The 57,671-nt window shown below is 65.0% G+C and carries 51 protein-coding genes, 1 tRNA gene and 1 pseudogene (2 of these 53 cut by a window edge); 27 read left to right on the top strand and 26 right to left on the bottom strand.

What is annotated here, in order from left to right:
* A protein-coding gene (asnB, locus tag TZ00_RS12835; protein WP_044442238.1) for an asparagine synthase (glutamine-hydrolyzing) crosses the window boundary here: on the bottom strand, positions 1-1,810 show its 5' portion. The gene continues 374 nt to the left of window position 1, outside the view; the window shows 1,810 of its 2,184 coding nt (coding positions 1-1,810); the start codon lies at positions 1,808-1,810; its stop codon lies off the left edge, out of view.
* Positions 1,810-2,832 carry a diiron oxygenase gene (locus tag TZ00_RS12830; protein ID WP_084606088.1) on the bottom strand — a complete coding sequence of 341 codons (1,023 nt, stop codon included), beginning with the start codon at positions 2,830-2,832 and terminating at the stop codon, positions 1,810-1,812. Before TZ00_RS12830 ends, asnB begins: the two co-directional genes overlap by 1 nt.
* Before the next feature lie 600 nt (positions 2,833-3,432).
* Between TZ00_RS12830 and TZ00_RS20625 the strand changes: the two are divergent.
* Positions 3,433-3,927: pseudogene (locus TZ00_RS20625) on the top strand (AfsA-related hotdog domain-containing protein); the annotation flags it as partial.
* Here TZ00_RS20625 and TZ00_RS20070 read toward each other — a convergent pair.
* Both TZ00_RS20070 and TZ00_RS12820 read right to left on the bottom strand, forming a co-directional pair.
* Complete coding sequence (locus TZ00_RS20070; protein WP_044442236.1) at positions 3,814-4,149, bottom strand: hypothetical protein; 336 nt, start codon at positions 4,147-4,149, stop codon at positions 3,814-3,816. The pseudogene TZ00_RS20625 and the gene TZ00_RS20070 overlap by 114 nt on opposite strands.
* A 19-nt stretch (positions 4,150-4,168) precedes the next feature.
* On the bottom strand, positions 4,169-4,801 hold the full coding sequence (locus tag TZ00_RS12820; protein WP_044442235.1) for a ScbR family autoregulator-binding transcription factor: 633 nt from the start codon (positions 4,799-4,801) through the stop codon (positions 4,169-4,171).
* 47 nt (positions 4,802-4,848) lie between these two features.
* On the opposite strand from TZ00_RS12820, the gene TZ00_RS18965 reads away from it, so the two are divergent.
* The 3 genes from TZ00_RS18965 to TZ00_RS18960 all read left to right on the top strand — a co-directional run bounded on the left by TZ00_RS18965 (position 4,849) and on the right by TZ00_RS18960 (position 9,399).
* Complete coding sequence (locus tag TZ00_RS18965; RefSeq protein ID WP_274519276.1) at positions 4,849-5,784, top strand: NAD-dependent epimerase/dehydratase family protein; 936 nt, start codon at positions 4,849-4,851, stop codon at positions 5,782-5,784.
* A gap of 727 nt (positions 5,785-6,511) precedes the next feature.
* Positions 6,512-6,820 (top strand): nucleotidyltransferase family protein, encoded by a 309-nt coding sequence (locus TZ00_RS12810; RefSeq protein ID WP_044442233.1) that lies wholly within the window; start codon positions 6,512-6,514, stop codon positions 6,818-6,820.
* Positions 6,821-6,942: 122 nt separating this feature from the next.
* Positions 6,943-9,399, top strand: coding sequence for a lamin tail domain-containing protein (locus TZ00_RS18960; protein WP_052521547.1), 2,457 nt, complete (start codon positions 6,943-6,945; stop codon positions 9,397-9,399).
* Positions 9,400-9,414: 15 nt separating this feature from the next.
* Here TZ00_RS18960 and TZ00_RS12800 read toward each other — a convergent pair whose 3' ends face one another.
* The gene (locus TZ00_RS12800) at positions 9,415-10,848 is read right to left on the bottom strand and encodes an HNH endonuclease signature motif containing protein (RefSeq protein WP_044442231.1); all 1,434 of its coding nucleotides are present in this window, start codon (positions 10,846-10,848) and stop codon (positions 9,415-9,417) included.
* A gap of 291 nt (positions 10,849-11,139) precedes the next feature.
* On the opposite strand from TZ00_RS12800, the gene TZ00_RS12795 reads away from it, so the two are divergent.
* From TZ00_RS12795 to TZ00_RS12780, 4 genes are all read left to right on the top strand, one after another.
* A complete protein-coding gene (locus tag TZ00_RS12795) occupies positions 11,140-12,426 on the top strand; it encodes an ATP-binding protein (protein WP_044442230.1) in 1,287 nt (428 codons plus the stop codon).
* A gap of 173 nt (positions 12,427-12,599) precedes the next feature.
* Positions 12,600-16,154 (top strand): efflux RND transporter permease subunit, encoded by a 3,555-nt coding sequence (locus tag TZ00_RS20420; protein WP_044442228.1) that lies wholly within the window; start codon positions 12,600-12,602, stop codon positions 16,152-16,154.
* A complete protein-coding gene (locus TZ00_RS12785; protein WP_044442227.1) occupies positions 16,151-17,383 on the top strand; it encodes a sensor histidine kinase in 1,233 nt (410 codons plus the stop codon). The genes TZ00_RS20420 and TZ00_RS12785 overlap by 4 nt, the downstream gene beginning before the upstream one ends.
* Positions 17,380-18,066 (top strand): response regulator, encoded by a 687-nt coding sequence (locus tag TZ00_RS12780; protein WP_338010793.1) that lies wholly within the window; start codon positions 17,380-17,382, stop codon positions 18,064-18,066. The genes TZ00_RS12785 and TZ00_RS12780 overlap by 4 nt, the downstream gene beginning before the upstream one ends.
* Before the next feature lie 9 nt (positions 18,067-18,075).
* On the opposite strand, the gene TZ00_RS12775 is transcribed toward TZ00_RS12780, so the two are convergent.
* Positions 18,076-20,088, bottom strand: a complete 2,013-nt coding sequence (locus TZ00_RS12775) for a DUF262 domain-containing protein (RefSeq protein WP_044442224.1) — start codon at positions 20,086-20,088, stop codon at positions 18,076-18,078.
* Positions 20,089-20,291: 203 nt separating this feature from the next.
* Here TZ00_RS12775 and TZ00_RS12770 point away from each other — a divergent pair, with 203 nt between their 5' ends.
* Together TZ00_RS12770 and TZ00_RS12765 are read left to right on the top strand one after the other, a co-directional pair.
* Positions 20,292-21,065 (top strand): hypothetical protein, encoded by a 774-nt coding sequence (locus TZ00_RS12770; RefSeq protein ID WP_044442223.1) that lies wholly within the window; start codon positions 20,292-20,294, stop codon positions 21,063-21,065.
* A 135-nt stretch (positions 21,066-21,200) separates the two neighbouring features.
* Entirely contained in the window at positions 21,201-21,635 is a 435-nt protein-coding gene (locus TZ00_RS12765; RefSeq protein WP_044442221.1) for a VOC family protein, read from the top strand.
* Positions 21,636-21,641: 6 nt separating this feature from the next.
* Here the strand turns inward: TZ00_RS12765 and TZ00_RS12760 are convergent, their stop codons facing one another.
* The 4 genes from TZ00_RS12760 to TZ00_RS12745 form a co-directional block, all read right to left on the bottom strand.
* Positions 21,642-22,415: a pyrimidine reductase family protein gene (locus TZ00_RS12760; protein WP_152631190.1), complete on the bottom strand. Its 774-nt coding sequence runs from the start codon at positions 22,413-22,415 to the stop codon at positions 21,642-21,644.
* On the bottom strand, positions 22,412-23,335 hold the full coding sequence (gene folP, locus TZ00_RS12755; RefSeq protein WP_044442220.1) for a dihydropteroate synthase: 924 nt from the start codon (positions 23,333-23,335) through the stop codon (positions 22,412-22,414). The genes TZ00_RS12760 and folP overlap by 4 nt, the downstream gene beginning before the upstream one ends.
* A gap of 74 nt (positions 23,336-23,409) precedes the next feature.
* Entirely contained in the window at positions 23,410-24,360 is a 951-nt protein-coding gene (locus TZ00_RS12750; RefSeq protein ID WP_044442218.1) for an LLM class flavin-dependent oxidoreductase, read from the bottom strand.
* Positions 24,361-24,369: 9 nt separating this feature from the next.
* Positions 24,370-24,960 carry a TetR/AcrR family transcriptional regulator gene (locus TZ00_RS12745; RefSeq protein WP_044442365.1) on the bottom strand — a complete coding sequence of 197 codons (591 nt, stop codon included), beginning with the start codon at positions 24,958-24,960 and terminating at the stop codon, positions 24,370-24,372.
* A 111-nt stretch (positions 24,961-25,071) separates the two neighbouring features.
* Between TZ00_RS12745 and TZ00_RS12740 the strand changes: the two genes are divergently transcribed.
* On the top strand, positions 25,072-25,683 hold the full coding sequence (locus TZ00_RS12740) for an NAD(P)H-dependent oxidoreductase (protein ID WP_044442217.1): 612 nt from the start codon (positions 25,072-25,074) through the stop codon (positions 25,681-25,683).
* Positions 25,684-25,719: 36 nt separating this feature from the next.
* Here the strand turns inward: TZ00_RS12740 and TZ00_RS12735 are convergent, their stop codons facing one another.
* Positions 25,720-26,142 (bottom strand): DapH/DapD/GlmU-related protein, encoded by a 423-nt coding sequence (locus tag TZ00_RS12735; protein ID WP_044442215.1) that lies wholly within the window; start codon positions 26,140-26,142, stop codon positions 25,720-25,722.
* Between the two features lie 138 nt (positions 26,143-26,280).
* Positions 26,281-26,919 (bottom strand): MBL fold metallo-hydrolase, encoded by a 639-nt coding sequence (locus TZ00_RS12730; protein ID WP_044442213.1) that lies wholly within the window; start codon positions 26,917-26,919, stop codon positions 26,281-26,283.
* A 67-nt stretch (positions 26,920-26,986) separates the two neighbouring features.
* On the opposite strand from TZ00_RS12730, the gene TZ00_RS12725 reads away from it, so the two are divergent.
* From TZ00_RS12725 to TZ00_RS12700, 6 genes are all read left to right on the top strand, one after another.
* The gene (locus TZ00_RS12725; protein ID WP_044442211.1) at positions 26,987-27,901 is read left to right on the top strand and encodes a diacylglycerol kinase family protein; all 915 of its coding nucleotides are present in this window, start codon (positions 26,987-26,989) and stop codon (positions 27,899-27,901) included.
* 51 nt (positions 27,902-27,952) lie between these two features.
* Positions 27,953-28,028: transfer RNA gene (locus TZ00_RS12720), tRNA-Glu, on the top strand.
* A gap of 111 nt (positions 28,029-28,139) precedes the next feature.
* Positions 28,140-29,162, top strand: a complete 1,023-nt coding sequence (locus tag TZ00_RS12715; protein WP_044442210.1) for an LLM class flavin-dependent oxidoreductase — start codon at positions 28,140-28,142, stop codon at positions 29,160-29,162.
* A gap of 118 nt (positions 29,163-29,280) precedes the next feature.
* The gene (locus TZ00_RS12710) at positions 29,281-29,553 is read left to right on the top strand and encodes a GlsB/YeaQ/YmgE family stress response membrane protein (protein ID WP_044442208.1); all 273 of its coding nucleotides are present in this window, start codon (positions 29,281-29,283) and stop codon (positions 29,551-29,553) included.
* 171 nt (positions 29,554-29,724) lie between these two features.
* Positions 29,725-30,615: a DUF4097 family beta strand repeat-containing protein gene (locus TZ00_RS12705; protein WP_044442364.1), complete on the top strand. Its 891-nt coding sequence runs from the start codon at positions 29,725-29,727 to the stop codon at positions 30,613-30,615.
* Positions 30,612-31,331 carry a PadR family transcriptional regulator gene (locus TZ00_RS12700; protein WP_044442206.1) on the top strand — a complete coding sequence of 240 codons (720 nt, stop codon included), beginning with the start codon at positions 30,612-30,614 and terminating at the stop codon, positions 31,329-31,331. Before TZ00_RS12705 ends, TZ00_RS12700 begins: the two co-directional genes overlap by 4 nt.
* Before the next feature lie 43 nt (positions 31,332-31,374).
* On the opposite strand, the gene TZ00_RS12695 is transcribed toward TZ00_RS12700, so the two are convergent.
* Positions 31,375-32,118, bottom strand: a complete 744-nt coding sequence (locus TZ00_RS12695; RefSeq protein WP_084606085.1) for a TIGR00645 family protein — start codon at positions 32,116-32,118, stop codon at positions 31,375-31,377.
* Positions 32,119-32,335: 217 nt separating this feature from the next.
* On the opposite strand from TZ00_RS12695, the gene TZ00_RS12690 reads away from it, so the two are divergent.
* The 7 genes from TZ00_RS12690 (at position 32,336) to TZ00_RS12660 (ending at position 39,985) form a co-directional block, all read left to right on the top strand.
* Complete coding sequence (locus TZ00_RS12690) at positions 32,336-33,445, top strand: TerC/Alx family metal homeostasis membrane protein (protein ID WP_044442205.1); 1,110 nt, start codon at positions 32,336-32,338, stop codon at positions 33,443-33,445.
* 169 nt (positions 33,446-33,614) lie between these two features.
* Positions 33,615-35,123 (top strand): 3-isopropylmalate dehydratase large subunit, encoded by a 1,509-nt coding sequence (gene leuC, locus TZ00_RS12685; RefSeq protein ID WP_044442204.1) that lies wholly within the window; start codon positions 33,615-33,617, stop codon positions 35,121-35,123.
* Positions 35,123-35,719, top strand: coding sequence for a 3-isopropylmalate dehydratase small subunit (gene leuD, locus TZ00_RS12680; RefSeq protein ID WP_044442203.1), 597 nt, complete (start codon positions 35,123-35,125; stop codon positions 35,717-35,719). Before leuC ends, leuD begins: the two co-directional genes overlap by 1 nt.
* 23 nt (positions 35,720-35,742) lie before the next feature.
* Positions 35,743-37,113: a UDP-N-acetylglucosamine 1-carboxyvinyltransferase gene (gene murA, locus TZ00_RS12675; protein WP_044442202.1), complete on the top strand. Its 1,371-nt coding sequence runs from the start codon at positions 35,743-35,745 to the stop codon at positions 37,111-37,113.
* Positions 37,114-37,115: 2 nt separating this feature from the next.
* Positions 37,116-37,856: a lysophospholipid acyltransferase family protein gene (locus tag TZ00_RS12670; protein ID WP_044442200.1), complete on the top strand. Its 741-nt coding sequence runs from the start codon at positions 37,116-37,118 to the stop codon at positions 37,854-37,856.
* A 19-nt stretch (positions 37,857-37,875) separates the two neighbouring features.
* Positions 37,876-38,991, top strand: a complete 1,116-nt coding sequence (locus TZ00_RS12665; protein WP_044442362.1) for an NAD(P)H-dependent glycerol-3-phosphate dehydrogenase — start codon at positions 37,876-37,878, stop codon at positions 38,989-38,991.
* Positions 38,894-39,985, top strand: a complete 1,092-nt coding sequence (locus TZ00_RS12660) for a D-alanine--D-alanine ligase family protein (RefSeq protein WP_044442199.1) — start codon at positions 38,894-38,896, stop codon at positions 39,983-39,985. The genes TZ00_RS12665 and TZ00_RS12660 overlap by 98 nt, the downstream gene beginning before the upstream one ends.
* 58 nt (positions 39,986-40,043) lie before the next feature.
* Here TZ00_RS12660 and TZ00_RS12655 read toward each other — a convergent pair whose 3' ends face one another.
* The 12 genes from TZ00_RS12655 to TZ00_RS12600 all read right to left on the bottom strand — a co-directional run bounded on the left by TZ00_RS12655 (position 40,044) and on the right by TZ00_RS12600 (position 54,339).
* Positions 40,044-40,958 (bottom strand): FHA domain-containing protein, encoded by a 915-nt coding sequence (locus tag TZ00_RS12655; protein ID WP_044442198.1) that lies wholly within the window; start codon positions 40,956-40,958, stop codon positions 40,044-40,046.
* On the bottom strand, positions 40,955-42,235 hold the full coding sequence (locus TZ00_RS12650) for a VWA domain-containing protein (RefSeq protein ID WP_044442197.1): 1,281 nt from the start codon (positions 42,233-42,235) through the stop codon (positions 40,955-40,957). Before TZ00_RS12650 ends, TZ00_RS12655 begins: the two co-directional genes overlap by 4 nt.
* Before the next feature lie 25 nt (positions 42,236-42,260).
* Positions 42,261-43,472 carry a PP2C family protein-serine/threonine phosphatase gene (locus TZ00_RS12645; protein WP_238579683.1) on the bottom strand — a complete coding sequence of 404 codons (1,212 nt, stop codon included), beginning with the start codon at positions 43,470-43,472 and terminating at the stop codon, positions 42,261-42,263.
* On the bottom strand, positions 43,469-45,790 hold the full coding sequence (locus tag TZ00_RS12640; protein WP_044442196.1) for a serine/threonine-protein kinase: 2,322 nt from the start codon (positions 45,788-45,790) through the stop codon (positions 43,469-43,471). The genes TZ00_RS12645 and TZ00_RS12640 overlap by 4 nt, the downstream gene beginning before the upstream one ends.
* A 5-nt stretch (positions 45,791-45,795) precedes the next feature.
* On the bottom strand, positions 45,796-46,926 hold the full coding sequence (locus TZ00_RS12635) for a hypothetical protein (RefSeq protein WP_044442195.1): 1,131 nt from the start codon (positions 46,924-46,926) through the stop codon (positions 45,796-45,798).
* 58 nt (positions 46,927-46,984) lie between these two features.
* Entirely contained in the window at positions 46,985-47,986 is a 1,002-nt protein-coding gene (locus tag TZ00_RS12630) for a glutamate ABC transporter substrate-binding protein (protein ID WP_044442194.1), read from the bottom strand.
* Positions 47,983-49,314 (bottom strand): hypothetical protein, encoded by a 1,332-nt coding sequence (locus TZ00_RS12625; RefSeq protein ID WP_044442193.1) that lies wholly within the window; start codon positions 49,312-49,314, stop codon positions 47,983-47,985. Before TZ00_RS12625 ends, TZ00_RS12630 begins: the two co-directional genes overlap by 4 nt.
* Positions 49,311-50,951, bottom strand: coding sequence for an AAA family ATPase (locus tag TZ00_RS12620; protein ID WP_044442192.1), 1,641 nt, complete (start codon positions 50,949-50,951; stop codon positions 49,311-49,313). The genes TZ00_RS12625 and TZ00_RS12620 overlap by 4 nt, the downstream gene beginning before the upstream one ends.
* 11 nt (positions 50,952-50,962) lie before the next feature.
* Positions 50,963-51,481, bottom strand: a complete 519-nt coding sequence (locus tag TZ00_RS12615; RefSeq protein WP_044442190.1) for a hypothetical protein — start codon at positions 51,479-51,481, stop codon at positions 50,963-50,965.
* A 25-nt stretch (positions 51,482-51,506) separates the two neighbouring features.
* Positions 51,507-52,718, bottom strand: a complete 1,212-nt coding sequence (locus TZ00_RS12610) for a toxic anion resistance protein (protein ID WP_044442360.1) — start codon at positions 52,716-52,718, stop codon at positions 51,507-51,509.
* An 87-nt stretch (positions 52,719-52,805) separates the two neighbouring features.
* A complete protein-coding gene (gene corA / locus TZ00_RS12605; protein WP_044442189.1) occupies positions 52,806-53,783 on the bottom strand; it encodes a magnesium/cobalt transporter CorA in 978 nt (325 codons plus the stop codon).
* 22 nt (positions 53,784-53,805) lie between these two features.
* Positions 53,806-54,339, bottom strand: a complete 534-nt coding sequence (locus TZ00_RS12600; protein WP_044442188.1) for a DUF3515 family protein — start codon at positions 54,337-54,339, stop codon at positions 53,806-53,808.
* 23 nt (positions 54,340-54,362) lie between these two features.
* Between TZ00_RS12600 and TZ00_RS12595 the strand changes: the two genes are divergently transcribed.
* Entirely contained in the window at positions 54,363-55,463 is a 1,101-nt protein-coding gene (locus tag TZ00_RS12595) for a thiamine-phosphate kinase (RefSeq protein WP_420796234.1), read from the top strand.
* A 261-nt stretch (positions 55,464-55,724) separates the two neighbouring features.
* Positions 55,725-56,528 carry an alpha/beta fold hydrolase gene (locus TZ00_RS12590; RefSeq protein ID WP_044442187.1) on the top strand — a complete coding sequence of 268 codons (804 nt, stop codon included), beginning with the start codon at positions 55,725-55,727 and terminating at the stop codon, positions 56,526-56,528.
* 106 nt (positions 56,529-56,634) lie between these two features.
* Here TZ00_RS12590 and rsmD read toward each other — a convergent pair whose 3' ends face one another.
* Positions 56,635-57,204, bottom strand: coding sequence for a 16S rRNA (guanine(966)-N(2))-methyltransferase RsmD (gene rsmD / locus TZ00_RS12585; RefSeq protein ID WP_044442186.1), 570 nt, complete (start codon positions 57,202-57,204; stop codon positions 56,635-56,637).
* 44 nt (positions 57,205-57,248) lie between these two features.
* Between rsmD and TZ00_RS12580 the strand changes: the two genes are divergently transcribed.
* Positions 57,249-57,671: the beginning of an ATP-dependent DNA helicase RecG gene (locus TZ00_RS12580; protein ID WP_044442185.1), read on the top strand. It continues 1,788 nt past the right edge of the window; only the first 423 of its 2,211 coding nucleotides appear in the window; its start codon is at positions 57,249-57,251; the stop codon falls past the right edge of the window.

Raw genomic sequence — 57,671 nt, 5'->3', positions numbered from 1 at the left:
GGGTTCTCGGCTGAGAGTCGAGCATGTTTTCCAGTAGTCCGAGGTTCATGACTGCGAGCAGGTACTCCATCGAGCTGTCACTGGGATCGTTCTTCAGCCGCTCTACCGCAGCGAAGACGTTGGCCTTGTCTAGCCATTGGGTTGCGCCCTTGGAGCTGAGTGCATCGTCCAGCAATTCACCGGAGCCTTGGAGGATCATCTGGATAAAGGTGCGCTGGTTATTGTATGACGGGTCGTCATAGAAGAACGAGACTTTGGGCCGTTCGAGGATGTTCGTCGGCAGCAAACCTTTCAGCGCGCGTCGGAGGATCGCCTTGTCCCAGAACAGGGACGCGTGCATCTTGCGCGGTACGGCATTTGTGATCTCGACGACGCGGTGGTCGAGGAAGGGAACGCGTGCTTCGATGCTGTTGGCCGCCGCGGTCCGGTCCTCGTGCCAGTTGTTGTACTGTTCGATGTCGTGCAGTTTCCAATCGAGGTAGTGCCGGTACGGGTCTGCGCTCACTCCGGGTAGTACATCTCGGCGTAACAGCTGCCCGTGAGACGGGTCGAACCACGGTGCGAGTTCCGGCATTGCGAGGAGTCCGGTGTTGGTTTCCAGCGTCTCGATGGTGCGCAGGTAGGTTTCGTAACCGCGTCCGGCGCTGAGTTTTTGCGAGTAGCCTCCGTTGAATTCGTCTGACGCCTGGCCGAGCATCATCGCTTTCAGGCCGGGCCGAGTTTGCCGCGCGAACCGGTGGAGTTCGAATTTGTAGAAGTGCTCCGGGCTCGCCTGCGGTGTTTCCAATGCCCAGAGAATGGTGCGCCACTCCTCTGAGCTAGGAATCCGGTTGCGGTCGAAGATCACTTGGTGATTGTCGAGTCCGCATTCCAGGGCGGTCCGGTGAGAGTATTCCGCGTCGCCGTTCACGTAGGTGCTCCCAGTGAGCGCTGTAAAGGTAGGGATTCCGCTGCCTCGCGCGAATGCCGCTACGGCGGCGGAGTCGATGCCGCCACTGAGGAATAGACCGACCTCGATGTCGGCGGTCAGGCAGTCGCGGACTGAAGCGGCCAAGGCATCCCGGTAGATCCTGACGATTTCTTCCTCGGAGGCATCAGTGAGGTCAGGTCCTGAGCTGGCGTTCCAATACCGCGTTGTCGTCAGCTCCCTAGTGGCGATGTTCAACTCGGTGAAGTGTGCTGCCGGTACGACATGGATGTCCTTGAACCAACTCGTCGGCGGTTCCGTAGTGAATGCCAAGTCCAGGTTGAGGCCGGGGTTCGTAAGCGCGCCCTGCCAGTCCACTTCCCTAGGCGTCCTTCGGTCGGCGAAGAGGGCTTTGGTTTCGGATGCGAACACGATCCTCTCACCATCAAAGTGGTAGCTCAGCGGTTTGATGCCGAATCTGTCGCGGCCGAGGATCAGTCGGCCTTTACGATTGTCAAAAAGCGCGAAGGCGAACATTCCGTTCAGCTTGTCGAGGTACGCTATCCCTTCTTCGAGATAGCCGTGCAGCAACACCTCGCAGTCCGACTCGGTAGAAAAGCGGTTCCGCTTCTCTAGGTCTTGGCGTAACTCGCGGTGGTTATAGATCTCTCCGTTGACCATCAGCATGACGTTCCCGTCGGCTCCGAAGAACGGCTGGTCGCCGTTGTCGAGCGAGAGTAGCGCTAGCCGCTGAAACCCGAAGACTGCGGCGCCGACGATGCCGAAGTCCGTGTGGTCGGGCCCTCGGTGTGCTATGACATCGGTCATCGCCCGGACGCTGTGCTGGGAATCAGAACTTGCCTGCGACGTTCCGAACTGGACTCTTCCTGCGATTCCGCACATTACGAACGGGTCCTTTCCTTGAAAACGGTTTCTGTCTGGTCCTCGATGACGTCACGGAGGTCTTGCGTCTGTAAGTCTGCGAAGTAATCGAGGCTGCGTCCGGCCCCGCGGAGCGCGGCCTCTCGGACGGCGGTTTCGCTGAACAGTTCGTCGCCCGCATCCTCCGCGTCAGTGCGGCTCACACCGATCGCAATCAGATCCAGAACGGTCGAGGTTCTTTCCGGCATGGTGAAGCCGACCACGAGCTTCGGATAGACATCCACGGCCACTCGGCGCTCGGCGGGTGATAGCTGTCCCCACAGAATCCGCAAGAACTGCCGGAAGTACGAGTGGTGCCGTCCCTCATCCGTAGCGTGATCGCGGACGCTGTCAGCTATGCCGTCGTCGACTTCCCCTGATCGGGCGACTTCGACCAGGTTCCCGGTGATGAGCGTTTCGCTCACCGCGACGAACAACAATTCGATCAGGTTCTCGTAGCCGGGGTGGTGCGCCATGACGCCGTCCAGGACCACCATGAACTCGGGGGTCGCAGCAATGTTGGGGATGATGCCGCTCGCGGAACGAACCTGACGGGCGAGGTCCTCCGAGAAGAGAGCATGGTATGCCTCGTCGACGTAGATGTAGTAGGCATCGAATCGCATCTGGTCCGGGACGTCGATTCGGATCGTCCCGTGTGCGATTCCCAATGCGGTTTTGTTCACGACCAGGTGTTCAAGTCGAGTCGTGAAGTCGAGGTACCGGTACAGCTGTTGCGCTTTCAGGTAACCGCGGTCGGTCTCGTCGATCCCGTCGGACACTGCGTGGTTGAGAGCCGGGACGAGAGCTTCGGGGAAGCTGGCCAAGGTGCTGAATCCGTCGCTGAGTAGGCGTCGCGGCGATGTGCGCACTGCAGCGCGCTCATCCCATTGCCGGAAGGGGCTCTTGTATCCGTCTGCCTCGGCGCAGTCCGAATCGTCCACTTTTGCGAGCGGGCAGAAGGACAAAGCAGGGCAGCCGACGAATAGTCCGTTCGTTCCGCACATTTGAGTCCTCCTTGGCCGCACGTGAAGGTCGGCTGCGGTTTTACACGCAGCCGACCCGAGAGTTGAGCTAGATACGCGCCGTCGCGATGCCACGGGCGTCGAGCTCCTTCTTGTCTTCGATCTTCGTCAAAATAATCACCTCCACTCCCTCGTGTTTTCAGAAGTAAACAGTACGTACGGTTTTTTACAAATCGGTCTCGAACGCGTGCTGTAGCTCTATCGAACATCGCCTTCTCGGGCCCACTTCGCGCGGCACGAATGGGCATACGCGGCCGATTAGATAGTCGGTCATCGCCCCTCATCGAGGGCCTTCCGGCTTTTTTGCCTAAGATTCAAATACGGTCAGTCGGTTTTTTAGCGCTGACGACAGGCAACGCGTGAGAACTCGGGTTGTGGAGTGACATTTGGCACGACGAAAGGACTTCGATGGTCGGGATGCCGTCATTGCAATTCCGGTATCCGGTACCCGAGGAATACGTGCACAAACGTGCCCGGGACGAAGTGTTTCCGACTGATCTGGTGTCCGTTGGTGGCGACGAGATGTGGGCTGGAGTGAGCTGGCCCTCGTCGCACTGCTTCTACCGGAGCGCGGAGTGAGGAATAGATTCGTATCTGGTCCTAGAGACTCTCCGGCAGCTCACCATTCTCGCGTGCCACCTGCACTATGGGGTTGATACAAGCGCACACTTCGTGATGTCGGGGCTGGGCGTGAAGTTCGCACAGGCGGCGGCTACTGGGCTTCCGCATCCGGCGAACGTTGTCGTCCGCCTCCGAGGCGATCGCGTGCGCCGCACACCCGCAGGCGCGCTGCGGGGCGTCCGAATAAAAGCCGAGTTCTACGTCGGGTCGATGCTTTTCGCGACCGGCCACGGGGATGCCCTGATCGTAAATGAGAGGGCTTACTCGAAACTGCGCAACGGACAGACTGAAAAGCGACATGGCGGGGCGCCCCGGTACCCGGGGGCCACAGTGGACCCGCGCTCAGTCGGTCACTCCTCCGAGTCGGACGTGGTGCTCAGCGCCACTCACACAGCCGATATTTTTACTCTGTCGCTCGACCTGAACAATGTGATCCTCTTCGACCACCCTCTCGACCACATCGCCGGCATGATCCCGGCAGAGGCAACACGACAGGTCGTGCGACTGCTGCGTGCAGAACCGGATGCGGAGTTGACTTCTGCAGAATTCCACTACGCAGCCGCGCTGGAGTTTGACGGAGAAGTCACTATCCATGTCGAGCTGGATGGCGACCGGGCAGCGGTCCGCTTCATCCAGGCCGACAAACTGGCCGTATCCGGCGAGGTTACGTTCGCACATTCAGCTCGAGCGGGGAACGTTACGGAATCAGACGATCAAGCAACTCGCGTGCGCTTTCAATCCGATCGTCCGGAATTACCGCTGGAAGAACGAATGTCCACATCTCACGAATTCGCGGCAACAGATCTTCCCGTCCTGTGAACGTGTCGGAAACCAGTTGAATCCCGGTGTACGCCGGAATCAGGAACCGGGCGAACACCACGGGATCGATGTCCTTACGAAAGTCACCCTCGCGGACCGCAGCCTGGGCGATCTCCGCGAAGGTCTTCAGCCATTCCTCGTACGGAGCGACAAGCGGAGGGTCGAAGTTCGTTATTTCAGTCGTCAAACGAATACCCGCTTTGACCACAGGGTCAGTCATCAACCGCTTAGCGAGATCGATGCAGAGAAGGACCATCGTTTCGAACGCCGGCTTTTCCAACGCTTGGATCCGGAGTCCGGCTTCCATCGCGAGAGAATGCTCCTTATCGATGACCGCTCGAGCTATTTCCTCTTTGGACTGAAAATGAAAATACATGGCGCCGCGAGTCGTCCCGGCCTCTTCCACGATCGCCGTCGTGGTCGCCATCCCGTATCCCAAGCGGTAAAAGGCGAGAGCCGCGCCTTCGACCAGCCGGTCTCGAGTGACCTGAGCCCGTTCTTGTTTCACCACGCATTGCCCCCATTTGCTTGTAGTCACATATTAGCGGCAGGCAGTGTGTGTTGATTGAGACGAGCAAGGTCGCAATCCTCGGTGCAAATGGGTTTATCGGCCGCGCCGTGGCGGAATCGGCGACCTCCAGTCGCGGGGAAACGACGGTGCACTCAATGGTCCGTCGGACTTCGTCGCCCCCTCGTCCTCCGGGTGAACTGTATGCCGGCGATGTCCGAGACATCGGTTCGATCCGGGCGGCGATCCGAGGAATGGATGCCGTGATCCACGCCGCCAGCTACATCGGATATGACGCCGCTCTGTGCCGAGAGACGAACGTCGCAGGCACATTGAATGTTGTCGAAGCCTGTGCAGTCGAGGGGGTCGACCGGATCGTATATGTGAGCACAGCATCGGTGTACGGAACCGGCCCGCACCGAGGGCCTGCCGAATCCGAACTCGAGATACGCCCCGAGTCTGCATTGAGCCGTAGTCGCGCGGACGCGGAGAACCTCGTCCTGGACTCAGGGGGCACGGTGCTCCGACCCGACATGGTTCTCGGCGCCGGCGACAGATGGTTCGTACCCGGGTTGATGAGATTCACCGATGCTGTCGACGGACTTGTCGATGGCGGCACGACTCGGATGAGCGTCGTGCACGTTCGCGATCTAGGTGCGGCCGCATTCCAGTTGGCCGTCCTTGACACGCCTTCTCCGGGTGCCTATAACATCGCGTACGAGCAACCCGCGGAGGTCCGCGAAATCATGGACCTCCTCAGAGTGCCAGCGGCGCCGAGCCTCCCTTCCGTTGCCTCCGCGGACGCACGTAAGCTTGCGACGAATGCAGGGTTCACCACCCGTCAGTTCTCCCTCCTCGCCTCCGATCATTGGTTCGACGCAGGAAAGCTTCGCAGCGCAATCGGACCCGGTTTAGGCGAGCTAGTCGTCGACGGCACCGACCGCGCTTGGTATCAGTCGCTCAAGCCGAGATCGGACCTCCGATGACCGCCGGGCCGGATTGTGTCTAAGCGATGACTCAGCGCGCTTGAAATGTTTAGCCATTGAAGATCGCGTCTGTTTCGTAGTACCTTCGCCCGCCTTTGAACTTCTGCTCGATGCAGTGTGCTTTCGCCAGTACCGTAGCGTCTGACGATGTCACTAATCTGATCGGCGTCCAATCTCGCCGGCTTCGCCAACTCCCGCAAATTCTCGGGGTGAGATCAAGATCTGAATAGTTTGATATGAGGTCTCCAATGCCAGCAGTAGAGCCCCCGGTGCTCCGGCATTCGTTGTTCAACGACGCCTGCGTTGTGGCTTGTCGCGAAAGGACGGGTGTAAGACAAGAAATGCCGCGATTGCAAGAATGATTGAGGCCGTCACGAGAGCGGCACAGATCTCGATGCTGCTACGAATTCCAGCAGCGTCCTGAGCGCTTTCGACGGTGCTATTCGCAAGAGTGATGATGCCTGCGTAGATGAGGCCACCAGCGAAGAGTGCGACCGCGACCCTATGCAGAATACGTACCACCGCGCGCTCTCGGGGACAGCATTTGGTGTTCGCTGTCATCGCTCTAACTCAACACAGTTGCGCACGCGAAGCAAGACGAGTATTGAGACCGCACATCCACTGTCTCGAAAGACCAAACACATTCGCGCGACGGCTGACGCGCGGTACTTGATCTTCTGGTCCAGCGGCGTGCGTCGGGATATGTTTGGGCGAATAGGAGGGTGCGATGGGCGAAGTTGCGAAACCGCGTCCGTCTGAAGTGCTTGAAAAGAACGCCGATGCCGTGATTCAGATCGGGAAGAAGTATCACATCCTGCAGGTGAAGGTGTTCGGATCCGCCGTGCGCGGTACGGACACCTCTCGATCGGATATCGATCTCCTCGTTTCCTTCAGTGATGATGCGAGCCTGTTGGATCAAGCAGGATTTCAACGCGAGGTGTCGGAACTCCTTGGCTACCGGGTCGACGTCGTGAGCGACCGAGCGGCGTCGACACCGACACTCGATCGCATCATGTTCGAAGCGGTGCCCCTGTGACGACCGACCGCCTCGGTTCCGAGCCGTAGTCTCCGGCGACGTGGCTCCCTCAAGTCGGGTCATTCAGGCCTCCGTTCCCCACGTGACACCTGGCGTTCATGCGGCGCCGCCAGTGTTGCTGAGTGCTGAAACTCCTGTCGCGTCCTCTCGCTCTTTCCGTCGGATCCGCTGTGCTGCTCACCGGCCTCTTCGCCGTACCTGCTGCAGCCTCTGCCGATGTCACGCCGCAAGAGACGGGCGCGCTCGGCGCCGTCGCAAGCACACTCCGTATCAACGAGATCGAAACGAACGGCGACCCCGACTGGGTCGAACTCATCAACACGGCGACGGAGCCGCTCGACGCATCCGGATTCGTGCTGACCGGCCGCGGCAACGACGTGACGCTGACTCTGCCGAGCAACACGGTGATCGCGGCCGGTGCGGTCTACGTAGCGGAGAGCTCGACGTTCAAGCTGAAGAAGAGCGACAAGGTCAGCCTGTTCGCGTCTGACGGTACGACACTGCTCGACTCCTACGAGTGGGGTGACTTTCACCTCGACACCTACGGACGTGTTCCGAACGGCACGGGCGATTTCGTGCAGCAGGCCACTCCGTCGAAGGGTGAACTCAACCCCACACCGACCGACCCGGGCGAAGGCGGCGGCGATGATGCCGGATGGCAGTCCGTGAAGCTCAACGAGGTCACCTCGGCCAACGATGACCCCACCCACGACGCCTACGAGCTCGTGAACACAGGCGACACAGATGTCGACGTCTCCGCGTGGATGCAGTCCGACAGCACCAGCCTCCCCGCCGCGATCAGCGCCCCCAACGGCACCGTCGTTCCCGCGCACGGCTACCTCGTGCTGCTCTCGAACCAGGGATTGAGCTCGAGTGGCGACTCGGTGAAGGTCTACCGCGCCGACGGTTCAACCATCGTCGACTCCGTCGGCTGGGGCGACAGTGACGCGCAGCCCGGCTCGTGGTCGCGCTGCGCCGACGCGACGGGCGCGTGGGCGCACACCGCGGCATCCAGTTGGGGCGTATCGAACGCCACGGCGTGCGCCGGCACAATCATCGCGCCGAGCACTCCGGGCGGCGGCGAGGTGTCGTGCCAGACCGAGGCGGCGTCGGGCAGCGGCCCGGCCATCGCGGGCGGCATCGCCTGGCCCGGCAGCCAGACCCCGGTCGTCTCTGACAACCAGTGCCAGTTCGTCACGAGCCTCTCGGGCCAAGATGTCTCGGGCCTCGACATCGACCCGAGCGCGCCCAACGTCATGTGGGCTGTCAAGAACAAGAGTCACGTCTACCGCCTGGTCAAGAGCGGCAGCCTCTGGGTTCCCGACACCGAGAACGGCTGGTCGGCTGGCAAAGACATCGTCTTCCCCAGCGGCAGCGGACAGCCCGACAGCGAAGGCCTCACGGTAGGTCCTGACGGCTTCCTCTACATCACGACCGAGCGCGACAATGCGGCGAGCGGAGTTCCCCTCGACAGCGTGCTGCGTTTCGACCCGTCTGCCAGCGGCACGACCTTGCAGCCTACTCACCAGTGGAACTTGACTTCCTCGCTCTCCGACGCGATCGACACCACCGGCAAGGCCGACTCGAACCTCGGTTTCGAGGGCATCACGTGGGTTCCCGACTCCTACCTCACGACCAACGGGTTCGTCGACCAGAGCACGGGCGAAGCCTACGACCCGGCCGATTACCCCGGTCACGGAACCGGCCTGTACTTCCTCGCGCTCGAGAAGAACGGCCACCTCTACGCCTATGCGCTCAACGCCGATGGCACGTTCCACCGGCTCTCGTCGATCGACACGGGCCTGCCGCTGATCGCGGACACGCAATGGGATGCCGATGCCCAGCGCATCTGGGCCGTCGCCGACAACAGCGTGGCTGGCTCGTCGACGCTTCTCAAGATGGATGCCGCGGGCGGGTTCGTCGTGGACCGCACCTATGACCGCCCCACGGGCCTGCCGAACAACAACAACGAGGGCTTCGCCATTGCGCCGAACTCCACCTGCGTAGACGGGGTCAAGGAGGTCATCCGCTCTGACGACGGCAACAACGGCGGACACTCGCTGTGGTCAGGCACTATCTCGTGCGACCTCGCGCTCGGCCCGCAGGGTCCGAACCCGCCTGCCTCGTCGCCGACGGTCGCAGCAACCCCGTCGACCGTGCAGGCGGGCGGCGTGACGACGATCGTCGCCGCGGGTCTCGTTCCGGATACGGAGTACACGGTCGTGCTGCATTCCGAGCCGGTGACACTCGGCAACGCGGTCGCAGACTCCACGGGAGTGTTGACGCTCAGTAACGTGCGGATTCCGGCCGATACGGCAGCCGGAGCTCACACGATCACGATCGCCGCGGCATCCGACCCCGCCACGATCGTGGCCGGCATTCCGTTCACCGTGACGGCAGCCGCGGTGGTGCCAGCCGGCGGCAACTCGACGCAGACCGGTAGCCCAGCCGCGTCGGGCACCCTCGCATCCACCGGCGCCCAGCCGCTGCCCGTGATCGCGGCCGGAACGCTCCTGCTGATGTTGGGTGGGGCGCTTGTGCTCAACCGCCGTCGCCGCCGAGTCGCGTCGGCAGAGTAACCTGACGCCGCCCGGTCAGCGAAAGTAGGGCCGACCGGCGCGCTGCTGCCCGGCTGGTATCGGCGTGCGTTTCGGGTCGTTCCAGTCGGGCGGTCTCACATGTGGTTTTCCGCGGATCATTTCGAGGGTCCACGCTGAGGTGTGGATCGTCGCGTGGTGAAACGGGCACAGCAGAGCCAGATTGTCGATGTCTGTTCGACCGGCTGCGAAGGTGATGCTGACCCAGGGGATGACGTGGTGAGCCTGACATCGGGATGGTGGAACGGTGCATCCGGGAATCACGCAGCCGCCATCTCGTGCTGCGAGAGCTCGTCGTTGTTTGCGGGTCGCCAACCGTTGAGTTTTGCCCTGGTTCAGCACCTGGCCGTTGTTGGCGAACAGGGTGACGATGGTGTCTGCGTCGCACTGCAGCATATTCACGGTACTTAAGGGAACGGGCTCGCTGCTGCCGTCGATCCAGCCGACTCCGCGCCCCTCTTCGAGATCTTTCAGAGTGACATGCACGTTCACGGTGGGCGCAGCTCCATTGAGCCGGGATGCGGCTGGGGATGCGGCGGCCATCTCGATGAGGGTCATGACCGCGTCGAGGAGCTTCTGTTCTGAGGTTCGCAGATCTGGCGGAACGTCTTGGGCGTCTTCGTCTGAATCACTCTCGTCGCTCTCGGACCGTGGCTTCTCTGGGTCTGCCGTGCGGGGGCTGAGGATCGAGTCGACGGCAGCGAGGAAGACGCCGAGTTGGAGCGGCGGCAGAGCGTACTTGCCTCGGGCCATGCCGTCTGCGCCGACCTTAGGGTGGCTGAACCCCCGAAGGGCTTGTTTGACGGCGTCGCGGGGTTCGGCCCCGTCGGGGTCGAGATGTTCGCGGATGCGGGTCGCGAGTCGGCCGAGCTCGTCGACGGTGTATCGGAGAGCCTCAGCTGTGCCGGTGCCGGTCTCGCCGATCGTTGCCGTCGCAGCGTGAACGAGGTGCCGCTCGGCTTCGTCGACCGCCTCGGACCACCGGGTGCGCGGGAGGACCTCGGTGAGGGTGCGGCAGATGATTGCCGCAGCATCGACCCCGATCTGGCCGTCATGGAGTGCGCTCTCGACAGCGGGGAAGTTGCTCGGCACCGGCAGCCCTGTTATCGACAGGGCCGACCGGAGCTGTCTGCCCAGAGCCATGCGTGACCCCGCCGTGCGCTCCGACACATTCGCCGCTGTCGCGATCAGCTTCTTCGCGCTCGCAAAGCCGTGTCGGTACGAGAGCCCTGAGGTGTCGAGTTCTCGGCGCGACTCGTTTTCGATCTCGGCCGCCACCCAGATACGTGCTGCGTCGGTGGCACGCCCGGCGACCTCCCAGTCGTGGGCGCGCCTCAGAAGCTCATCGCCGCTGGCGTGATTTCGGTCGGATGAGAGGAGCTCGCGGAGGCGTTCGGCGATGTCGCCGAGGGTCGCGTCCTGGAGTTCCATAAGAGAATTCAAGCAGGAGCCACCGACACTGGATCGGTCGGCGCATTCGATTGATGATCAGGGGATAAGGCTGTGGATAACCCGGCCGATCGAGCGTTTCGAACGCCACACGCGACACGCCACAGACTCTTGCGGCGGCTCATGGTTGTATGACACGATTTCGCCAGTTGCTCTCGACACGAGTGCGACATCGCAGTTCCGGGTCTACAGACCGGGAATTTCATGCTCAGAACGCGCCATCGGCCGTGAGCACGATCATCCCGCCTCGTCTTGAGCCACAGGAGCCTCGCCGTGACCCTTTTTCGTATCCGCGATTTCCATCCCGATGACATCGACGGCATCCTGCATCTCTGGGAGGAGATGCGCACTGCCGGCACAGAACCGGTCTACGGACTGTCGGAGGTGCTCGCCTCGTGCCAGCACGATCATGCCGTTGTCGCGGTCGAGGACGACGCCATCGTCGGCGTAGCCGTGGGCCGCGCCGCGCATGCTCAGGGCTGGATCGTCTTCCTCTCTACGGAGCGGTCGCACCAGGGCCGGGGGATCGGGGGTCGCATGCTCGCCGCCCTCGAAAAGCGGATGTCGCCACTCGGCCTCTCGAAACTGTCGGTGCTTCTGCCCGAGACGGTCTCCCGAGTCGATGCCTTCACCGGTCAGGGATTCGAGGCGAAGAAGAACCTGGTCTACTTCGAGCGGCAGATCCCCGTGCAGCGGAATGAACTCAGCGTCCTGTCCGAATTGGGCGGCCGGGTCCTGCCCCGCGGATTGTGGGATTCGATCGGGGGAATGCAGCGCGAAAAGGATCTGCTGGAGCGTCGCCTCGTGATGCCTCTGGCGAAGACGGAACTGGCCGAACAGTTCGGGGTCATACCACCCAGCGCCGTGGTGTTGTTCGGCCCTCCAGGAACGGGGAAGACCACGTTCGCGCGGGCGATCGCCTCTCGGCTGGAATGGTCCTTCGTCGAGGTGTTTCCCTCGCGGCTCGCCTCAGACCCCGCAGGCCTGGCCGGCGCCCTGCGCGAGACGTTCGTCAAGATCGCCGATCTGGAGCACGCCGTCGTGTTCATCGACGAGGTCGAAGAGATCGCGGTGCAGCGCGGTGGTGAGCCACCCTCGGCCATGCAGGGCGTCACGAACGAGCTGCTAAAGATCATCCCGAGTTTTCGAGACCAGCCGAATCGTCTTCTCGTGTGTGCCACGAACTTCATTCGCTCGCTCGACTCGGCGTTTCTGCGGCACGGGCGATTCGACTATGTCATTCCCATCGGGCTGCCCGATGAGGAGGCGCGCACGTCCATCTGGGCCAGGTACATCCCGCAACACACGCTGGAGGCCATCGACGTCGATGCGCTGGTCGCTGTCACTTCGGGGTTCTCCCCGGCCGACATCCAATATGCCGCCCAGAAGGCATCGCATGGCGCGCTGGAGCGGGCGTTGGATTCAGCCGACGATGTGCGGTCCGACGACGGTCCCCGCACGGAGGACTACCTCGTCGCGATCGCCGAAACCAGGGCGACGGTGTCGAACGAGGTCGCCGAGGCCTTTCTCGAAGACATCGAACGTCTCGCCCGCTTGTGACGAGCAACATGATCGCGCCGATAGCGACCGACTGATCTCGTCGGCACCCGGCGACGTAGTACTTCAGGACCATCCTCACTGACCCGGGATGGGCACATCTGAGGACGCCGCGGCGGCGTGCCTCCTCCTAGCGTGGAACCGCTTCACTCATCCACGCCGGAGGAATTCCCCTTATGACGCTGCTCACCCGCCTGAGCCTGGCCAACCGAGCCATTGTCGCCCTGCTCAGTATTCTCATCGTCGCCGTCGGCCTCTGGGCCACCGCGTCGATGAAGCAGGAGCTGCTTCCCTCGATCGAGCAGCCGACCGCGGTGGTCGTTTTCGCCAAGCCGGGCGGGTCGTCTGCAACACTCGATGACCAGGTGGTGGTTCCGCTCAGCAAGGCATTGGCCTCGGTTGCCGGAGTGGACGAAGTTCGATCGAGCACGTCGAGTGGCTCATCGCAGGTGACGGTGACCTGGAGCTTCGGTGCCGACGACGTCAAGATCCTGGCCGATGTGAAGTCCGCAACAGCGACGGTTCTCGCCCAGGGCCCAGACGGCGTCACCTCCAACGTCTTCGCGGGCAGCTCAAGCGACATTCCCGTGCTTGCCCTCGCGTTGACGAGTGACACCGATGTCGACTCCTTTGCAGCCCTGGTGGATGCCGAGCTGGTGCCGCTGATCGAGAATGTGCCGGGCGTGCGAGACGTCGAACTCGCGGGGCGCATCACACAGCGTGTGGTCGTGACTCTCGATCCGGCAGCACTGGCCGCCAACTCAATCGACCCGCAGGCGATCGGACCACTTCTGCGCACCGCCGGAACTGTCGTGCCCGCCGGAACCAGTGTCGACGGCGACCAGGCCCTCTCGATCGAGGTGGGCCAGGAGAACGCCACCCTCGAGGACATCGCTGCCACTCCCATCCCCACCCTCGCCGGGCCGATACCTCTGTCGGCGGTCGCTTCGGTCGCGCTGGCTCCGGTCGACCAGACGTCGCTGTCGCGCGCCGACGGGCGACCCGCCATTGGCCTGACCATCACGAAACTGCCCGATGCGAATGCCGTGCAGGTCTCCCACGCGGTGTCGGATGCCGTCGCCGGACGCCTTGGCTCGCTGGGCGACGGCGCCGCGATGCACGTCACCTTCGACCAGTCCACGATGGTGGAACAGTCGATTCACGATCTCTCGGTCGAAGGCGGCCTGGGGCTCCTCTTCGCCGTACTGATCATCCTCATCTTCCTTCTGTCACCCCGTGCCACGGTCATCACAGCCATCTCGATTCCGCTGTCGCTGCTGATAGCCGTGATCGGCCTGCGGCTCGGTGGTTTCTCGCTCAACATCTTCACTCTCGCCGCGCTTACCGTCGCCGTGGGTCGTGTCGTCGACGACTCGATTGTCGTCATCGAGAACATCACCAGGCGGCGGGGGCCAGGCGGCCTGACGGTCGAGGACGTGCGAGCCTCGGTGGGTCAGGTGGCGGGCGCCGTCACTGCGTCGACGCTCACGACGATCGCTGTCTTCTTGCCGGTGGCCTTCATCGGCGGTGTATCGGGAGAGTTGTTTCGGCCTTTCGCGGTGACCGTGTCCATCGCCCTTCTCGCCTCGCTCGTTGTGTCGCTCACGATCGTGCCTGTTCTCGCTTACTGGTTCATGCGGCATCCATCGAAAAAGGACCGCACATCGCGGGCCGCCGAACCGGCAGCGTCGACAAGGATCGAGTCAACGGGCCATGAAGCCGAACAGAGCGAGCGCACCACGGCGATGCAGCGAACGTATCTGCCCGCGCTGAGGTTCGCGCTGCGTCGACCGGTCGCTATGGTGATCGTCTCTGTTGTGGTGTTCGCGGGTTCGCTCTGCGCCATCGGTTTGCTGAAAACCGACCTTCTCGGGGGCTTTGCCGACGCGCGAGCGGTCACTGTCGAACAGACCATTCCGCTGGGCTCGACCCTGGCATCGGCGGATGCTGTCGCCCTCGAGCTCGAGAAGGTGGTTTCCGCCCTCGACGAGGTCGAGTCGTACCAGACCACGGTCAGCGCCCAGGGCGCCCCGGTGCAGCTGGGCCTTGTTCTGAAAAAAGACGCAGATCCGGATGCATCGCTCGCGACCATCCGCAAGGCCGTCTCTGCGTTGCCCGGCGCCGACGACATCACGGTGTCGACGCAGGCGACGCAGGCTACGAGCTCGACGATCGACGTAGTGGTCACGGGGGCGGACGAGGCAGCTCTGGCTGCGGCCACCGACACCGTCGCGGCGAAGCTGGGCGCGCTGAGTGAGATCGACACGGTCACAACCAATCTGGCTGCGGATCAGCCCGTGCTCTCTGTCTCGGTCGACCCGACGGCGGCCGCTGCCCAGGGCTTCACCGTTGCTGAGGTGGGCGCCGCGATCGCCGCCGCGGTCGAAGGCGAGCAGCTCGGTTCGGTCAGCGTCGACGGGCAGACCCACGATCTCGTGCTGCGGTCGCAGACGGCCGAGAGCACCCCAGCGGCCATCGGCGCGCTGTCACTTCCTGTCACCGCGCTGCAGCAGCAGCGCGCGCAGAAGAATGCCGCGAACGCGCTCACCGCAGAACAGGAGCAGCTAACCGCCGAGGCTCAGGCGAAGGCGAACAGCGCGGCCTCCGGCCAGCTTGCCGACCTCATCAAGACCCGTGACACGACCCGAAGCGACCTGGCCGAGCTTAAGGCGCAACTGGCCACGTTGGTTGCCAACCCTCCGCCTGCAGACCCGGAACCGGCGACAGCGGGAGAGCTGAGCGCCATCGAGTACCAAAAGCTCGTGACGCAGCTGAACGGCGCGGTGGAGAGTTCGATCGACGGTCTGAAGACGCTCAACGAGCAGATCGACACCGCGCAGAATGCCATCAGCGACGGCGCCGCCCAGCAGGCGGAGTCGGATCGACTGAGCCAGGCGCAGCGCGACCTCGAGAACGTCAAGGCCACCGCCATACACGTCAGCGATGTCGCGACGGTCGCCGTTGTCGAGACCCCGGCCACGATCACCCGCATCGACGGTGTGCGAGCGGTCACCATCTCCGCCCTGCCCGTCGGAAACAACCTCGGCGCCGCAGCGGCAAGCGTCGATGGCGTCATTGCATCGATCGACCTTCCCGCCGGAGTGAGCCTCGACCAGGGCGGCGCGGCAGAGGAGCAGACGGAGTCGTTCACGCAGCTCGGACTGGCGATGCTCATCGCCATCGCCCTCGTATACATCGTGCTGGTCGCCACCTTCCGCTCCCTGGTGCAACCGTTGCTGCTGCTCGTATCGGTGCCGCTCGCGGCGACCGGGGCGATCGGGGGACTGCTCGTGACGGGCACGCCTCTCGGCATCCCCGCGATGATCGGCATGCTGATGCTCATCGGCATCGTCGTCACGAATGCGATCGTGCTCATCGACCTGATCAACGACTATCGGCGTCAGGGGTCGAGTATCGACGACGCGGTGACGCACGGCGCGCGGCTCAGGCTGCGTCCGATCATCATGACGGCCTGCGCCACTGTCTTCGCCCTGCTGCCGATGGCATTCGGGCTCACCGGTGGGGGCGCGTTCATCTCGAAGTCCCTCGCGATCGTCGTGATCGGTGGCTTGGTGTCTTCGACGGTGCTCACGCTGCTTCTCCTGCCCGCTCTCTACGCTCTGTATGAACGCAGCGTCGAACGCCGGGCCGAGCGCCGTGCTGCAAAACGGGCTGCCGGTGACGACGGTGACGATGGCCTGGATGCCGACCGTGGGAGACTTTCCCCGTGATAGACACGGCGCCGCGCAGTCCCGGGCTGGCCGCGAAAGTGTGGCAACGGCATCCGCGGCTCGTCGATGTGCTCGTGGGCCTGACGTGGATTCTCTTCACGACACCCAACCTGCTGGTCGCCTCGACGGCGCCGGCCTTCGGCTGGCTGCCACTGGTCTTGTTCGTTGCCGTTGTGCTCGTCGTCGCAGTCTGCCTCGTTGTGTTCCGCCGTCGCCGACCCGTGCTCGCATTCGTGATCACGTTCATCGCCACCCTGCCCCTGATCGCTCTCTCCCCAGACCTGCTCAGCCTCGCCGTGGCTTTCTGCGTCTTCGCCATCGCGGTGCACGACTCCGCGCGCCGGGCCTGGCTCGCCGTCGGGGCGGCGACGGTGGTCACTGTCGTGGTGTGGGTGACCTACCTTTTCATCGACCCGCCGTTCCTGATGGCCCCTCCAGAGGGATCGCGCGTGAGCACGGCGTTCACCTATGCCGTCACCAGCCTGCTTGTGTTGCTCGTCGCCGTCTTCTGGGGCCAGAGCATCGGCAACCGCAAACGCTACATCGAGGGCCTGCTCGAGCACGCTCGGCACCTCGAGCGCGAACGCGACCAGCAGGCCCAGCTCGCGGCGCTCGCGGAGAGATCGCGCATAGCCCGCGATGTGCACGACATCGTGTCGCATTCGCTGTCGGTTATCGTGCGGCTTTCCGACGGTGCTGACGCTGTTTTCGAGACGGAGCCGAAACTGGCCAGGGAAGCCATCGGCCAGCTCGGCGGAGTCGCGCGTTCATCGCTCACCGAGATGCGTCGGGTCATGGGAATGCTTGAATCGACACCGGGCTCTGCGTCGTCACAGTCGGGTACCGGGTTCGACGACATACCCGGCCTGGTCGAGGTGTATCGCGGCATCGGACTGCCCGTCGAACTTACGCTCAACGGTGAGGCTCCGTCGCAGTCCGGTGTGCAGGTGGCCGTCTTTCGGGTCATCCAAGAAGCCCTGACCAACGCTCTGCGCCATGCGTCCGCTCCGAGCCTCGTCGAGGTCTACGTCGATTCCGGTGATGATGTGACCGTCACCGTGCGCAATGACGGAGCGCCGTCGCGCGCGCCGGCCGACGACGACCACGTCGGCCGGGGACTGGTGGGTATGCGTGAGCGCGCCGCCCTCTACGGTGGCACACTTGCTGCCGGGCCGGAGGACGCCGGGCGATGGACAGTGCGGCTGACGCTTCCGGGGGCACGCTCGTGACCGCCATCCGAATACTGATCGCCGATGACCAGGCGCTCATCCGCTCGGGGCTCTCGATGGTCGTCGGGGCGGCGGAGGGGATGACCGTGGTCGGCGAGGCATCCGATGGCGTTGAGGCGGTCGCGCTCGCGGCGGTGCTCGACCCCGACATCGTGCTGATGGATGTGCAGATGCCGCGCATGGACGGTATCGAGGCGACCCGCGCTATCACCGCGCGTAGCTCCGTCAGCAAGGTCATCATCCTCACGACGTTCGACATCGATTCCTATGCCTTCGGCGGGCTCGAGGCCGGCGCGAGCGGCTTTCTGCTCAAAGACTCGGAAAGCGGAGATATCCTCGCTGCCATTCGCGCGGTTGCCGTCGGCGATGCCGTGCTCGCCCCACGCGTCAGCTCTGAATTGCTCCGGCGGTACGGCGCGCTCAGTCGTCCCTCCGAGCGCTCCGACCAGGCTCGGCAGGAGTCCGATCGCGCCAACGCGGTCGAGCGGCTTCGGGCGCTCACCGATCGAGAGCGTGAGGTGTTCGATGCCCTCGTGGTCGGGCTGTCGAACGCCGAGATCGCTCAGCAACTCTGGCTGTCTGAGTCGACCGTCAAGACGCACGTCGGCCGCATTCTGCAGAAGCTCGGCATGCGAGACCGCATTCAGGCCGTCGTCTTCGCGTTCCGCAACGGCATCGCCTGACCCGTCTGGCTACATCACCGCGCCGATGTAGGAATACTTCACGAAGACCTCGGCCGCGATGCCGGCCTCCTCGAGTACTCCCTGCACCGCCGTCAGCATGTACCGCGAGTCCCATCCCATATAGAGGAAGTGCTCGTCGTCGAGCGTGTCCCAGTGGCCGTTCCACGACTGCGCCTCGTAGATCGGTCCACCGCGCCGCGCGCTGAATGCCACCACGTCGGCGCGTGAGTCTGCCCACAGTCGCTTGAAGATGCGGTTGAAGAGGTACTTGATGTCGTAGACCTCCCAGTGCTCGCCGCGATACTCCACGTACTCGAACTCGCGCTGCCAGCCCTGAGGCCACCCGCGTCGCTTCTGGGCATCGAGGATGGGCGTGAGCCCGTCGTCGTCGATCATCACGACGGCCGGCCGCTTCCAGACCTCGAGGAACCTCTCGGTGAGCCGCACGGTTCGCTCGGCGATCGCCCGGGTTCCCCAGCTCGGCACTTCTGCCAGCTCGCGGGTCAGTGCGATCGAGCTCTTCGCGTAGGAGCGGTTGCGCTTGTCGAGGAACGACTTGTCGGCGGCGCGCTCCGCGAGGTGCTCCTCGAGCAGGGCCAGGTTACCCACGGTCTGCGACAGCGCCCTGTGGCTGTTCTGCTCGTCGTCGGTGTAGTCGGCCCACTCGCGCTCGCCGTCACCGCTCCAGGAGTCGCCCGGAGAGATCGGGAAGATGTGCTCGACCTCGAGATCGACGGATGCGGGCACGTCGCTGAGGCGCGCGAGAACGTAGGCGGCGTGCGGCAGCTCGGCGTACTTCAGGGCCACGCGCACACGCTCGTCGCTGGGGGTGATGCGGGAGATCGCGCGCAGCAGCGCATCCGGCCCCTCGGCGCGCGCCCGGCTGAGCCGGGCGACGAGCCGGTCGTTGCTCACGCCGGCCAGCGTGCGGCGCAGCAACAGAGACTGGATGTTCTCGAGCAGCTCGACGAGGCTCGTCACGTCGAGCGAGCCCCGCGAATAGTCGAGGTAGGCGCGCATGATGAGCGGGTACATGCCGCGCCCGAAGGTGTTGAGGTAGCTGAGCTGGCGCGAGACCTCGGAGTCTGCCTCGAGGCTCGGATCGAGGAGGACCCGGTAGGCGGCGGAGAAGGAGCGCCACTCGGCGGCGTGGACGCGCAGGGTGTCGATGTCGAGTCGAGGGAACTGCTGCTGAAAAGCGTCGTAGACGCCGCGCTGGCCGACCACCGTGACCTCGCGGCCGGTGGTCATGACCAGATAGTGCCGCCAGAACGAGGCGATCTGCTCGCCGGTGTTCTGCTCGATCGGCAGCCAGAAGGAGTCTTCGATCTCGCTCTGCTCGAGGTGAGTCAGGCCCATGAGCACGTAGTTGTGAATGAGCTCGTGATCGCGCAGCGGCTCGCCTGTGGAGTTGAGGCTCTCGAAGATCTGCTGCGCGTTGGCGTCTGCGCCGAGAGTGATGGCCACGTGCTCGAGCTTCTGCAGACCGCGCCAGATGCGGGGCACCTCGTCGAGTCTGACCTGGCTGCGGAAGAAGGCGTAGTTGTCGTCGAAGCGGGAGTCGCGCAGTTCGTCGCCGGGGCCGAGCTGGTCGAGCACGACGCTCTCGAACACATCGGCCCAGGCGCGGTGAGGGCGGAGCTTGGTGCGGCTCGGGTCGGCGGCGCGCACGAGCACCTTCTGCAGCTCTGTGGCGAGGGCTGGATCGCTGTGCTCGACTGTGTGGTGGAGGGCGGCGATCAGCAACATCAGCGTGGTGATGCGCTGCTGGCCATCGATGAGTACGAGCTCGGAGTCGTCGGCATCGTCGGTGCTCTTCGACGAGAGGATCGAGCCGATGAAGTGAGTATGCCGGTCGTCTGTCTGCGACACGGCCCGGATGTCGGTGAGCAGCTTCTCGCACGCGCCGATGTCCCAGCGGTACTGCCGCTGATAGACGGGAACGACGATGGTCGTGTCGTCTGCCGAGAGCCACGCGACCGTGTTGACCGCGGTCGCATCGATGTTCGTGGCAGTGACCATGTCTTCGTTTTCGCCTCTCGGTAGTGCTGGGGTGCGCAAGCGCCGAGTTTAGTCGATGCAGCATGCGAGCCGACGGTGACTCCAGACGTGTTCAGGAGGAGGATAAGGACTAAAGTCCGTATCGAAATCGTCCAATGTAGGCTTGCCTAAGTTGGGCCTGTTAAAACGTGCTGGCCCCCAACGAAAGGACATGATTTTCAATCATGGGTTACATCAAATCTGCCGCTCTGGAAGAGACCGGCTATGTCGTACTCGATCGCTACAACAAGGAGATCGACCCCAAGGAGTGGCTCGACATCGAGTATGTCGACTGGAAGTCCTCGGGTGACACCCGGTTCGCGCCCCTCGCGAGCGCCTTCGGCGACATCGAGTGCAACGGCTTCTGGAACCACAAGCCGCCGCGCACCGACAAGGATGGCGTGTTCATCCCCTCGCAGGTCGAGAAGGCCCCGACCCTGACCGCCCGCGCCCAGGAGCCCGGCGCCAACATCGGCCGCTGCCGCGTGATCGAGCTGCAGCCCAACAGCTACGCCGACTGCCTCTACAACCTTCACCAGGACGACAACAACCGTCTGAACCCCGACGGAACGGGCTGGGTTGTTCGCGGATTCTTCAACCTCACCGACGACACGGAGAGCTTCTTCGTTCTGCGCGAGAACCGCACAGACCCGAGCGTCGAGTACCGCATCGCCCTTCCGGCTGGCGCGCAGCTGATCATCGACACTCAGCGCCTGTGGCACGCCGCCACGCACCTCGGCACCGACCCTCGCTACTGCCTCATCACGTCGTGGGAGTCGGGCCCCGAGCTCGACGCCTACATCGAGAAGCACAACGGCGTGAAGCACGTGCCGAACTTTGAGGTCGATCAGGAGGTGCTCGACGCCGGACAGGCTGAGCAGACTCGCCGCCTCGCGGCTCGCGCCGCTGCGCTCGCCGCCCGCGGCCAGGCAGAGAAGCTCGTTATGAGCGAGGCCTAAAGCCTTACCGTTCTGCAAAAAGGGGTCTTCGTCCACACGGACGAGGGCCCCTTTTTTTGGGCGTTGTGGCGCGTGATCAACGGGTTCATAATCATTCCTAGTAGGAATAAATGTTCTGCAATGAAGGAGACCTTAATGTCCACGACACTCAACCCCTATCTCAGCTTTCGAGGCAATGCGAAAGAGGCGATGGAGTTCTACCACTCTGTCTTCGGGGGAGAACTCACGATGAGCCGCTACGCGGAGTTCGGCATGAATGAAGACCCGTCTGAAGCCGACAAGATCATGCACGCCCAGCTCGTGACATCGGGTGGTCTCACCCTCATGGGCGCGGACACCCCGAACAGCATGCCGTTCAACCCCGGCAACACCTACTCCGTGTCGCTCAGCGGTCAAGATGTCGACGAGCTCACCGGCTACTGGCAGAAACTCAGCGAAGGCGCGACCATCCAGATGCCCCTCGAGAAAGCGCCCTGGGGCGACAGCTTCGGCCAGCTGATCGACCGCTTCGGAGTGGGGTGGATGGTCAACATCGGAGGTTCGCCCGACGCGCCGACTCCGCAGGCCTGACAGCTGCTAGCGCCCTCGCTCGTAGCGGGTCAGCAATAGGCCGTCCGACTCGAGCACGTGCACGAGTCGCATTCTGCGAGCCGCTTCGCTCTCACCGCGTGAAATCCGGATGCCGGCTCCGCCTTCCATAAGCGGGCTGACGGTCAGGCAGAGCTCGTCGACGAGATCGGCCTCGAGGAACGTGCCGAACAGGCGAGGACCGCCTTCGCACAGAATTTGCGTGAGCCCGCGCTCGACGAGCGCGTCGAGGATGCGCTGCGGCTCGACGTGCTCCTCTCCGCACGAGATGACGTCGGCGACGCCGTCGAGTGCGGCTCGTGCGTCGGCAGGCGCCGATGCCGACGTCAGAACCAGCGGTCGCACGGGCGCCTTCGCGAAGACGTCACTCGTGGGGTCGAGATCGAGTCGACCGGAGACAAGCGCGAAAGCCGGCTGCGCGGCCAAGCCGTGAGCCTGTCGCCACGCTGCGTCGGCATCCGAGAGGCGCATGGCGCCATATCCCTCGGCGCGCACCGTGCCGGCGCCCACGAGCACGACGTCGGCGAGGCGGCGGAGAGTGTCGAAGACGAGTTTGTCGGCGGGGCCGCCGAGGCCGCCGGAGAGTCCTTTCACCGTCGCAGAGCCGTCGAGGCTGGTGATGAAGTTCACGCGGAGAGTCGGTACGCGGCGATCCTCGACCGTGTAGGCCGAGGCGAGTCCCTCCGCGTCGAGAGAGGTGGCGCCGGGGGAGAGAAGAGCGATGCGGGGGCCGGCCACGTCAGAAGCCTTCTCGTCGGTCATTCGTTCTCGCTGCCCATGTTGTGCCGTAGATACTGCGGCTCGCGTAGACCCAGAATCGTCTCAGTCATGCGCATGGCCTGCACCGATCGGGCTACGTCATGCATTCTCACGATTCGGGCGCCGAGCAGCGCGCAGGTGGTGGCAGCCGCCAGGGATCCGTCGACTCTGTCGTCTCGTTCTGCGCCCAGCGATTCGCCCACGAAGTCCTTGTTCGACACGGCCGCGATGGCAGGAAGGCCGAGGCGGGCGATGTCATCGAAACGGCGTGTGATCTCGAGTGAATGCAGGGTGTTCTTGTTCAGATCGTGGCCCGGGTCGATGATGATCTGCGTCTCGTCGAGGCCGAGGTCAATCGCCAAGTCGACGCGCTCCCGCAGAAATCCAACGACGCTCTGTACCACATCGTCGTAGCGTGGTGCCGCATATGCCGTGCGAGGTCGGGCGAGGCTGTGCGTGATCACGAGGGTGGCGCCGGTGGATGCGGCCAGCTCGGCGAGCGCCGGGTTCTGCAACCCGGTGGTGTCATTCACGACCGAGGCGCCCGCGGCGATGCACGCTTCGGCGACCTCGAGCCGGAAGGTGTCGACAGAGATGACGACGTCGGACTGTGCCGCCACGGCTTGAACGACGGGCAGCACGCGGTCGAGTTCTTCGGCCGCAGATACCTCTGGCCCTGGAGCGAACTTGACCCCGCCGATGTCGACCCAGTCGGCGCCGGCAGACGCTGCCGCGAGAGCCGCATCGACGGCGCGATCGAGGGCGAAGGTTCGGCCGCGATCGAAGAAGCTGTCCGGGGTTCTGTTGACGATCGCCATCACCGCGATGCGGGAGGAAAAGTCGATGGTGCGGGCGCCGATCGTGCGCACGGGGCTCGTGAGAGGAGGCAGCGGAAACCCGGAGGTCGCCGTGGGTGTCGTCATGAACCCATCATGCCTCTCGTGTGTGCGCCTGACCTGTGCGCCATGCGTCACGAGGGCGCGGAACGTCGCCGCGCTTACAGGGCGCGCGCGAGGGAGTCGAGTTGAGCCAGAGGGTCGGCACCCGCGGGAATGAAGACAACGCTCGTGGCGCCACTCGCGTGAAGCTCGGCGATGCGCTCGCGCACCCGGTCGGGGGTTCCGACCAGCGCGAGGGCGTCGACCCATTCGTCGGGAAGTGCCGCGACAAACTCCGCGCGCGTTGCCGAGCGTGCCCGTAGCGCGGCGAACTCCTCGGCGAACGGCAGCGGGTCGATATGCGGTGCCCAGTCGGGCTCGCCGAGCGCGTCGAGAGCCGGCCGGGCTCGGTCGCGCGCGACCGAGGCGTCGTCGTCGACGGCGGCCACGTTGTAGGTGACCACCGTGTGAGGACCCGCCGCATCGATGTTCGCGAGAGCTGCGACCAGATATTCGGGCGTCACCGGTTCGGCCAGGATCGTGCCGTCGGCGGACCGGCCGGAGACCGCGAGCGACTTGGGCCCGCGCACACCGGCGAGCACCGGGGGAGCGATCGTGGCCGGAGTCTCGAGTTGCGCGCCGTTGATCCGCACATAGCGGCCGTCGACCTCGAGCTTCTCGCCGGCCAGGAGGGTGCGGAGAGCTGTGAGCTGCTCTTCGAGCATGGTCAGGATGCTCGCCGGCTTGTCGCCGACCTGTCGCATCCACTCGGGCATGCCATGCCCGATGCCCAGTATGAGGCGGCCGGGGTAGATCTCGGCGAGGGTGTTGGCTTCGAGCGCCGTGAATGCCGCGTTGCGCACGGGCGCGGGCAGGATGCCTATGCCCACCCGGATTCGCTGGGTCGAGGCCAGCGCGACCGCGGCCTGGGCGAACCCGCCGCGGAAGAAGCAGTCTTCGACTACCCAGACTTCGTCGAAGCCGAGGTGCTCGGCCTTCTGCACGAAGGGAATGATCTGGTGGGCGGGAAGGTCGCGGGGCAGCATGATGCCGACGGTGGCAGTGGTCATCACTCAAGCCTAGATGCGAGATGGGTCGAAGAGGGCAACCAGTGCGGGCTCGGCTTGCTTGGGAGTGATGTGCCCGGCGATCACGAGCTCGGCGAGTCCGTGCACCGCGCCCCATACTCCCGTGGTCAGTGCGACGAGCGTTGTATCGGACACTGAGGGAGAGATCGCCTTCGTGGCATGCATCAGGATCTTCTCCACCGCGGAGATGAGAGGTGCCATCTCGGCGGAGGGAGCTCCCGGCACGCAAACCGCGGGGTCGTAGATGACGCGGAATCGCTCAGGATACTCGGCCGCATACCTGACGTAGGCGGTGCCGAGCGCGACGAGATGTGCTCGAGCGGATTGTTCGGGATCGGCACTCGCCTGAGCGGCGAGGAGTGCATCGAGCAGCTCCGACATGCTGCGTTCGCTCAGGCGCTTGAGCAGCGCCGTGCGATCTCCGAAGTGATGGTACGGCGCATTGTGGCTGACGCCGGCGGTGCGGGCGATCTCTCGCAGACTCAGGTCGGTGTGACCTGTTGTGCGCAACAGCTCGAACGCCGCGTCCTCCAGCGCCGGCTTGAGGCTTCCGTGGTGGTAGGCATCGCCGGATCTTGACACGAGCAAGATCATATCCTACGGTCGACATTGACGCATGTGGGCAGTGTCCAGATTCTGGACGCTGCCCATATTTTGCACCTCTTGCTCCCACCCCAAAAGAAAAGGACAAGCATGAACACGCTGGTAATCGACGGGCATCCCAATCCGCACTCTCTGTGCGCGGGCATTGCCGCGCGTTACGCCCAGGCGCACGGTGACGCACAGGTGCTGGCGCTGCGCGATCTCGACTTCGATCAGAACATGCACTTCGGCTATTCGAGGCGGCAGGAGTTGGAACCCGACCTGCAGCTGGCGTGGCAACGCCTGCTCGATGCCCAACACGTCGTTGTGGTGACCCCGGTCTGGTGGGGTTCGGTGCCAGCGCTGCTCAAGGGGTTCTTCGATCGCCTTCTCTTGCCGAGACGGGCCTATCGAATTAAGCCCAACGGGCTACCCGAAGGCCTGCTGTCTGGCAGGACCGGTCGGGTCATCGTGACCACCGACTCGCCGTGGTGGTATCTGCCACTGGTGGGCGACACAACGGTGCGGCACGTGCGGCAGACCACCCTGCGCTTCTGCGGCATCACAAGGGTGAAGGCCACCCGCCTCGGACCGGTCAAGGGATCGACCGACGAATTGCGTGCGACCTGGCTCTCGAAGATCGAGCGGATTGCTCGTGCTGACGCTGTGACGTCACGCAAAAACCGGTCGCGCCCACCTGTTGAGGTGAACGCGACCGGTTGATGTTCAGCGCTGCTGCCGCGAACGAATCGCAGTCGATCAGGCGGCCTTCGCGAACCCGTCTGCCGGCGACGTGCGGCGGCGCTCGCTCCACCCGAGGTCTTCGGCCACTCGGGTGTCGCGTTCGACCCGCGTCTCGTCTCCGATGCGCACGTCGGCCTCGATGCGGGAGTTGCTGCCGAGTCGAGCTCCTCGACCCACGAGCACTCCGCGACCGATGTGCACGTTGGCCCCGACGAAAACGCCGTCTGAAATCACGGCCCCGCGATCGACCCAGCTTCCCGCGCCGATCCACGCGTTCTGGCCAACCTGGGCATCCGACTCGACGTAGGCCGACGACTCGATGAATGCGCTCGGGTGAACCTTGGCTTTCGACGCCACGCGCCCGCGGCCGTTCAGGTGCCGCCGGTACTTCGTGACGACGCCGGTCTCGTCTTCAATCTCTTCTATTGGTCTGGTCACTGTGCCTCCATCTACAGTCGTTCTCACGACTCGCTAGAGATAACGCACAAGGGTCCGTGAGGATTCCCGTCTGCGCGCTCCCGTGTTCGGGTGTTTTCACGTTGCCCGATATCGATACCGACCTCGCCCCGACGACCGCTATACGTCGAGCGAGTCGCCGGGCTCGAGTGCGAAGTACTCGCCGCCGTTCTGCTCCGTAGCCCACTTGATGCGGTCGCCCGTCATGGCCTTTCCCGCCTTCGAGAGAGTCATCTCGTGGGTGGGGAAGCTGCGTTTCGGCTTGACGTTGAGCACGTAGTCCATGGCCTCGCTGATCTTCAGCCACGGTGCACCGATGGGAGCAGCAAGAACGTCGACCTCGACGCCCTCGGGCACCGTGTACGAGTCGCCGCCGTAGTAGACCGAGTCGTTGATGAGCACTCCGACGTTGTCGATCACGGGGATCGACTCGTGGATCACAGCGTGCTTCTCGCCGAAGAACCGCAGCGTGAACGGGGCGACCGAGACCTCGTCGCCCGCCTTCACGACGGTGATCGGGAATCCGCCCGCGGCATCCGCAACGCCCTGGGGGCCAAAGATCTGGATGTCGGGCGCCTTGTCGACCAGGCGGGTCAACTGCTCGGGCGTCCAGTGGTCGGCGTGCTCGTGGGTGATGACGACGGCGACGGCCCCGGAGGCTTCGGTGATCGCGGTGGTGAACGAGCCCGGATCGACGAACAGTTTCTTTCCCGACTGCTCGATGATCAACGCGGCATGCTCGAGTTTCGTGAGTCTCATGGCTCCAGCGTAGAACTCCTCGCACGATCGTCGATGGGCATTGCCTGTAGGCCATAATCGACACATCATGCCCACCTCGCCGAAGCGGATCATCGTCGCGATCAACCCGTCTGCTTCGTTCGGTTCGCGCAGTGCCACGGGCCCTCGGGTTGTCGACGCTCTCGCCGCAGACGGCCACAACGTGACCGCACTCACCCAGCCCGATTTCGACTCTCTCACCGCGGCCGTTCGTCAGGCTCTGGATGCCGGTGGCCCGGCCGCCGCCGATGCGCTCGTGGTCGTCGGCGGCGACGGCATGGTGAGCCTCGCGGTCAATGCGACTGCGGAGACCGGCATCCCCTTCGGCATCATTCCGTCTGGCACCGGCAACGACATGGCGCGAGGGCTCGGAATTCCGCTCGACTCGCTCGACGACGCACTGGCCGTTCTGCGCACCGCGCTCTCCGCGGGTGCGCGCACGATCGACGCCGGGCGTGTTCATCATGCCGACGGTTCGACCTGGTTCGGCGGAGTGCTCTCGGCGGGCTTCGACGCCCTTGTCAACGAACGGGCCAACCGCATGAAGCGGCCTCGCGGAGCCAGCCGCTACGTGATCGCCCTGCTCGCCGAACTCGCCACTCTGCGCGCTCGCAGCTACAAGCTCACCGTCGACGGGGAGTCGTCCACCGTGAGCGCATCTCTGATCGCGGTGGCCAACAACCGATCGCTCGGAGGCGGCATGACCGTGACGCCCGACGCGTTGCTCGATGATGGACTGCTCGATCTGTTCCGAGTGGGCGCGCTGTCGCGGGTGCGTTTTCTGCGGCTGTTTCCCAAGGTCTTCTCCGGCAGCCATACCGGCCTCGATATCGTCGACATCTCACGGGTGTCTCGCGTGAGCATCGACGCCGACGACGTGATCGCCTATGCGGACGGTGAGCGGGTGGGGCCGCTGCCGGTCGAGGTCGAGGTCGTGCCGGGGGCGCTCCGAGTCCTGGCCTGAGTCGATTGGCATTGAGGGCGGATCGTATGGCATACTCGTTGAGTTGCAGACGGCCCCATCGTTTAGCGGCCTAGGACACCGCCCTCTCACGGCGGCAGCACCGGTTCGAATCCGGTTGGGGTCACCAATAGCCCGGCATTCCTCTTATTTAGAGGTGCCGGGCTTTTTCATTGCGCCCAATGACGCCTGGGGATGCCGTGGGTGCGGTCGGGCGCATGGCCGTGGGTACTGTGAATGCATGAGCACAGACAGCCCGCGCGACCTGAAGAGCCTCGGATTTCTGACCATCGGCTTCTTCGACGAAGCCGACCCGTTCGGCGGGCACGAGAGCACGCTGCAGATCATCGAACTGGGCGAGCGGCTGGGCTTCGACAGCGCATGGCTTCGGGATCGGCATCTGCAGCACGGCATCTCATCGCCCGTGGCGGTGCTCGCTGCTGCCAGCCAGCGCACGAGTCGTATCGAGCTGGGCACGGCGGTGATCCCACTCGGCCTCGAGAACCCGTTCCGGCTCGCCGAAGACCTCTCGACCGTCGACGTGCTGAGCCGCGGTCGGCTGAACCCCGGTGTCAGTGTCGGAGTTCCCACCCACTTCGACGACATCAAAGAGCACCTTTACCCCGACTCGTGGCAGAACGAGAACTTCACGACCGAGCGGGTCGACCGCCTGCTGCATAATCTGCGCGGCGGCGCGGTGAGTACGTTCGAGGGAACCGAGGGTATCGAGGCATACTCGACGCGAATCCAGCCTCACTCGCCAGGGCTCGCCGACCGGGTCTGGTACGGCGCGGCCGGTCTCTCATCCGCCGCGTGGGCGGGGGAGCGCGGACTCAATCTTCTGAGCAGCAGCGTCGTGCGCGCCGAGGAAGACGACGACTTCGCTCGCATCCAGCGGGCCCAGATCGATCTCTTCCGCGACCGCCATCCCCTGGGGCAAGCGGCCCGCGCGTCGCAAGGGCTCGTCGTGATACCGACCGATACGGCGACGGCGGAGCAGGAGGCGAAGTACCGGGCGTTCGCCGAGCGGAGATTCGCCCGCACGACCACCCCGCAGGGGCCGCAGCGGATGCTCTTCGCGCCGGACCTGGTGGGCTCGTCCGAGGAGATCGCGGACGCGCTTCGGGCCCACGCCGGTTATCAGGCCGTGGACGAGGTGGTCTTCGCGCTGCCCTTCACGCTCGATCACGACGACTACGTGCAGATCCTTACCGACATCGCGGGCATTGTCGCACCTCTCCTGGGCTGGAAGCCTGAGAAGTAGCCACATGAAAGTGCTCGATGTCAACCCCTGTGCCTCGAATAGGGCACGGCCGCTAGTGTCTTGGCTGCAGTAGTCGAAATCCGCCTGCTGCACTACACAGTGCATTGGAGAGACAGTCATGAGCTTTCTCGGTTTTCTTCTTCTCGGACTCATCGCGGGCGCAATCGCTAAGGCGATCCTCCCGGGCAAGCAGGGCGGCGGATGGGTTGTAACCCTCATCCTCGGCGTTGTTGGCGCCCTCATTGGTGGATGGATCGGCGGCGCTGTCTTCGGCGTTGGATACGACGGGTTCTTCAGCATCCAGTCGTGGCTCATCGCCATCGTCGGTTCGATCGTTGTGCTTCTCGTCTATGGCCTCATCGTGGGTCGCGGAAGCCGCAGCCGCGCATAACGCGCCACACAACGTTCGAAGCGCCCCGACCCCTTGTGGGTCGGGGCGCTTCGTCGTTAAGTCGGCCGTCGGCATCCAATTCGCGATATAACTTGACTTGGTGCGAATTCGCGATATATCTTGAAGTCAATCAACGCGATATATCGCGTTCTCGACCTCAAGGAGAATTTCATGGCCATCGAGAAGTGGCTGGTCACCGGCCCCAAAGTCATAGACCTCGAACTCGTTCGTTCGGTCAAGATCAGCCTCATCGGCGGCAAGATCGACGTGATCGCCCATGACGAGCCCGGCGCACGCGTCGAGGTGCACTCCGTCTCGGGCAGAGACCTCAAGGTCTCGATCGACGGCGACGTGCTCGAAATCGATCACCCGCAGCTCAGCTGGGACAACTTCATCGAAGTCTTCAAGTCGTTCAAGGGCAACGCGAAGGCCGACATCAGCATCATGATCCCGCGCGAGGCGAGCCTGAAGTTCGGCGTCGTGAACGCGAGCGCACTCATCTCCGGTTTGCGCACCGACGCCCGGGTCAACTCCGTGTCGGGCGACATCGTGATCGACGACATCATCGGCGACCTCGACATCAACACCGTCAGTGGAGAAATCTCGGTCAGCGACCAGGAGGGTGTACTCAACGCACACACGGTCACGGGAGATATCACGGTCACCGGCGCGCTGCGCAAGTTCTCCGCCGACGGAGTCTCCGGCACGGTGTTCCTCGATCTCACCGGTATTCCCGAGGAGATCAGCAACAACACGGTCAGCGGTGATCTCACCGTGCGTCTCGACCAGGATGTGCCGGCCCGCTTCACCCTCAACAGTGTGAGCGGCACGCTACAGGTCGACTCGACCATCACCCGGGGCACTCGCGGTCGTGGTTTCAACCACACGTCGGGCTCGCTCGACAAGAAGTGGGTCGAGGTTCGAGCCAACTCGGTGTCGGGTGACATCACCTCTGTGCGACGGGCGACAGTCGGGGCCACGAGTGCTCCGAGCACGGGTGTCTACGACGCTCCCGTGACAGATGCTGGCCCGTTCGGCACTCCGGAGGGGGAATCCCTGTGACCCCCGTCTTCGGCCACGGCCACCTGCGGCTCTACCTGCTCAAGCTGCTCGATGAGTCGCCCAAGCACGGCTACGAACTGATCCAGGCGCTCAGCGAACGCTTCGGCGGCACCTACGCGCCGAGCGCGGGCACGATCTACCCGCGCCTTGCGAAGCTCGAAGACGAGGGCCTCGTCACCAAGACCGCCGACGGCCGCAAGACGGTCTACGAGATCACGGAGGCAGGTCGCGCAGAGCTCGACTCCCGCGAGAGCGAACTCACCTCTATAGAGAACGACCTCACCGACAGTGTGCGTCGGCTAGCCGACGAGGTGCGCTCCGGCGTGGGCGAGGCCATGAAGAGTCTGCGCGCCGATCTCGCCTCCGCCGCACGTCAGGCGCGCGAGGCGACCGACGCCACGAGTCAGTCGTACTCGTCGTGGTTCGCGTTCGACCCGACACACGATTCACCCGAGCCGGATGCGAAGGGTGAGACTCGCGCGGGCGATCAGGCTCGTCCGGCCGACGAGACTCCGGCGTCTGCCGACGCGTCACGGGATGCGAGTCGTAACGAGATCCGCGACGTCGACATCGCGCTGGCCGAGTTCCGCCAGTCGGTGCGTACGGCGCTCCGGGCGAGCGGCGCGCGCGGCGCGGTGCCCGCGGGAACGGCCGCCGCTTTCGCCCGCCGTCTCGACGAGGTGCGCGCATCCCTTCTCGCTGATCTGGGAAAGTAGCCGCTTCGTAGAGCGGCCGTCGAACGGCAGGTTCGTCGAGTGGCTAGCGCTGCTCGACGAACTTGCCGTCGATGATGTATCCCGAGACTGCGACGGCTCCGTCTGGAACCGCCGGCGCGGCAGCAGGCAGGGCCGACTGCGACGAGGGCCTGTCGGAGAGGCCTCGGCCGACCCCGTGTTTCTGCGACATGCGGTCGATGAACGCGAGCGCGATTGCCGACAGGATGAACACGACGTGGATCATGACCTGCCAGAAGACGCCATCGGCCGTGTACCGATCTTCTTCGCCGGTCTCTGACGTGGCGTTCGGAGCGCCGAGATCGTTTACCTCGATGAAGGTCTTGAGCAGATGGATCGACGAGATGCCGATAATCGCCATGGCCAGCTTGACCTTGAGCACGTTCGCATTGACGTGCGAGAGCCACTCGGGCTGGTCGGGGTGCCCCTCGATGTCGATCTTCGAGACGAAGGTCTCGTAGCCGCCGATGATGACCATGATCAGCAGATTGGCGATCATCACCACGTCGATGAGCCCGAGCACCGAGAGCATGATCACCGATTCCTCGATGTGCAGCGGGTCCTCCAGCACCTTCTCGATGAGATGAACGAGCTCGATGACGAAGACGACGACGTAGACGAGCTGCGCGATGATCAGTCCGAGGTACAGGGGTGCCTGCAGCCAGCGGCTGAAGAAGATCAGGTATCCAACGGACTTGACCCAGGCGGTCTGCGGTCGATACTGGCGAGTCTGGGACGGGTTCTCGGTGGTCTGCGGGTGGCTGGCCAAGGGGGTCTCCTGAAAGTTGGTCTCGGCGGAATCTTAGCGTCAGCATCCTGTAACATCGGCTGAAGAAGGGGAGTATCCCACCTTCATCGCAGTCGTCAATACGATCCCCATCGCCGCGGGTCCGTTGCGGTGGCGTGGCCGGTCAAGCCGGATTCGCGCGGGAGAGACTTTCGGTCGCTCGGCGTACCCGCCATCCCGAAAGGTCACACTCCCTCACATGCCTGCCACCCTCAACCTGCCCATCTGGTTCGAAGTAGGTTCCCTCGTCGTTCTGACGCTGATCCTCGTCGTCGACCTGCTGCTGGTGCTCAAGCGCCCGCACATCCCCTCGGCCAAGGAATCGACCCTGTGGGTCGTCTTCTACATCGGCCTCGCACTGGTGTTTGCGCTGCTGATGCTGATCTTCGCCGACGGCGAGCACGCGGGGCAGTTCCTGGCCGGCTGGCTCACGGAGTACAGCCTCTCTATCGACAACCTCTTCGTCTTCATCATCATCATGGCGCGGTTCAAGGTGCCGAAGAAGCTGCAGCAGGAGGCGCTGATGGTGGGCATCCTCATCGCGCTCGTGCTGCGCGGCATCTTCATCCTTCTCGGCGCCCAGCTGATCGAGAACTTCAGCTGGATCTTCTACATATTCGGTGCTTTCCTTCTCTATACCGCCTGGCAGCAGGCATTCTCGAACCACGACGATGCCGACGCGGGCGAGAGCAGACTGATTCGCTACCTGCGTCGCCACATCTCCATCTCGAACGACTTCGATGGGGCGAAGGTGCGCACCCGCATCGACGGCAAGAAGATCTTCACGCCCATGCTGATCGTCTTCATCGCGCTCGGCTCCACCGATCTGCTTTTCGCGCTCGACTCGATCCCTGCGATCTTCGGCATCACAACGAGCCCATTCATCGTCTTCACCGCCAACGTCTTCGCCCTCATGGGCCTGCGCCAGCTGTTCTTCCTGCTGGGCGGTCTGCTCGAGAAGCTCGTCTATCTGCACTACGGAATCGCGTTCATTCTGGCGTTCATCGGGTTCAAGCTGGTGTCGCACGCGCTGCACGAGAACGAGCTTCCGTTCATCAATGGCGGGCAGCACATCGAGTGGGCACCCGATATCTCCACGTGGACCTCTCTGATCGTCATCATCGGTTCGATGGCCGTCGCCACGATCGCGAGTCTCATCGCCATGCGCCGCGAGGCACGTCGTTCGGATGCCGCACCGGCGGGTGCGCCGATCGCCGGTCCGGCGGGCACGGCTCCGACACGGGTCGTGGATGCTCCGGCCGACGCCGTCGATGAGAAGTCCGATAGAGACGGCGCGCGGCGCGTCTGACCTCTCTCTGTCGGGAATGCTCGAGAGGATCGCGAGTGTTACCCTAGACGGATGCTGTCAGGTCGACTCCTTCTTGGTTGCCGCGACGAGTCCTCGTTCTAAGGCCTCACCTCGTCGCGGAGTGTGTCATGGGCTCTCGCAAGCAGATTCATAAGAGAAGGCATCACTAATGACGATTTCAGAATCCCCGGTGCGCCGCGGCAAGACCCTGGCCGAGAAGGTCTGGGAAGACCACCTTGTGGTCAAGGGCGAAGACGGCACGCCCGACCTCATCTACATCGACCTGCACCTGGTGCACGAGGTCACGAGCCCGCAGGCGTTCGACGGGCTCCGCGTCGCGGGCAGGCCCGTTCGGCGACCCGATCTCACGATCGCGACCGAAGACCACAACACCCCGACGGCGGCCATCGACAAACCCATCGCCGATCTCACCAGCCGCACGCAGATCGAGACGCTGCGTCGCAATGCCAAGGAATTCGGCATCCGGCTGCACTCGCTCGGCGATGTCGAGCAGGGCATCGTGCACGTCGTCGGTCCACAGCTCGGCCTCACCATGCCGGGCATCACCGTCGTGTGCGGAGACTCGCACACCAGCACGCACGGAGCGTTCGGCGCGATGGCGTTCGGCATCGGCACCAGCGAGGTCGAGCACGTCATGGCCACGCAGACGCTTCCGCTCAAGGCGTTCAAGACCATGGCCATCACGGTTGAGGGAGAACTTCGCCCGGGTGTGACGGCCAAAGACATCATCCTCGCCGTGATCGCCAAGATCTCGACGGGTGGCGGCCAAGGCTACGTGCTCGAGTACCGCGGCTCGGCCATCCGGTCGCTCTCGATGGAGGGCCGCATGACGATCTGCAACATGTCGATCGAGGCGGGTGCGCGTGCCGGCATGGTTGCTCCTGATGAGATCACGTTCGAGTACCTCAAAGGCAGGCCGCACGCTCCCCAGGGCGATGACTGGGATGCAGCCGTCGAGTACTGGAAGACGCTGCGCACCGATGACGACGCCGTCTTCGACGCCGAGGTGTTCCTCGACGCGAATGAGCTCGAGCCGTTCGTCACGTGGGGAACGAACCCCGGCCAGGGCGTGTCGCTCTCGCAGCCCGTGCCCGATCCCTCGGCGATCATCGACCCCAACGAGCGGGCTGCCGCCGAACGGGCCCTCGAGTACATGGATCTCGAGGCAGGCACCCCGATGAAGCAGATTGCGGTCGACACCGTCTTCATCGGCTCCTGCACGAACTCGCGCATCGAAGATCTGCGGGCCGCCGCTGACATCGTTCGTGGTCGAACCAAGGCCGACAACGTGCGCGTTATGGTCGTTCCCGGTTCCGCTCGAGTTCGCATCGAAGCCGAGGCCGAAGGGCTCGACAAGGTGTTCAAAGACTTCGGTGCCGACTGGCGCTTCGCCGGATGCTCGATGTGTCTCGGAATGAACCCCGACCAGCTCGCGCCAGGTGAGCGTTGCGCGTCGACCTCGAACCGCAACTTCGAGGGTCGCCAGGGCAAGGGAGGCCGCACACACCTCGTCTCGCCTCTCGTCGCTGCGGCGACGGCGGTTCGTGGAACCCTGTCGAGTCCATGGGATCTCGCCATCGACGATGCTCGACTGGTGGATGCAGGCCCTTCGACAGGCTCAGGGAACGCGGGCTCAGGGAATGGAAAGGGCGAATAATGGAAAAGGTCTCAGTCATCACCGGAGTCGCCGTGCCGCTCGAGCGGTCGAATATCGACACCGACCAGATCATCCCCGCCGTCTTCCTCAAACGGGTCACCAAGACCGGCTTCGATGACGCTCTCTTCTACGCGTGGCGCCAAGATCCTGATTTCGTGCTCAACAAGGAGCCGTTCAAGACGGGATCCGTGCTCGTCGCGGGCCCCGACTTCGGAACCGGTTCTTCGCGTGAGCACGCTGTCTGGGCGTTGCGTGACTACGGATTCAAGGCCGTGCTCAGCGCGCGATTCGGCGACATCTTCCGGGGCAACTCGGGCAAGCAGGGGCTGCTCGCAGCCCAGCTCGCAGAAGCAGACATCGAGAAGATCTGGGCGTTGATCGACGCCCAGCCCGGTCTCGAGGTCACGGTCGATCTTCCGGCGAAGACGGTGACGGCGGGGGCGCTCACCGTGCCGTTCGAGATCGATGATTACACTCGATGGAGGCTTCTCGAAGGCCTCGACGACATCGGGCTCACCCTGCGCGACGAAGCGCGAATCACGGAGTTCGAGGGCCGCCGCGAAGGCTGGCGTCCGAAGACTCTCCCCGTTAAATAACAGCAGTACAGGCGGTTACATCAGTGAATTCACTCCTTCAGGACGCACAGCAGGCAGCACGCAGGGTCGGACTTCCCAGCGACACGATCATCATCAACGGCGGTCGACCGCTTCGGGGCACCATCGATGTGCGGGGGGCTAAGAACCTGGTCACCAAGGCCATGGTCGCCTCCCTCCTCGGCGACACCAAGAGCATCCTTCGCGACGTGCCCGACATCTCCGATGTGCACGTTGTGGCGAGTCTCCTCGAGGCGCACGGAGTGACGATCTCGGGCAGTGCCGAGACAGGCATCCTGATCTTCGACCCGACCAACGTCGCCAGCGCCAACAGCGCCGAGATCGACGCCCTCTCTGGATCGAGCCGTATTCCCATTCTGTTCTGCGGGCCGCTGCTGCACCGTCTCGGTCACGCGTTCATTCCCGACCTCGGCGGATGCCGCATCGGCGACAGGCCGATCGACTTCCACCTCGACGCGCTGCGCAAGTTCGGAGCCATCGTCGACAAGCTTCCGAGCGGCATCGACATCTCCGCCCCCAACGGTCTGCACGGAGCGAAGATCGAGTTCGCCTACCCGAGCGTCGGCGCCACCGAGCAGGTGCTGCTGACGGCCGTTCGAGCCAAGGGCACCACGGAGCTCAAGAACGCGGCGATCGAGCCCGAGATCATGGATCTCATCGCCGTTCTGCAGAAGATGGGCGCGATCATCTCGGTCGAGCCCAACCGCGTGATCCTCATCGAAGGCGTCGACAGCCTGAAGGGCTACGACCACCGGGCGCTGTTCGATCGCAACGAGGCCGCGAGCTGGGCCTCGGCAGCGTTGGCCACCGGCGGCGACATCACCTGCAAGGGTGCCAAGCAGCAAGACATGATGACGTTCCTCAACGTCTTCCGCAAGATCGGCGGAGCGTTCGACATCGAAGAAGACGGCATTCGCTTCTACCACCCGGGCGGTGACCTCAAGCCGGTTGTCATCGAGACCGATGTGCACCCCGGCTTTATGACCGACTGGCAGCAGCCGCTCATCATCGCTCTGACACAGGCGATCGGAACATCGATCGTTCACGAGACCGTGTACGAAGATCGCTTCGGCTTCACGGATGCGCTGGTCGACATGGGTGCGAACATTCAGGTGCATAAGAACGGACTCGAGGGTGGCGAGCGCCGCGTTCCGCGCCGCCCTCTCGAGCAGGCCGCCGTCATTACCGGGCCCACCAAGCTGCATGGCAGCGAGATCGTTGTTCCCGACCTGCGCGGCGGCTTCAGCCACCTCATCGCCGCGTTGACCGCAGACGGCCGCTCGACCGTCAGTAACGTGGGACTCATCGGACGCGGCTACGGAGACTTCGTGGCCAAGCTCGAGAAGCTCGGAGCTGACTTCTCCTTCGAGGCTTAGCAGTGGCGAACCAGGCGTCCGAGAAGACCATCGGATTCCGCGCTCTCGCCGCCGTGCTGGTGCCTTTTCTGTCGAGCATCGCGAAGATCGAGTTCACCGATCCGCAGAAGCTCCCCAAGACGGGCGCGTTCGTGCTGTCGCCGAATCACTACAGCAACATCGATCCGGTGATCATGGGCTGGTCGATCTGGAAGCTCGGCAGAGCTCCACGCTTTCTTGCCAAGGCCTCCCTGTTCCGGGTTCCGGTCGTGGGTGCGGTTCTTCGGGGTACAGGGCAGATCCCGGTGGAACGTGCCGGCTCGGTTCGGGGAAGCGAGCCGCTGAAAGCTGCCAACGGGCTGGTCGAGAAGGGCAACGCCGTCATCATCTACCCGGAGGGCACGCTCACCCGTGACCCGCAGATCTGGCCCATGAGGGGTAAGACCGGCGCGGTGCGGATGGCCCTCGAACAGAATCTCCCGCTCATACCGGCGGCCCACTGGGGCACCCAGGCCGTGATGGCCCGATACTCCAACAAGCTCAGCCTCTTCCCCCGCAAGACCATCAAGGTCGCATTCGGCGACCCGGTCGATCTCACCGAGTTCCGCGGCAAGCCGATCAATTCTGCGGTTCTGACTGCCGCCACAGAGCTGGTCATGGCTGACATCACCGCGCTCCTCGAGGGGCTGCGGGGAGAGACCGCACCCGTTGAGAGATGGAACCCTGCCGCGCACAACCAGAAGGAGACCGGTCGTTTTGAGTAGGACCAGGCCCGTGGCAGTCATGCCTCCCCGCCGTCGCGTCACGGTGCTCGGAGCGGGAAGCTGGGGAACGACGTTCGCGAAGATTCTCGCGGACGGCGGCAGCGACGTCACGCTGTGGGCTCGACGCCCCGAACTTGCCCGGGAGATCAGGGAGGCCAAGCGCAACAGCGACTACCTTCCCGGCATCAACCTTCCGCTGACAGTCACAGCCACATCGAGCCTGGCCGAGGCGCTGGCCGGTGCCGAGATGGTCTTCGTGTCGATTCCCAGCCAGAGCCTGCGCGATAACCTTGCCGCGATCAAACCTCTGCTCCCTTCCGAAGCACTGGTGATCAGTCTGATGAAGGGCGTCGAGAAGAAGTCCGGCCTGCGGATGAGCGAGGTGATCGAGCTGGGACTGGAGATCGATCGCGATCGCATCGCCGTCGCATCCGGCCCGAACCTCGCGCTCGAGATCGCCAAGGAACAGCCCACGGCAGCCGTCATCTCGTCGCAGAGCCTCGAGACCGCCCAGCGAGTCGCGATGGTGGCGAGCAATCGCTACTTCCGCTCGTTCGTGAACGTCGACGTCATCGGCACGGAGTTCGGCGGCGTGCTCAAGAACCTCATCGCGGTGGCCATCGGCATCGTCGACGGCGTCGGCTACGGAGAGAACACGAAGGCATCGATCATCACGCGAGGCCTGGCCGAGATGACCGACTTCGCCGTGGCCTACGGGGCACACGCCGACACGCTCGCGGGCCTGGCAGGGCTCGGCGACCTCATCGCCACAAGCAGCTCGTCGCTGTCTCGCAACAACACGGCAGGCCGCCTGCTGGGCCAGGGCTACAGCTTCGCCGACGTCGTGAAGAGCATGCAGCAGACAGCGGAAGGCCTCGCTTCTGTCGCCCCGATCCTCGAATTGGCTGCTGCCAAAGGCGTGGACATGCCCATCGTCAGGCAGGTGAGCGAGGTACTGGCCGGTACGCTGAATCCTCGGGACATAGCTCCCCACCTGACGACGGACTCCGACGAGCCGCAGGGCGAAAGGACAATCGATGGCCGGAAAAACACTGGTGGCTCTGCTTTTTGGAGGCCGTTCAAGCGAGCATTCAATCAGCTGCGCGACGGCGGGCGGAGTTCTTCACGCGATTGATCGCGAGCGGTTCGACGTTATTCCGATCGGCATCACCGGCGAGGGGTCTTTCGTTCTCGAAGACGACGACCCGGCGAAGTTCGCGATCGACGCCGACGCAATGCCCCGTGTGCTCGACAACGGCACCCGAATTCGCTGGCCAGACAAGGTCGGCGATCGCACGCTGACGGTCGAGCTTGCCGACGGCACGTCGCGCAGCCTCGGCGAGGTGGATGTCGTGTTCCCGATTCTGCACGGACGCTTCGGCGAAGACGGCACCGTTCAGGGCATGCTCGAACTTCTCGGCCTTCCGTTCGTGGGCTCGGGGGTGCTCGCATCGGCGCTCGGCATGGACAAGCACTTCACCAAGACGGTTCTGCTGCAGGCAGGCATCGAGGTGGCTCCCTGGACGACGGTGTCGGCCAGGCAGTGGGCCCAGTCGCCCATACTCGTCGCCGAACGCGCCTCCGGCCTCGGGCTTCCGGCCTTCGTCAAGCCGGCCCGCGCCGGCTCCTCTGTGGGTGTGAGCCGCATCACTGACTGGTCGCAGCTTGCCGAGGCTATGGAGGTCGCCCTCGCAGAGGACGACAAGGTTCTCATCGAAGAGGGCATCGTTGGTCGCGAGGTCGAGTGCGGAGTGCTCGAGGGCCGCGACGGTGGGCCCACCCGTGTGTCGGTGGCCGGCGAGGTCGTTATGACCGACAGGGCGTTCTACGACTTCGACGCCAAGTACCTCGACGCTCCCGGCATCGAACTGGTGTGCCCTGCTGCGATGAGCGACGAGCAGCTCGCCACGATGCAGAGCATCGCAGCCACGGCGTTCGAAGCCATCGGCGGGGCCGGCCTTGCGCGCGTCGACTTCTTTCTCACTGAGAACGGCTTCGTCGTGAACGAGCTCAACACGATGCCCGGATTCACGCCAATCTCGATGTTCCCGGCCTGCTGGATCGCGACGGGGCTGAGCTATCCGCAGCTCATCGACGAGCTCATCGACCTGGCGCTGCCGACGCCCTGAGGCTGTCGCACTCTGAGCCTGTCGAAGGGCCCCTTCGACAAGCTCAGGGAACGGGCATTTAGGCCTCGCCGGGCAGCGCCTTGCGAATGACGAGACGGGTCCAGGCGCCCACAAAGATGCGGTCGCCGTCGTTCACCTCGCGGCGTTGCCCCGGCTGGATAGGAACCGTCGGCAGCTCCTCGCCAGCGGCACCCACGAAGGTGCCGTTCGACGACTGAAGGTCTTCGACCCACCAGCGCTGCCCATCGGTGTTGAGCTGGCAATGCCGTCTCGAGACCCCGCTGTCGGTGCCGCATTCGATCTGCGGGTGAATATCACGAGAGACGGATGTGCGGCCCACCAATAGGCTGCTCTGCTTGAGAACCACGATCTCGGGCAGCCCCCCAGAGGGCAGCGGATCGTCGGACTTCTGAGCGGCGTACCACTCGGGATCGACCCACACCTCGGCAACCCAGCTGTTGTCACCCTCGATCGTCGACGTGGCGGGGGAGGAGACCACAGGACCCGTCGGGCCTTCCGGCTCCGAGGGTTCGGCCGCGCCGGCGGGCTCAACCGTGGGTTGGCCCTCGATGGCGGGAGCCTCGACGTAGCCGGGGTCGCCAGACGCTTCATGCTTGCCGAGGTCGCCCTCCTCGATGTCGAGGCTCGACACCGGGGCGACGACGGGAACGACAGTGGGCGCGTTGGGCACAGGAGCCGGTGCCGTAAGCGGAGCGGCGAATCCCGGCGCGTCGGGGTCTGGTTCGGGCAGCGACCCCGTCGTGAAGTCATACCCGCAGTTCTCGCAGAACAGCGCATCCGGCAGGTTCGGGAACGAGCAGTTCGGGCATGTGATCGGCTCGCTCGAGCCCGAGGAGGTCGGGGCGGCCGCCGTCGGTGTCGGTGCAACGGGCGCCGCCGCAACCATGGGCGTTCCGCACACGTCGCAGTAGTCGGTCGATGCCGACGAGTGTCCGTTGGGGCAGAGGGTCATTTGCGCACCCGCGTGGTCTTGGTCGACGCCGTGTCGAGCGCCATCTCATCGAGCTTCGCCACGTCGCGACGAAGCCGCACGGTGCCTTCGTTCGCGTCATCGATCTCGACGACCTTGCGGAGCTTCGCCGTCGCTTCGTCGTTGCCGGTTTCAGCAGCGAGCTGAACCGCGCGCCCCAGCTTGACAGTGGCCGTTGCGGCATCGCCGGCGGCTTTGGCCGCGAGGCCGTCCTGGATGGCGGAGGCGAGCTCGGTCTGGCCCGTGTAGTGCGCCACGGCCGGGTCGATGCGCGCCGTGAGCGCGTCGTCATTCGACCAGCGCGCTTTCACGAGACCGGATGAGACGACCTCGTCGCGCACGGTCAGTTGCACACGTGCGGCGAGCTGCTCAGATCCAACGGGCTTGGATGCGACCCGCACGGCAACGTGATAGTCGCGGGATTCGTCGCCCCATGATCCGGTGGGGTACGACCCCGTGAGCGGGTTGACCATGGTCTTGCGGGTGGTGAGATCTTCGACCGTGGGCGCGACCTGTCGTACGAACAGCACCTCGGCGCCCTGGGGGGCCCAGACGCGCAGCTCGGCCGACGCCACGCCTCGGCCCATCGACTGCTTGATGATGCTCTCGAAGTCGGCGGCCATGTCGGCGGGCTTGGCGATGAGGTCGACCGTGCCGAGCAGAGCCGTGGCGATCTGGCGCAATTCGTCGACCTGCCAGCGCGAACCGACACCGCGGGCATCGCACTGGAACACGCCGGTGGCGTTGTAGATCGCCTGGCTGAGCGCCTGCGCCGATTCGTGCTCGTTCTTGCCGTCTGTGAGGAGGATCGCGTGACGCTGAGTGGCCTGCGGAGTGGCCTGAAAGAGTTCGCGTGCCAGCGTGAGCCACGTGCCCATCGCCGTTCCGCCGGAGGGCTGGAGAGCGGCGACTGCCTGCTTGGCCGCGGCACGGGCACCCGGCTCCATCTGCACCATGGGAAGCCGAGCATTCGGGTACGGGAATGCGCGAGCCGCCGTGTCGGTGCCGGAGATCACGGCGAACCACGTGCCGTCGAGGATCTGGTCGATCGCCACGGAGGCCGCGTGCTTGGCCGCTCCGAGGTTCTCGCCGGTCATCGATCCAGACGTGTCGACGATGATGATCTCGCCCGCAGCCATGCCCTGGCCTTGCCCCGCCTGACCTGCGCCTGAGACCGTGACGGTCACGATGGCGTGAACGTCGGTGGCCCCGTCTGAGAGGAATTCATTCTGAAAAACGCTGGCTGTGAACTCTGCCACGGGAGACTCCTCTATCTGTCATAGATCAGGCCGGCTGGGCCGGTGTAGGTACAACGCTATCGAATCGAGCGAGCACGGCGGTGATGTTGTCTTGACCGCCCTGCTCATTGGCCCAATCGACAAGCGACGAGGCCACCTGAACGGGGTTGCTTCCTACCAGTCCTACGACCCGGTGCACGAGCTCGGCGAGATCGTCGGCGTCGGAGCAGTAGTTCCAGAGGCCGTCTGAGCAGACCAGAATCCAACCGGCGCCCGTCGGATACGTGGGCACGACGTGGGGAACCTCGTCGGGCGAGTCGGCACCGAGCCAGCGAGTGATGGAGTGCGCCTGCGGGGCGCTCTCGGCCTGCTGACGTGACATGCCGTGGGCCATCATCTCCTGCGACCACGAGTCGTCGGTGGTCAGCTGGCGAGACTTGCCGCTGTCGGCGATCCAGTAGACCCGGCTGTCGCCGACTCCTCCGACGACCACCAGGGGGCCGTCGATGACGGCTGCCGCGAAGGTGCACGATGGCGGATTCGTTCGTGCCGCCAGTTCGCCGATCGCCTCGTAGATCGCGGCGCTCGAGCGTTCGCCGGCCTCGAGCATCCGGTCTGACCAGCGGGCCTGCGCGAGTTCGTCGCCGTGGCCGTCGGCGACGTCGGTCTCTCGCCCGGCGGCGAGATGGGCGGTTGCGGCGCGAGCGGCGGCGAGGCTCGCCTTGTCTGAGCCCGGCGTCGATGAGACCCCGTCGCATACGACCAGCACGGCGAACTCCCCGGGTTGCGGGTCTGCCGCCAGAGCCATCGCGTCTTCGTTGATCTCGTGCCGGATGCCGCGGTCGCACACTCCGCCGACCCAGGCTGCGGGTGCCTCCTGCCAGTGGTCGCGCTCGCTCTGAGCGGGCTTGCCGCAGAGTTCGCAGTAGCCGTCATCGGCGATGCTTCCGCCGCAGTAGACGCAGGCGCGTCGCGGTGTGGAGGTCGACGACGTGGCCTCGTTCTGTTCGGCCACCGCCTCGGTCTCGCCTGCTTCGGGAGCGGTGCTCACCTCGACGAGGTCGCCGAGCTGGGTGCCGCACTCCTCACAGTACTTCGCGTCGGGATCGTTGACCGTGCCGCAGGCGGGACAGAGAACCGGCACCGACGACGCAGCCGGCGTCTCGGCTGGGGCCGCCTCGACGGTCGGTGCGACCTCGGAGCCGGGCACAGGCTCGACGGGAGGCACAGCAGCGCCCCCGATGTGTGCATCGCTCACGAGAGGGTCCACCGTCGAACGCGGTTGGCCTCGTCGACCAGGTGCACGCGTTCGGCCGGGTTCTCGGTAAGGCCGGCGAGTTCTCGATAGGCGCGCTCAAGGCCGTCGCGAAGCGGCCCTTCCTGCGCGGGGATGCCGCCGACAACGGAGTCGGTGGACGGGCCGGAGTCGCGCACCACCGCCAGGGCGGATGCCAGGACGCTGGCGGTGAGCTCGACGCGCGACCTCGAATCGATCGATACCGTCGCGACGCTGTCGAGTGCGGCGGCCAGCGACGGCAGTCCGCGGTTCGACGTGGCCAGCAGCTCGGCGCGCCGACGACGGGCGTCGACGTAGGAACTGCGCGTGGGCGTGACGAGATCGAGGGCCGTCAGTGCGCCGTCGAGGTCACCTCTCTGCTCGCGGATCCGAGCGAGACCGAACGCGGCCGCGGCGGTGTAGTTCGCATCGGAACGCGCGCAGATGATGTAGAGGCTCTCGGCAATCTCTGGCTCGCCACTGGCCTCGCACGCCGCTGCGAGGGCGAGCTTCGGGGCGAGTTCTCCGGGCACCTGGCCGTAGACGGTATTGAACGACGCGCGGGCACTGCGCGCATCTCCCTTGGCGAGTTCAGCGAGGCCGGCAAGCCACACGGCCCGCCATTCCCACGGGTCATCGGTGAGAATCTCACTCATCACGGCTTCGACGGCCGGAAAATTGCCTGACTCGATGGCCGCCCGAGCACGGGCGAGACGGATCTCGACAGTGACGTTCGGAGCGGACTCGAGGGCGATCAGGCGCGCGGCCGGGTCTTCCATGTTCACCCCCGCGAGCCAGCTGCGGGCGGGGTCGGACTCGTCGACCTTCAGCCCCGGCAGCGCATCCCAGGGCAGTGGTCGATCGACGACGTCGGCGACGGGCGCCTCGAAGAGAACGGATGCCGCGGAGTGCAGCGCGGGGTGGCCCGGTCCGCGGTCGGTGGCTACGACCTCGCGCAGCACTCCCAACAGCTGGGCGCGCAGCTCGTCGACTGACGCGAAGCGGTCTGACGGATCGAACGCGCACGCCTTGGCGAGCAGCCGGTAGAAAGAGTCGTATTTCTGGAACACGGGGGTGTCTGCGACATCGGGCAGCGACGACACGAAGGTCGTCTGGTTGCCGCGGAAGTCGAGCACGAGCGTGGCCAGGGTTCGGCCGATCGTGTAGATGTCGGCTGCGACGGAGGGGCCTACGTCGGGAACCTCGGGCGCCTGGAATCCGACGGTTCCGAAGATGGCCGAGGTCTGATCGTCGATGCGGCGCACACCGCCGAGGTCGATCAGCTTCACCGTGTCGCCGACCTGGATCATGTTGTCGGGCTTGAAATCGCAGAACAACAGATTGATGTCGTGCAGATACTGGAAGGCGGGCAGGATCTCGAGCACGTAGGCGAGCGCCTGGTCGACCGGCAGAGGGTCGACGACACCGTTGTTCGCCTTCATACGCTCTTTGAGGATCACCTTGAGCGAAGGACCGCCCACGTACTCCATCACGATGTAGCCGGCGCCATTGAACATCACGAAGTTGTAGATCTCGACGATCAGGGGGTGCTCGACCTCGGCGAGGAACTGGCGTTCCGTGATCGCCGCGGCATAGGCATCCGGATCGCCCGAGTTGAGCAGGCCCTTCAGAACCACCCAGCGGCCCGAGACGTTCTGGTCACGGGCGAGATAGATCCAGCCGAGACCACCGAACGCGAGGCAGCCGACGACCTCGTACTGGCCGCCGACTACGTCGCCCGGCTTGAGCTGGGGAGTGAAGGAGAAGGGAGTGCGGCAGTTGGGGCAGAAGCCTTCGGTGCGGCCGGGCTTGCCGTCGCGACCGCGACCAACCGGCTTGCCGCAGTTCGAGCAGAATCGCTTCGCTTCGGGGAGCTCTGCGACAGCCATGACCGCTTTCAGCGGATCTGCGGGTGGCTCGGTGGGAACGGTGGTGAGCCCGGCGCCGAGGCGTGGGCCGCGGAGGCGAGTGGAGGTCGTTCCGAACCGGCGGGTCGCCTTGGAGCCGGTCGCGGCGGTACGTGCCGACCCCAGCGCCGCCGTGGCGAGTCTCGCCGACGACGTGCGGCCGGTGCGCGTCGAACCGGCCTGCGCGAAGTCGGGATCAGCGTCGGCTCCGGCCTGCGGGCCGGCCGAGAAACCCGTGCCCAGCTTGGCCGAGGGTGACGCGGCGGCGGCAGTGCCGCTGCCCGACGCTGGGGGAAGTGGGGTTGGCGCTGCGGGCGAACCGCAGACGTTGCAGTAGCCGTCTTCGATCACACCCGTGCAGCCGGGCTGCTGGCAGTGCTGGACATCGGTCATGACGTTTAGCGTCCTTCCTGACCTTGACGCGGCGGGGATGCCGACGGCAGGTCACGGGTGAGAAATTGGTATTGCTCGACGTAGAAGCGGGCGAGGCGCAGATCGCACGGAGTGGTGTCGACGGCCTCTTTGGCCTCGAGGTAGCCGGCCGCGACAGTGGGCGACGCCGAACGGCCGGAGCTCTCGGCCTTGGCGTGATAGCCAGACAGCCGATAGCGCAGTTCGGCGCGCTCTCGCAGCTGGCCTGCATAGGCGTCTTCGACAGCCTCGAAGGCGCGGTTCACCAGGGCGAGGCGAGCGATCCAGGAGTCGAGCGCGGCACGCGACTGCGGAACCGGTCCGAGCTTCGACACATCGGGGATCGCCAGCTTCGGAGGGTCGACGATCTCGCGGCGGCAGCGCTCGGCCAGAGCCCGCAGCACCGGCTCGCGTCGCTCTGCGGCGGCCGCGTCGTCGGCCGCCTTGCGCGCATCCCGGGCCAGGTCGCGCTTCTGCGAACTCGCGACGATGAGGTCGCGTTCGAGGTGCGCCGAGTCTTGCACCAGTTGACCAAGCGGTCCGGTCACGTCGGCGCCTCGGCCGGCCTTCTCGGCGAGGGCCTCGAGCCGGTTGCGCAGGGTGGAGACCCGCGCTGCGCTGTCGGGGTCGGATGCTGCCAGGTCGCGTGAGCGCTCGAGTTCCGCGCGCAGGCCGACGATGCGCGCGGTGGTGCCCGCGGCCCGCGGGTCGAGGCTGAGTCGCGTCGTCAGCTGCGAGACGAGGGCGTCAGCGAGTCGCACGGCCTCGACGAGCGAGACGAGCTCTGCGCCGCCCCCGGAGTCGAGCCGACCCCAGATGAGCTGCGACATCTTCTGCCTGGCGACCGTGTCGACGCGGCCGGAATCCCAGACACTCTCGAGGCTCTCACGGCGTTTGCGAGTGGCCTCCCACAGCGTCTCTGCGAGAACGATGTCGGAGGTGTAGGAGTCGGGCTCCTGCGACGCGAGGGCCGCAGCGCCCAGACGATCGAGTTCTTTTCTCTGCCGATCGACCCACTCGCCGAGACCGGTGAGATAGCTGAGCAGTTCGCCGGGGTCGATCGCCTCTCCTAGGCGCCCGGGAGCGACCGGCGTGCTTCCGTTGGCGGTCATCGTCATCGCTGCTCCTCTCGGCGGATCGGGGGTGGGGTTGGTGATCGCGGGTGAGGGCGAGGGCCTAGCCGCGTCCATAGACGGCCGCGGGCGGAGCCGGCGCCGGGCCGAGCACGCCGAGCCACTTGTTGTAGAGGCTCGTCCATGTGCCGTCGCTGCGCATGCGGTCGAGCACGCCGTTGACGAAACGCACGAGGTCGACCTTGTCGGCCGGCATACCGAGGCCATACGGTTCCGCGCTGATCGCGTCGCCGACGACCATGGCATACGGGTCTTGCGCGGCGAATCCGGCGAGGATCGTGTCGTCGCCGGTGATGGCATCCACCTTGCCCTGCTGGAACAGCACGAGGCACTCGGTGTGGGTGGCGGCCGAGACCGCCTCTATGCCCGAGTAGCTCTCGAGGCGGGTGAGCGTCGTCGTGCTCGCGGGCGCGCAGACCTTCTGGTCGCCCAGTGCGTTGAGGTCGTCCATCGATTTCGCCTCGGAGTTGCTCGCGACGAGAACTTTCTGGCCGGCCTCGTAGTACTCGGTCGAGAACGCGATGGTCTCCCAGCGGGCGCAGTTGATGGTCATCGTGCGGGCCACGATGTCGACCTGCGTGTTGCCGGCGGCGTCGGGAGTGAGCACGTCGAGGCGCTGAGCAGAGGTGATGACCTTGAACTGCAGCTTGTTCGGATCGCCGAAGATCGCCCGGGAGATCTCGTGCAGAACATCGATGTCGAAGCCCTCGATCTGACCCGTGAGCGGGTTACGCGCGCCCATCAGCAGTGTGTCGGCGGAGACACCGACCCGGAGCACGCCGTTGTTCTTGATCGCCTCGATGGAGCTGCCGGCCGGAACCGAGTCGGGCGAGATAGGCGAGTACGAGGGCTGCACCTGGCCCTCGGTGTTCGTGCAGGTCGACGCGGGAGCCGGGGTGCTCGGCGCGCTCTCGGTGGGCGTCGGCGTGGGGGTGAGACCCAGGTCGTCGCTGCCCGATCGCGGCGCGCACGCGGTGAGAGCGAGCGTGCCGATCAGCGTCGCGACGAGTGCGATGCGGGCCGTGCGTGAACGGATGGCGCTCATCGGTACTCCTTGAGTCGAAGGGAGACGCCGCGCCAGGAGAGCACGGCGGCGGCGAGGCCGGCCACGAGGAAGATCCAGCCGAGGAGAGCCGATTGCGAGCCGCCCGTGTCGAGCGCGTTCTTGGTGGTGGCAGCACTTGAGGCTATGTCGTCTTGCGCGGCGGTGCTGAACGCGGTGAAGGCGGCGTTGGCGCTGTCGGGTTCCTGGCTGATCGCCTGCTTGACCGCGTCGTCCCAGTTGCCCGCGTCGTCGAGCTGGCGGATCGCCGCGTGCTTCTCGACCCACGAGTCGAAGCCGTTCTTGAGGTCGTCGCCGATCAGGTAGTTCTTGCCGCGCGAGTCGAGGCGCGCCTGAGCATCGGCGATAGCCGTCTGCACCTCGGCCTCGAGCGTCTGCCCCGAGCCGCGCTTGATGAGTGTGAAGCTCTCGAGCGACTTGGCCTCGGTGGCCGAGGTGTACGCCTGAGAGATGGCGAGGGTCTTGGCGTAGGAGTTCTGCCGTGCCTCGATCGCAGCGCCGGTGGTGTTCGAGAACGTGATCACGCCGACGACGCCGACCACGAGCATGGCGACGGCCGCGATGAGAAGCGGCCAGTTGAGGTAGCGGTGCGAGCGCCGGGTGATCCAGAGGTGCACCCAGACCAGAGCGATCAGAGCTGCGAGGGCGATGATGAGCCAGACCAGCGACACGGTCGAGGCCGTAAAGCTCCCTGCAGCCCTGTCGGCGCTCGCGAGAACGAGTGCCTCGAGCTGAGGAAGCGTGCTGTCGTTGAGCAATGCGGATGCCTGCGACAGGTATGCGGCGCCAACCGGGAATCCCTGGCGGTTGTTCGCGCGCGCCTGCTCGATGAGGCCGGTATAGATCGCGACCTCGGCGTTGACCTTGGCGAAGTCGGTGTCTCCGGCTTTGTCGTCGGCCGCGAGAAGGGTGATTTCGCGCGTCGCGTCGTCGATGGCGGTGTCGTACTCAGCACGTTGATCGGCGGGCTCGAGCCCGCCGACGAGGAACGCATTGGCGGCGATCGCGTCGGCGCGCACCAGGTCGTTGCGCACAGACTGGATGCCGATCAGCTGGGCGGCTTCGGCGCTCGCGTCGGCCGTGGCACTCGCCTGCGACGATCCCGTCTGAAATCCCGCGGCACCGAACGCCAGGCTGGCGAGCACAGAGACGGCGAGCAGCAGGCGGAGAGTCGCGGGAGTGGAGCGCGTCTTCTTCACGGGAGCGGCGGCCAGTGCGCCCTGGGGCTGTGCGACAGTCGTCGCCGGGGCGTTCGGCTGTGGGGATGCCTGGGGTACCGGCGGCGGGGGCGCGGCTGCGGTCGTGCTCATTCGGTGTCCTTCGACGTGGTCGGTTCTGCGGGATCGTCTGAGGGGGGAACGGCGGCGGGCACGGTGTCGGCCGACTCGGCCTCGATCGCGCTCGTCTGATCAGTCTGCGGCACATCGACGAGGATGGGTGCGCCGACCGCTTCGCCGGCGGTGCTCTGCACCTCGCCGTCGTTCGAGTCATTGAGGTCGTCGGCCAGCAGCAGGCGCAGTTCGTCGAGCGTCGGCTCGGCGACGCCGCGCAGTCGCCAGGCATGCCGTGCGATCGCCTTGTCGAGCAGGTTGCGGGCGTAGCGGCCGTTGCCGAAGCCCTCGTCTCGCGGCTCGATCGACACGATCTGCTCGAATCGCGCGAGCGCCTCGGGCGTCGGCTCGAAATCGGATGCCTCGGCGAGGCGCACGAAGATGTCGCGCAGCTCGGCGTCGGTGTAGTCCTGGAACGTGATGGAGGTGGAGAAGCGGCTGGCGAGCCCGGGGTTCGTCTCCATGAATCCGCGCATCGGCTCGGGGTAGCCGGCCACGATCACAACGAGGTCGTCGCGGTGATCTTCCATGTCTTTGACGATGGTCGTGATCGCCTCGGCTCCGTACTGGTCGAGCGCCAGACCGTAGGCCTCGTCGATGAAGAGCACGCCGCCGATGGCTCCGGCGACGACCTCGGATGTCTTGGTCGCCGTCTGCCCGAGGTAGCCGCCCACCAGTTCGGAACGGTCGACCTCGACGAGATGGCCCTTCGACAGGATGCCGAGGGCCGCGTAGATGCCGGCGACGAGACGGGCGACAGTGGTCTTGCCCGTGCCGGGGTTGCCGAGAAAGACGAGGTGCCTCGTGAGCGTCGGAGTCGTGAGGCCTGCGGCCGTTCGCAGCTGATCGATGCGCAACAGCTGAGTCTGCCGGTGGATTTCTCTCTTGACCCGGTCGAGCCCGATCAGACTGTCGAGCTCCGCGAGCAGCTCCTCGACCGTCTTCTTCGGTTTCTCCTCTTCTTCTTCGGCGGGTGGCGCGGCTGCGGGCGCAGGCTGAGTCGCGGTCGGAGAGACCGGTTCTGGTTCAGACGAGGTGAGCCCGGCTCGGCGGGCGAGTTCGGCCATCGTCGCGTCGCCGGGGCGTGCGAAGTCGGGCTGCTGAGTGGAGAGTTGATCGGCCGTGAGCGGCTGAGCGGCATGAGGTATCGGGGCGAGCGTCGTCGAGGGGAACAGAGTGGCCTCGGTGCGCGAGAGCGGAGGGATCGACGGAGCCTGGCGGGCGCCGGCGAGCTGCGCGGCCGCTGTGGCGGAGGCCGCCCCGAGCACGCCGATCGACGGCTCGCCCAATTCGCTCGCCGCAGCGACGACACCGGTGAGAGCCTTTGCGTAGTCGCCCGCGTGCTGGGGAGCCTCGGCCGCCAGCCTGCTCAGCAGATCGGTGGGCGAGGCCCGCCAGCGCCTCGCGCTCGACGCGGCTTCGAAGAACTCATCGGCGCTGCCCGCGCCGGTCTGATCGACCCACTGCACCGACGCGCCGATGGCGGACTCGGCTACCGCCGCAGCGATGCGCACGCCCTCGTCTCGGGCTGCGGCGGAATCGAGGCCTGCGCTCTCTGCCGCGGCGACGAGGGCGTCGAGGGCTTGGCGCAGCTCGTGGGAATCAGCGGATGTCATGGTGTCTTCGCTCAGCTCAGGGGTTCGGACGGGAGGGTCAGGCTCGATGAGGGCTGAAACTTCTCCGCAAGAAATTGGCCGTGCGCGACGAGAGCCGCGGCATCGGCGCGAGACACGGCATCCGAGATTTTGTCGAGTGTCACACCCAGCAGGTCGAGCTGGTCGCACAGAAGCATGAGCGAGGTCTTGCCCTTGTAGACGGCTCGACGGTCGGCGAAATCACGGGGGAGTCGAAGGTAGCCGCCGACGGCCTCGGGCAGGTAGCTCGTGGCAGTGGACACCACCGTGTGGGCCTGCGCGCTGCCGCCGCCGAGCTGGTCGAGCCGCGGAACCATCACGGCGACCGTGTTGGCGATGCGGTTGATACGCGCCGTCACGATGGGCGGAACCTTGCCCGCGGTGTCGGCCTGCACGTCGGCGATCGACGACAGGATGTCGGCGCTGGTCGGAGCCGGCGGCAGCTCGAACTCGTATTCGCGCTCGGCAGGTCGCCCCGTCACCGAGTCGCGGAGGTTCTGCCAGAAGCCCATTGCGTGACGTGCTCGACCCGTCGACTCAGCGCTTGTCGAGGTCGAGGGTGCTTGCGACCTCGGTCGTCTCGCTGCGACGGGCACGCTCGATGTAGGGCTTGGCCTTCTCGGTCTCGGTCTCGAGAACGCCGATGGTCTGGGCCATGCTGTCGAGGGCCTGCACCTTGAACTCGGTGATCGAATCCATGGTCGCGTAGATGTTGGCGAACGCGGCTTGAAGCTGAGGCAGGCCCACGGTTGCGGAGGCAGCCTGCGACTGGATCGACGCGGACTGGTCGGCCAGCATCTTCGAGGTTGCCTCGATCATGTTCGAGGTCGTGGTGTTCAGTGCGGCGATCTGGTCGAGCACGAGCTTCTGGTTGGCCAGGGCCTGCGCCACGATCACGGCCGTGCGAAGCGCAGAGATGGTGGTCGTGGTGGCCCGGTCGACGCCTTTGATGAGCTCGAGGTTGTTCTTGATGATTACGTCGATCGCCAGGTAGCCCTGAATCGAGACGGCGAGCTGGGTCAGCAGGTCTTGGTGCTTCTGGCGGACGTAGAAGAGCACATCTTCGCGAAGGGCCTTGGCCTTGTCGGGGTCGGTCGTGTCGAACTCGGCGATCTTGGCGGAGAGCTTCACATCGAGGCGTTCGGCCACGTAGATGTACTCGTTGAGCCTCTGCATGGTCTCCCAGAGATGCTGCTTTTCGAGGTTCAGCGCGGCATTGTCTTTGCGCAGCTCGTCTTGGCCGTCGTAGAGCGCCTTGATGATGGCGTTCAGGTGCGACTGCGCGCTCTCGTACTTGCGGAAGTAGTCGGCGATCTTGCGGCCGAAGGGAATGAAGCCGAGGATCTTGCGCTCGATGGTCTGCTCGCTGGGGTCGAGGTCTTCGACGGTGCGTCGCAGCTCGAGAAGCGTGGAACCGATCTTCGAGCCTTCGGACAGGCCGCCCGATTGAAGCGCTTTGACTGGAGTGGCGAGAAGTCTGTTCGACGAGTCCGCAGCCTGGCGGATGTCGATGTCACCCATGGTGCGCACGTCGTTGGCCTTGGCCGCGAAGGCGGGTGAGCGGGTGTCGGTGGTGACGAGCGTGTCGAGGTATGTGTCGACCTTCGCATCGAGTCCGGGCAGCGCAGCAGGATCGACTTTCGGCGCCATCTTCGGTGCAGACGTGGCGGCCACCGGGGCGACTGGCGCGGGCGCGGTGAGCGTGAGCACACTCTCGGAAGGGGCCTGCAGGGGAGCGGCGTCGGTCATCATGTCCTCACAACGGGGGCGTAGCCTTCAGAGTTCAACGGAATCGTTTCACTATATCGTCTCGACTTGTTGCGCTTGCGGGACGTGTCAGAGCCATCCCTTGCGGCGGAAGACGCTGTAGAGCACCCCGCCCATAACGATCATGGCGAGGACAGCGAGCGGGTAGCCGAAGGCCCAGTGCAGTTCGGGCATGTTGTCGAAATTCATGCCGTAGATCGTTCCGACGAGCGTGGGCGCGAAGAGGATCGCGGCCCATGACGAGATCTTTTTGACCTGATCGTTCTGATCTTGACCCACGAGGGTGAGGTGAGTTGTGAGGGCGTTCTCGAGCAACGCGCGGTAGGCGTCGACCCGGTCGACGATGCGGTGCGTGTGATCGAGCACGTCGCGGAAGCCGCGTGACACCTCGAGGTCGACCGCGTGGTCGCCCACGCGTTGCTTGAGCTCGCCGACGACATCGAGCAGCGGATGCGTCGCCCGCTGAAACATCATGACCTCGCGGGAGAGTTCGTAGATGCGCCGGGAGAGCTCCGTGGCTCCGCCTTCGAAGAGTTCGTCTTCGATCTCGTCGATGTCGTTCTCGAGCCCGGCGGCCACCGGCATGTAGTCGTCGACGACGCAGTCGAGAACGGCGTACAGCACGGCCTGTGGCCCCCTCGCAAGCAGATCCGGCGAGGCTTCGAGGCGTTCTCGAACCGCGCTGAGGTCTGGCTGGGCGGCCCGACGCACCGTGACCACGAAGGTGTCGCCGACGAACAGATGCACCTCGCCGAACTCCACCTTCTCGATGTCGTCGCGGTAGAGCGCCGGCCGCAGCACGACGAACTGTGTGTCTCCGTAGCGCTCGAGTTTCGCCCGCTGGTGCCCGGCGAGGGCGTCTTCGACGGCGAGTGGGTGCAGCTCGAATTCGTCGGCGACCGCCTGCAGTTCTTCGGGGCTCGGGCGGTCGAGGTCGATCCAGGCGAAGCCACGGCGCTCGGTGAGCAGCTCGAAGGTCTCGTCGAGAGTCTCGGGGTTGTCGGTGCGCACGCCGTCGGCATAGATGGCGTTGTCGATGACGGTCATGCGATGCTCTCGTCTGTGGAGGTCAACCGGCCGACGGAGCGTCGGTGGGAATATTCAGTGTGTCTTCGGCTCCGAGGCACTTGTTGGTCTGCGGGATCTTGGAGATAGAGGGGCCGAGGTCGACGAGGGTCGATGTGCCAGACACGACGTCGTAGTCGATGATGACCTCGGTCGTAGGAACCCGACCGTAGGTGACGAAGCGGTAGTTCGGCTTCTTCGAGTCGTCTTCGACCCAGTCGATGCCGTTGATATTGACGCAGGGGAGAGTCGTCGGCCCCTGCGGCGGGATTCCACAGCGCAACAGGATGCTGGCGGGCGAGCCCCACGCGGCCGTAGCCTGAGCGTCGGTCTGCCGGATGTCTTGGTTGTCGGCATCGCTCGGCAGTACCAAGGGCAGGCTCACGATGATGTCGGCGCACGCCGGATCTGCCGCATCCGCCGCAGGCTCGAGCGAAACGGTCTGCGCGCAGGCGCTGAGGCCGATGGCGAGGAATCCCGTTGCGAGAACTGCGGCTGTGCGGGCGGCGACTCGGCGCGCGAGAGGTGGTCGTGACATCACCCACAGGTTACCGTTTGCAGGTGACAGAAACCTCCGCGCAGCCCGATGACCGGCCCTCGACCGCTCTGCCCGTCTCCGCCCCCGGCGAGACCGTCACCGCCCTCGGCGAGCGAGAGACGCTGCGCCGAATCGTGCGCCGCCTGCCGAAGGCACATGCCGAACTTCTCGGGCCGGGTGACGATGCGGCTGTCGTGGCCGCTCCAGACCGGCGTACCGTGCTGACCACCGACATGATGGTGCAGGGCCCCGACTTCAGGCTCGCCTGGTCGACGCCCTACGAGCTTGGCTGGAAGGCCGCCGTGTCGAATCTCGCAGACGTGGCCGCGATGGGTGCTGTTCCGACCGCGCTGCTCGTTGCTCTCGCCGCCCCGCCTGAGACTCCGGTCGCCGTGCTCGAACAGTTCGCAGACGGCATGCGCGACGCGTGCGCAGAACTCGCGCCGGGCTGCGGGGTCGTCGGTGGAGACCTGTCGACGGCTGGAGCGCTGACCATCGCCGTGACCGCGATCGGAGATCTTGAACAGCGTGGGCCCGTGCTGCGCTCCGGTGCATCCGTGGGCGACGACCTTGCGGTCGCCGGTTCGCTGGGACTCGCCGGCGCTGGCGTGTGGCTCCTGTATCGAGACGGTTCCACCGATTCGGATGCCGAGGGCGGGCGGGAACCCGATGCGCGACGGGCACGCGTCGTGCGCCACGAGCATCCGGAGCTGGTGCGCGAACAGGTCGCGCCTCGATCGCCGATCGGGCTGGGAGTCGCCGCATCCGATGCCGGAGCCACGGCGATGCTGGATGTCTCGGACGGGCTCGTGCTCGACGCGTCGCGCATCGCAGATGCGAGCGACGTGACGATCGAGCTGCACGCCGACGCCATCGACGAGGCCGCTGATGTTCTGTCGGCGATTGACCCCGTGGTCGGGCGCAGGGCACGGGACTTCGTGCTCGCCGGGGGAGAGGACCACGCGCTGCTGGCCACGTTCCCTGCGGGCCGTGCGCCGGAGGGGTTCCGCGTGATCGGAACGGTCCGGGCCCGCGGTGCGCACTCCGTGACCGTCGGAGGCACGGCCTACGAACGCCCCGGCGGATGGGACCCCTACGCCGACTGGGACGGCGCCGCGGGCTGAGGTGTTCGCCCGTGATCGACTCGCCGCATAAGCACCTTTCGGTGATTCGAGTCGCCTCAAAAGCACCTAAGCGGCCATGGGACGGTGCTTCTGCGACGAGTCGATAACGGCGAGGGGTCCTACGCGGACGGGTGTTGCGCCGCGGGACCACGCTGCGGTCTGGGATCGGAGGCGCGGCCTACGAGCGTGCGGGCGGATGGGACCCGTACGCCGACTGGGACGGCGCTGCCGGCTGACTGGTCAGGCCTAGGATCGACCGGTATGGAGAGGCGCTGGTTCAATCGAGGGGGCGAGCGGCTCAGCTATCTGGTCTCGGAGAGCGCCGGACCGACGGTGCTGATTCTTCATGGTCTGGCCGGAAGCTCGAACGAGATGATCCCTACGGCTGAGGCTCTGTCAGAGCGTCACGTGCTTCTCCTCGATCAGCGAGGTCACGGCGAAAGCAGTCGGAAACCAGCGGATACGTCGCGCGCCGCGTTCGTGGCGGACGCCGTTGCGCTGATCGAGCTCGGATCGACCGGGCCGATCGCTCTCATCGGTCAATCGATGGGCGCGCACACCGCGATGCTCGTCGCGGCGGCTCGGCCCGACCTTGTCGACCGACTGGTCCTTCTCGAAGGAGGCGAAGGTTCTGGTGACCCGAAAACGAACGCTCGGATGGGGGAGTTCTTCGCGTCGTGGCCCGTGCCGTTTGCCACGGTGGAGGCTGCGCGAGCGTTTCTCGGTGATGGTCCACTCGAGTCGGCATGGGCGAGCGACCTCGAACGTCGTGAGGACGGCTACTACCCCCGTTTCGACTCCGACGTCATGGTTCGTGTGATCGACGCGGTCGCAGTTCCCCGATGGAGTGAGTGGGAGAGCGTTGTCGCCCCGACGCTTGCGGTCTTCGCGGAGAACGGCCTGTTCACGCAGGACGCGAAAGCGGAGTTCGTCCGTCGCGGCAGGAAGGTGCAATGCGCGGAGATTGCGGGAGCGTCGCACGACGCTCATCTCGACTCCTTCGACGCGTGGATCGCGCTCGTGAAGGAGTTCTTAGGCGAAGAGTCGCACGCTTCCGATGCGTAGGGCGACGCTAACTGAGGACAGGTGCCCTGCTCGAAGGCCCTGTCCCCCGTGTTCCCGGGGGTGGGGTCGAAGTGGGACGAGGTATGTCCTCACTTAGCTCAGACTCTCAAGCGGGGGAGATCCACCACAGGGTCGTCTCGCCGTAGTCTTTGCGGCGGTCGAGTTCTAGCGCGGCAGGGAGAGCCGGCTGCGGGGAGCGGGCGCTGCGCTCGACGACCACCACCGCGTCGGGCGACAGCTGGCCGACCAGCGCCTCGAGGTTCTGGGTGAGCTCGTCTTCGCTCAGCTCATAAGGGGGATCGATGAAGACGATGCCGACGATGCCGCGATCGGCGGATGCGCCCAGGTAGCTCGACACCGAGCTCGCCTGCACGTCGATGCGGGGAGCCGGTTTCGGAGCGCCCTGCTGCAGGAGCCGCGCGTTCTCCCGGCACACCTTCGCCGCCGCCGGATTTTTCTCGACGAGCACGACGGTGGCGGCTCCGCGGCTCGCCGCCTCGAGACCTAGCGCGCCCGATCCCGCATACAGGTCGAGCACGGTGGAACCCGGCAGCACGTCGCGGGCTTCGAGGGCCGAGAACACCGCCTCGCGCACCCGATCGCTGGTCGGCCGTGTGCCCGTCTTGGGCACCGAAATACGCCGGGAACCTGCGTAACCGGAGATGATGCGCGTCATGCCTGCATGCTATCCGTGTCGGCGGTCGCACTTAGAATCGCCGTATGACCGCGCCGGATACTGTCTCGCCGCACGGCGATAGCATCCTCGACGCCAAGCTCACCTCCGGCAGCCTCGGCGGCAAGACGGCGACGCCCCTCGCCAAGTCGCTGGGCATCGTCACGGTGGGCGATCTGCTCAGCCACTACCCCCGGCGCTACGTCAAGCGCGGCGAGCTCACGGCGCTTGACCAGCTGCCCCTCGGCGAGAACGTCACGATCGTGGCCGAGGTGCGCACCGTCAAGAAGCGCTCCATGAAATCGCGCAACGGGTCGATCCTCGAGGTCAGCATCTCTGACGGCCAAGGCTTTCTCACCCTCACCTTCTTCAACCAGGCGTGGCGCGAGGCTCAGCTGCCCGTCGGCGCTCGCGGCATCTTCACGGGCAAGGTGTCCGACTACCGGGGCGCCCTGCAGCTCGCGCATCCC

The organism is Agreia bicolorata, from assembly GCF_000938265.1.
In the GTDB taxonomy this organism is placed as follows: domain Bacteria; phylum Actinomycetota; class Actinomycetes; order Actinomycetales; family Microbacteriaceae; genus Agreia; species Agreia bicolorata.
This window is presented reverse-complemented; position numbering and strand designations above follow the sequence as displayed.

Bases quoted from the DNA above. Each gene is read 5' to 3' on its own strand.
- TZ00_RS12830 (WP_084606088.1), bottom strand. From the start codon at position 2,832: ATGTGCGGAACGAACGGACTATTCGTCGGCTGCCCTGCTTTGTCCTTC.
- TZ00_RS12710 (WP_044442208.1), top strand. From the start codon at position 29,281: ATGAGCTTTCTCGGTTTTCTTCTTCTCGGACTCATCGCGGGCGCAATC.
- TZ00_RS12750 (WP_044442218.1), bottom strand. From the start codon at position 24,360: ATGACCACTGCCACCGTCGGCATCATGCTGCCCCGCGACCTTCCCGCC.
- TZ00_RS20070 (WP_044442236.1), bottom strand. From the start codon at position 4,149: ATGTGCGAACGTAACCTCGCCGGATACGGCCAGTTTGTCGGCCTGGAT.
- TZ00_RS12800 (WP_044442231.1), bottom strand. From the start codon at position 10,848: ATGGAACTCCAGGACGCGACCCTCGGCGACATCGCCGAACGCCTCCGC.
- TZ00_RS12740 (WP_044442217.1), top strand. From the start codon at position 25,072: ATGAACACGCTGGTAATCGACGGGCATCCCAATCCGCACTCTCTGTGC.
- TZ00_RS12660 (WP_044442199.1), top strand. From the start codon at position 38,894: ATGGCCGGAAAAACACTGGTGGCTCTGCTTTTTGGAGGCCGTTCAAGC.
- TZ00_RS12625 (WP_044442193.1), bottom strand. From the start codon at position 49,314: ATGAGCACGACCGCAGCCGCGCCCCCGCCGCCGGTACCCCAGGCATCC.
- TZ00_RS12715 (WP_044442210.1), top strand. From the start codon at position 28,140: ATGAGCACAGACAGCCCGCGCGACCTGAAGAGCCTCGGATTTCTGACC.
- rsmD (WP_044442186.1), bottom strand. From the start codon at position 57,204: ATGACGCGCATCATCTCCGGTTACGCAGGTTCCCGGCGTATTTCGGTG.
- TZ00_RS12635 (WP_044442195.1), bottom strand. From the start codon at position 46,926: ATGACGATGACCGCCAACGGAAGCACGCCGGTCGCTCCCGGGCGCCTA.
- TZ00_RS20420 (WP_044442228.1), top strand. From the start codon at position 12,600: ATGACGCTGCTCACCCGCCTGAGCCTGGCCAACCGAGCCATTGTCGCC.
- TZ00_RS12615 (WP_044442190.1), bottom strand. From the start codon at position 51,481: ATGGGCTTCTGGCAGAACCTCCGCGACTCGGTGACGGGGCGACCTGCC.
- TZ00_RS12640 (WP_044442196.1), bottom strand. From the start codon at position 45,790: ATGACCGATGTCCAGCACTGCCAGCAGCCCGGCTGCACGGGTGTGATC.
- TZ00_RS12690 (WP_044442205.1), top strand. From the start codon at position 32,336: ATGCCTGCCACCCTCAACCTGCCCATCTGGTTCGAAGTAGGTTCCCTC.
- leuC (WP_044442204.1), top strand. From the start codon at position 33,615: ATGACGATTTCAGAATCCCCGGTGCGCCGCGGCAAGACCCTGGCCGAG.
- TZ00_RS12590 (WP_044442187.1), top strand. From the start codon at position 55,725: ATGGAGAGGCGCTGGTTCAATCGAGGGGGCGAGCGGCTCAGCTATCTG.
- TZ00_RS12730 (WP_044442213.1), bottom strand. From the start codon at position 26,919: ATGAGACTCACGAAACTCGAGCATGCCGCGTTGATCATCGAGCAGTCG.
- TZ00_RS12760 (WP_152631190.1), bottom strand. From the start codon at position 22,415: ATGACCGACGAGAAGGCTTCTGACGTGGCCGGCCCCCGCATCGCTCTT.
- TZ00_RS12775 (WP_044442224.1), bottom strand. From the start codon at position 20,088: ATGGTCACTGCCACGAACATCGATGCGACCGCGGTCAACACGGTCGCG.
- corA (WP_044442189.1), bottom strand. From the start codon at position 53,783: ATGACCGTCATCGACAACGCCATCTATGCCGACGGCGTGCGCACCGAC.
- TZ00_RS12770 (WP_044442223.1), top strand. From the start codon at position 20,292: ATGGGTTACATCAAATCTGCCGCTCTGGAAGAGACCGGCTATGTCGTA.
- folP (WP_044442220.1), bottom strand. From the start codon at position 23,335: ATGACGACACCCACGGCGACCTCCGGGTTTCCGCTGCCTCCTCTCACG.
- TZ00_RS12630 (WP_044442194.1), bottom strand. From the start codon at position 47,986: ATGAGCGCCATCCGTTCACGCACGGCCCGCATCGCACTCGTCGCGACG.
- TZ00_RS12620 (WP_044442192.1), bottom strand. From the start codon at position 50,951: ATGACATCCGCTGATTCCCACGAGCTGCGCCAAGCCCTCGACGCCCTC.
- TZ00_RS12655 (WP_044442198.1), bottom strand. From the start codon at position 40,958: ATGACCCTCTGCCCCAACGGACACTCGTCGGCATCGACCGACTACTGC.
- TZ00_RS12705 (WP_044442364.1), top strand. From the start codon at position 29,725: ATGGCCATCGAGAAGTGGCTGGTCACCGGCCCCAAAGTCATAGACCTC.
- TZ00_RS12810 (WP_044442233.1), top strand. From the start codon at position 6,512: ATGGGCGAAGTTGCGAAACCGCGTCCGTCTGAAGTGCTTGAAAAGAAC.
- TZ00_RS12610 (WP_044442360.1), bottom strand. From the start codon at position 52,718: ATGACCGACGCCGCTCCCCTGCAGGCCCCTTCCGAGAGTGTGCTCACG.
- leuD (WP_044442203.1), top strand. From the start codon at position 35,123: ATGGAAAAGGTCTCAGTCATCACCGGAGTCGCCGTGCCGCTCGAGCGG.
- TZ00_RS12765 (WP_044442221.1), top strand. From the start codon at position 21,201: ATGTCCACGACACTCAACCCCTATCTCAGCTTTCGAGGCAATGCGAAA.
- TZ00_RS12725 (WP_044442211.1), top strand. From the start codon at position 26,987: ATGCCCACCTCGCCGAAGCGGATCATCGTCGCGATCAACCCGTCTGCT.
- TZ00_RS12600 (WP_044442188.1), bottom strand. From the start codon at position 54,339: ATGTCACGACCACCTCTCGCGCGCCGAGTCGCCGCCCGCACAGCCGCA.
- TZ00_RS12665 (WP_044442362.1), top strand. From the start codon at position 37,876: ATGCCTCCCCGCCGTCGCGTCACGGTGCTCGGAGCGGGAAGCTGGGGA.